Origin of the sequence: Blautia sp. AM47-4, from assembly GCF_003479865.1 — a bacterium.
Lineage (GTDB): Bacteria > Bacillota > Clostridia > Lachnospirales > Lachnospiraceae > Fusicatenibacter > Fusicatenibacter saccharivorans.
The window spans coordinates 1-57,671 of the sequence record NZ_QUHY01000013.1 but is presented as its reverse complement, the minus strand read 5'-3'; the positions used below and the strand labels follow the sequence as shown (position 1 = coordinate 57,671).

General features: G+C 44.9%; 57 protein-coding genes and 6 pseudogenes (1 of these 63 running past the window's edge). 8 read left to right on the top strand and 55 right to left on the bottom strand.

Features of this window, described 5'->3' with window-relative positions:
* From ilvA to pta, 11 genes and pseudogenes are all read right to left on the bottom strand, one after another.
* Positions 1-875: the 5' portion of a threonine ammonia-lyase gene (gene ilvA, locus DW965_RS10220; protein ID WP_055219017.1), read on the bottom strand. 337 nt of this gene lie to the left of the window's left edge; only the first 875 of its 1,212 coding nucleotides appear in the window; the start codon lies at positions 873-875; its stop codon lies off the left edge, out of view.
* Positions 876-910: 35 nt separating this feature from the next.
* On the bottom strand, positions 911-1,852 hold the full coding sequence (ftsY, locus tag DW965_RS10215; protein WP_022462735.1) for a signal recognition particle-docking protein FtsY: 942 nt from the start codon (positions 1,850-1,852) through the stop codon (positions 911-913).
* Between the two features lie 60 nt (positions 1,853-1,912).
* Positions 1,913-5,473, bottom strand: a complete 3,561-nt coding sequence (smc, locus tag DW965_RS10210) for a chromosome segregation protein SMC (protein ID WP_117510309.1) — start codon at positions 5,471-5,473, stop codon at positions 1,913-1,915.
* A gap of 7 nt (positions 5,474-5,480) precedes the next feature.
* The gene (rnc, locus tag DW965_RS10205) at positions 5,481-6,173 is read right to left on the bottom strand and encodes a ribonuclease III (RefSeq protein WP_055228392.1); all 693 of its coding nucleotides are present in this window, start codon (positions 6,171-6,173) and stop codon (positions 5,481-5,483) included.
* Positions 6,174-6,278: 105 nt separating this feature from the next.
* Positions 6,279-6,512 carry an acyl carrier protein gene (gene acpP / locus DW965_RS10200; protein ID WP_117802558.1) on the bottom strand — a complete coding sequence of 78 codons (234 nt, stop codon included), beginning with the start codon at positions 6,510-6,512 and terminating at the stop codon, positions 6,279-6,281.
* Positions 6,502-7,541 (bottom strand): annotated as a pseudogene (plsX, locus tag DW965_RS10195) (phosphate acyltransferase PlsX). The gene acpP (DW965_RS10200) and the pseudogene plsX overlap by 11 nt, the downstream one beginning before the upstream one ends.
* 185 nt (positions 7,542-7,726) lie before the next feature.
* On the bottom strand, positions 7,727-8,554 hold the full coding sequence (locus DW965_RS10190) for a hypothetical protein (protein WP_119198353.1): 828 nt from the start codon (positions 8,552-8,554) through the stop codon (positions 7,727-7,729).
* A gap of 206 nt (positions 8,555-8,760) precedes the next feature.
* Positions 8,761-8,940, bottom strand: a complete 180-nt coding sequence (rpmF, locus tag DW965_RS10185; protein ID WP_022462729.1) for a 50S ribosomal protein L32 — start codon at positions 8,938-8,940, stop codon at positions 8,761-8,763.
* A 2-nt stretch (positions 8,941-8,942) separates the two neighbouring features.
* Positions 8,943-9,470 carry a YceD family protein gene (locus DW965_RS10180; RefSeq protein ID WP_055267341.1) on the bottom strand — a complete coding sequence of 176 codons (528 nt, stop codon included), beginning with the start codon at positions 9,468-9,470 and terminating at the stop codon, positions 8,943-8,945.
* Between the two features lie 74 nt (positions 9,471-9,544).
* Positions 9,545-10,741 carry an acetate kinase gene (locus DW965_RS10175; protein WP_022462727.1) on the bottom strand — a complete coding sequence of 399 codons (1,197 nt, stop codon included), beginning with the start codon at positions 10,739-10,741 and terminating at the stop codon, positions 9,545-9,547.
* 99 nt (positions 10,742-10,840) lie between these two features.
* Complete coding sequence (gene pta, locus DW965_RS10170) at positions 10,841-11,836, bottom strand: phosphate acetyltransferase (RefSeq protein ID WP_022462726.1); 996 nt, start codon at positions 11,834-11,836, stop codon at positions 10,841-10,843.
* Between the two features lie 215 nt (positions 11,837-12,051).
* Here pta and DW965_RS10165 point away from each other — a divergent pair.
* A pseudogene (locus DW965_RS10165) lies at positions 12,052-13,301 on the top strand (tRNA(Met) cytidine acetate ligase).
* Here DW965_RS10165 and DW965_RS22565 read toward each other — a convergent pair.
* The 5 genes and pseudogenes from DW965_RS22565 to DW965_RS10140 form a co-directional block, all read right to left on the bottom strand.
* The gene (locus DW965_RS22565) at positions 13,244-13,498 is read right to left on the bottom strand and encodes a hypothetical protein (protein WP_117805084.1); all 255 of its coding nucleotides are present in this window, start codon (positions 13,496-13,498) and stop codon (positions 13,244-13,246) included. The pseudogene DW965_RS10165 and the gene DW965_RS22565 sit on opposite strands and share 58 nt — an antisense overlap.
* Positions 13,499-13,676: 178 nt before the next feature.
* Entirely contained in the window at positions 13,677-13,982 is a 306-nt protein-coding gene (locus DW965_RS10155; RefSeq protein WP_416388356.1) for a response regulator, read from the bottom strand.
* A 257-nt stretch (positions 13,983-14,239) separates the two neighbouring features.
* A pseudogene (locus DW965_RS22560) lies at positions 14,240-14,964 on the bottom strand (substrate-binding periplasmic protein).
* Complete coding sequence (locus tag DW965_RS10145; protein WP_243036594.1) at positions 14,961-15,293, bottom strand: response regulator; 333 nt, start codon at positions 15,291-15,293, stop codon at positions 14,961-14,963. Before DW965_RS10145 ends, DW965_RS22560 begins: the two are co-directional and overlap by 4 nt.
* A gap of 2 nt (positions 15,294-15,295) precedes the next feature.
* Positions 15,296-17,161: a GAF domain-containing sensor histidine kinase gene (locus DW965_RS10140; protein WP_119198351.1), complete on the bottom strand. Its 1,866-nt coding sequence runs from the start codon at positions 17,159-17,161 to the stop codon at positions 15,296-15,298.
* Positions 17,162-17,641: 480 nt separating this feature from the next.
* Between DW965_RS10140 and DW965_RS10130 the strand changes: the two are divergent.
* Positions 17,642-17,824 (top strand): annotated as a pseudogene (locus DW965_RS10130) (IS66 family transposase); the annotation flags it as partial.
* Here DW965_RS10130 and DW965_RS20495 read toward each other — a convergent pair.
* The 31 genes and pseudogenes from DW965_RS20495 to DW965_RS09985 form a co-directional block, all read right to left on the bottom strand.
* On the bottom strand, positions 17,745-17,978 hold the full coding sequence (locus tag DW965_RS20495; RefSeq protein WP_055267335.1) for a hypothetical protein: 234 nt from the start codon (positions 17,976-17,978) through the stop codon (positions 17,745-17,747). The pseudogene DW965_RS10130 and the gene DW965_RS20495 overlap by 80 nt on opposite strands.
* 226 nt (positions 17,979-18,204) lie before the next feature.
* Positions 18,205-19,569, bottom strand: a complete 1,365-nt coding sequence (locus tag DW965_RS10120; protein ID WP_055267333.1) for a PFL family protein — start codon at positions 19,567-19,569, stop codon at positions 18,205-18,207.
* A 19-nt stretch (positions 19,570-19,588) separates the two neighbouring features.
* Positions 19,589-19,861, bottom strand: coding sequence for an ACT domain-containing protein (locus tag DW965_RS10115; RefSeq protein WP_118601355.1), 273 nt, complete (start codon positions 19,859-19,861; stop codon positions 19,589-19,591).
* A gap of 99 nt (positions 19,862-19,960) precedes the next feature.
* Positions 19,961-20,758, bottom strand: a complete 798-nt coding sequence (locus DW965_RS10110; protein WP_055218850.1) for an MBL fold metallo-hydrolase — start codon at positions 20,756-20,758, stop codon at positions 19,961-19,963.
* Positions 20,745-21,344 (bottom strand): dephospho-CoA kinase, encoded by a 600-nt coding sequence (gene coaE / locus DW965_RS10105; RefSeq protein WP_117510320.1) that lies wholly within the window; start codon positions 21,342-21,344, stop codon positions 20,745-20,747. The genes DW965_RS10110 and coaE overlap by 14 nt, the downstream gene beginning before the upstream one ends.
* Before the next feature lie 34 nt (positions 21,345-21,378).
* Positions 21,379-24,053 (bottom strand): annotated as a pseudogene (polA, locus tag DW965_RS10100) (DNA polymerase I).
* The gene (locus DW965_RS10095) at positions 24,050-24,409 is read right to left on the bottom strand and encodes a zf-HC2 domain-containing protein (protein WP_022462716.1); all 360 of its coding nucleotides are present in this window, start codon (positions 24,407-24,409) and stop codon (positions 24,050-24,052) included. Before DW965_RS10095 ends, polA begins: the two are co-directional and overlap by 4 nt.
* 163 nt (positions 24,410-24,572) lie before the next feature.
* Positions 24,573-25,565 (bottom strand): 2-hydroxyacid dehydrogenase, encoded by a 993-nt coding sequence (locus tag DW965_RS10090; RefSeq protein WP_022462715.1) that lies wholly within the window; start codon positions 25,563-25,565, stop codon positions 24,573-24,575.
* 150 nt (positions 25,566-25,715) lie between these two features.
* The gene (locus tag DW965_RS10085) at positions 25,716-27,536 is read right to left on the bottom strand and encodes an ATP-dependent helicase (protein WP_118660317.1); all 1,821 of its coding nucleotides are present in this window, start codon (positions 27,534-27,536) and stop codon (positions 25,716-25,718) included.
* The gene (gene gltX, locus DW965_RS10080; protein WP_117813956.1) at positions 27,533-28,984 is read right to left on the bottom strand and encodes a glutamate--tRNA ligase; all 1,452 of its coding nucleotides are present in this window, start codon (positions 28,982-28,984) and stop codon (positions 27,533-27,535) included. Before gltX ends, DW965_RS10085 begins: the two co-directional genes overlap by 4 nt.
* A gap of 142 nt (positions 28,985-29,126) precedes the next feature.
* Positions 29,127-29,360: an acyl carrier protein gene (gene acpP, locus DW965_RS10075; protein ID WP_022462712.1), complete on the bottom strand. Its 234-nt coding sequence runs from the start codon at positions 29,358-29,360 to the stop codon at positions 29,127-29,129.
* A gap of 95 nt (positions 29,361-29,455) precedes the next feature.
* The gene (locus tag DW965_RS10070) at positions 29,456-30,688 is read right to left on the bottom strand and encodes an FtsW/RodA/SpoVE family cell cycle protein (RefSeq protein ID WP_022462711.1); all 1,233 of its coding nucleotides are present in this window, start codon (positions 30,686-30,688) and stop codon (positions 29,456-29,458) included.
* Positions 30,689-30,718: 30 nt separating this feature from the next.
* Positions 30,719-31,570, bottom strand: a complete 852-nt coding sequence (locus tag DW965_RS10065) for a glycerophosphodiester phosphodiesterase (RefSeq protein ID WP_147398784.1) — start codon at positions 31,568-31,570, stop codon at positions 30,719-30,721.
* Between the two features lie 5 nt (positions 31,571-31,575).
* Positions 31,576-32,565, bottom strand: coding sequence for a hypothetical protein (locus DW965_RS10060; RefSeq protein ID WP_119198350.1), 990 nt, complete (start codon positions 32,563-32,565; stop codon positions 31,576-31,578).
* Between the two features lie 187 nt (positions 32,566-32,752).
* Positions 32,753-32,923: a hypothetical protein gene (locus DW965_RS19130; RefSeq protein WP_156327612.1), complete on the bottom strand. Its 171-nt coding sequence runs from the start codon at positions 32,921-32,923 to the stop codon at positions 32,753-32,755.
* A gap of 165 nt (positions 32,924-33,088) precedes the next feature.
* A complete protein-coding gene (locus DW965_RS10055; protein ID WP_055218834.1) occupies positions 33,089-33,742 on the bottom strand; it encodes a manganese catalase family protein in 654 nt (217 codons plus the stop codon).
* Positions 33,743-33,745: 3 nt separating this feature from the next.
* Positions 33,746-33,892 carry a spore coat protein CotJB gene (locus DW965_RS21275; RefSeq protein WP_330421102.1) on the bottom strand — a complete coding sequence of 49 codons (147 nt, stop codon included), beginning with the start codon at positions 33,890-33,892 and terminating at the stop codon, positions 33,746-33,748.
* Positions 33,868-34,026 (bottom strand): spore coat protein CotJB, encoded by a 159-nt coding sequence (locus tag DW965_RS21270; RefSeq protein ID WP_330421101.1) that lies wholly within the window; start codon positions 34,024-34,026, stop codon positions 33,868-33,870. The genes DW965_RS21275 and DW965_RS21270 overlap by 25 nt, the downstream gene beginning before the upstream one ends.
* Positions 34,023-34,292, bottom strand: coding sequence for a spore coat associated protein CotJA (locus DW965_RS10045; protein ID WP_238033462.1), 270 nt, complete (start codon positions 34,290-34,292; stop codon positions 34,023-34,025). Before DW965_RS10045 ends, DW965_RS21270 begins: the two co-directional genes overlap by 4 nt.
* Before the next feature lie 115 nt (positions 34,293-34,407).
* Complete coding sequence (locus DW965_RS10040; protein WP_022462704.1) at positions 34,408-36,165, bottom strand: ABC transporter ATP-binding protein; 1,758 nt, start codon at positions 36,163-36,165, stop codon at positions 34,408-34,410.
* The gene (locus DW965_RS10035) at positions 36,158-37,606 is read right to left on the bottom strand and encodes a response regulator (RefSeq protein WP_118700506.1); all 1,449 of its coding nucleotides are present in this window, start codon (positions 37,604-37,606) and stop codon (positions 36,158-36,160) included. Before DW965_RS10035 ends, DW965_RS10040 begins: the two co-directional genes overlap by 8 nt.
* The gene (locus DW965_RS10030) at positions 37,578-39,443 is read right to left on the bottom strand and encodes a sensor histidine kinase (protein ID WP_022462702.1); all 1,866 of its coding nucleotides are present in this window, start codon (positions 39,441-39,443) and stop codon (positions 37,578-37,580) included. Before DW965_RS10030 ends, DW965_RS10035 begins: the two co-directional genes overlap by 29 nt.
* 237 nt (positions 39,444-39,680) lie before the next feature.
* The gene (locus DW965_RS10025; RefSeq protein ID WP_025489609.1) at positions 39,681-40,871 is read right to left on the bottom strand and encodes a site-specific integrase; all 1,191 of its coding nucleotides are present in this window, start codon (positions 40,869-40,871) and stop codon (positions 39,681-39,683) included.
* Between the two features lie 77 nt (positions 40,872-40,948).
* Positions 40,949-41,152: an excisionase gene (locus tag DW965_RS10020; protein ID WP_002347229.1), complete on the bottom strand. Its 204-nt coding sequence runs from the start codon at positions 41,150-41,152 to the stop codon at positions 40,949-40,951.
* Between the two features lie 314 nt (positions 41,153-41,466).
* Complete coding sequence (locus DW965_RS10010) at positions 41,467-41,700, bottom strand: helix-turn-helix domain-containing protein (protein WP_003431885.1); 234 nt, start codon at positions 41,698-41,700, stop codon at positions 41,467-41,469.
* On the bottom strand, positions 41,685-42,125 hold the full coding sequence (locus DW965_RS10005; RefSeq protein WP_003431889.1) for an RNA polymerase sigma factor: 441 nt from the start codon (positions 42,123-42,125) through the stop codon (positions 41,685-41,687). Before DW965_RS10005 ends, DW965_RS10010 begins: the two co-directional genes overlap by 16 nt.
* 275 nt (positions 42,126-42,400) lie before the next feature.
* Positions 42,401-43,036, bottom strand: a complete 636-nt coding sequence (locus DW965_RS10000) for an ABC transporter ATP-binding protein (RefSeq protein ID WP_005342381.1) — start codon at positions 43,034-43,036, stop codon at positions 42,401-42,403.
* A gap of 13 nt (positions 43,037-43,049) precedes the next feature.
* Positions 43,050-44,495 (bottom strand): ABC transporter permease, encoded by a 1,446-nt coding sequence (locus DW965_RS09995; protein ID WP_005342380.1) that lies wholly within the window; start codon positions 44,493-44,495, stop codon positions 43,050-43,052.
* A gap of 3 nt (positions 44,496-44,498) precedes the next feature.
* A complete protein-coding gene (locus DW965_RS19950; RefSeq protein ID WP_243036572.1) occupies positions 44,499-44,840 on the bottom strand; it encodes an FtsX-like permease family protein in 342 nt (113 codons plus the stop codon).
* The gene (locus DW965_RS09990) at positions 44,750-45,721 is read right to left on the bottom strand and encodes an ABC transporter permease (protein WP_243036571.1); all 972 of its coding nucleotides are present in this window, start codon (positions 45,719-45,721) and stop codon (positions 44,750-44,752) included. Before DW965_RS09990 ends, DW965_RS19950 begins: the two co-directional genes overlap by 91 nt.
* Positions 45,722-45,732: 11 nt before the next feature.
* Positions 45,733-46,227: a hypothetical protein gene (locus DW965_RS09985; protein WP_005342377.1), complete on the bottom strand. Its 495-nt coding sequence runs from the start codon at positions 46,225-46,227 to the stop codon at positions 45,733-45,735.
* Positions 46,228-46,389: 162 nt separating this feature from the next.
* Here DW965_RS09985 and DW965_RS22555 point away from each other — a divergent pair, with 162 nt between their 5' ends.
* Genes DW965_RS22555 through DW965_RS09975 form a run of 3 tightly spaced genes read left to right on the top strand, consistent with a single transcriptional unit; the run spans position 46,390 to position 48,361 of the window.
* A complete protein-coding gene (locus DW965_RS22555; protein ID WP_330421098.1) occupies positions 46,390-46,668 on the top strand; it encodes a response regulator in 279 nt (92 codons plus the stop codon).
* A complete protein-coding gene (locus tag DW965_RS22550; protein ID WP_330421097.1) occupies positions 46,656-47,075 on the top strand; it encodes a response regulator transcription factor in 420 nt (139 codons plus the stop codon). The genes DW965_RS22555 and DW965_RS22550 overlap by 13 nt, the downstream gene beginning before the upstream one ends.
* Positions 47,069-48,361, top strand: coding sequence for a sensor histidine kinase (locus DW965_RS09975; RefSeq protein WP_074087096.1), 1,293 nt, complete (start codon positions 47,069-47,071; stop codon positions 48,359-48,361). Before DW965_RS22550 ends, DW965_RS09975 begins: the two co-directional genes overlap by 7 nt.
* Positions 48,362-48,406: 45 nt before the next feature.
* On the opposite strand, the gene DW965_RS09970 is transcribed toward DW965_RS09975, so the two are convergent.
* The 5 genes and pseudogenes from DW965_RS09970 to DW965_RS09950 all read right to left on the bottom strand — a co-directional run bounded on the left by DW965_RS09970 (position 48,407) and on the right by DW965_RS09950 (position 51,231).
* Complete coding sequence (locus DW965_RS09970) at positions 48,407-48,631, bottom strand: hypothetical protein (protein WP_003431901.1); 225 nt, start codon at positions 48,629-48,631, stop codon at positions 48,407-48,409.
* Positions 48,632-48,674: 43 nt separating this feature from the next.
* Positions 48,675-48,959 (bottom strand): hypothetical protein, encoded by a 285-nt coding sequence (locus tag DW965_RS09965; RefSeq protein WP_003431903.1) that lies wholly within the window; start codon positions 48,957-48,959, stop codon positions 48,675-48,677.
* A 6-nt stretch (positions 48,960-48,965) separates the two neighbouring features.
* Positions 48,966-49,730, bottom strand: coding sequence for an ABC transporter permease (locus DW965_RS09960; RefSeq protein WP_119198349.1), 765 nt, complete (start codon positions 49,728-49,730; stop codon positions 48,966-48,968).
* Between the two features lie 15 nt (positions 49,731-49,745).
* Complete coding sequence (locus tag DW965_RS09955; protein ID WP_119198348.1) at positions 49,746-50,471, bottom strand: ABC transporter permease; 726 nt, start codon at positions 50,469-50,471, stop codon at positions 49,746-49,748.
* A pseudogene (locus DW965_RS09950) lies at positions 50,468-51,231 on the bottom strand (ABC transporter ATP-binding protein). The gene DW965_RS09955 and the pseudogene DW965_RS09950 overlap by 4 nt, the downstream one beginning before the upstream one ends.
* A gap of 161 nt (positions 51,232-51,392) precedes the next feature.
* Between DW965_RS09950 and DW965_RS09945 the strand changes: the two are divergent.
* From DW965_RS09945 to DW965_RS19945, 3 genes are read left to right on the top strand one after another with little or no spacing between them, the layout of a single operon-like run.
* Positions 51,393-52,103: a response regulator transcription factor gene (locus DW965_RS09945; RefSeq protein WP_118041603.1), complete on the top strand. Its 711-nt coding sequence runs from the start codon at positions 51,393-51,395 to the stop codon at positions 52,101-52,103.
* Positions 52,103-53,035, top strand: coding sequence for a histidine kinase dimerization/phospho-acceptor domain-containing protein (locus DW965_RS09940; RefSeq protein WP_243036570.1), 933 nt, complete (start codon positions 52,103-52,105; stop codon positions 53,033-53,035). The genes DW965_RS09945 and DW965_RS09940 overlap by 1 nt, the downstream gene beginning before the upstream one ends.
* Before the next feature lie 11 nt (positions 53,036-53,046).
* Positions 53,047-53,478, top strand: a complete 432-nt coding sequence (locus DW965_RS19945; protein ID WP_243036568.1) for a sensor histidine kinase — start codon at positions 53,047-53,049, stop codon at positions 53,476-53,478.
* A 64-nt stretch (positions 53,479-53,542) separates the two neighbouring features.
* On the opposite strand, the gene DW965_RS09935 is transcribed toward DW965_RS19945, so the two are convergent.
* Genes DW965_RS09935 through DW965_RS09925 form a run of 3 tightly spaced genes read right to left on the bottom strand, consistent with a single transcriptional unit; the run spans position 53,543 to position 57,666 of the window.
* A complete protein-coding gene (locus tag DW965_RS09935) occupies positions 53,543-54,454 on the bottom strand; it encodes a conjugal transfer protein (RefSeq protein ID WP_119198347.1) in 912 nt (303 codons plus the stop codon).
* A 15-nt stretch (positions 54,455-54,469) separates the two neighbouring features.
* Positions 54,470-55,477 carry a C40 family peptidase gene (locus DW965_RS09930; RefSeq protein ID WP_119198346.1) on the bottom strand — a complete coding sequence of 336 codons (1,008 nt, stop codon included), beginning with the start codon at positions 55,475-55,477 and terminating at the stop codon, positions 54,470-54,472.
* Positions 55,474-57,666 carry a CD3337/EF1877 family mobilome membrane protein gene (locus tag DW965_RS09925; RefSeq protein WP_119198360.1) on the bottom strand — a complete coding sequence of 731 codons (2,193 nt, stop codon included), beginning with the start codon at positions 57,664-57,666 and terminating at the stop codon, positions 55,474-55,476. The genes DW965_RS09930 and DW965_RS09925 overlap by 4 nt, the downstream gene beginning before the upstream one ends.
* Positions 57,667-57,671 lie beyond the last annotated feature (5 nt).

Below are 57,671 nucleotides of genomic sequence, written 5' to 3'. Positions count from 1 at the left end.
CCCTTGACATCCAGATGCTTTAATGCAGCCACAGTCAGAAGACCGGAGTTCTCAACGATCATCTTGTGGTTTTCTACCATATCAAGGAATGCTACGATCAGCTCATCATCATCCACAGTAATGATCTCGTCCAGGTTCTGTCTTACATACGGGAAAATCTTGGATCCCGGTGTCTGTACTGCAGTACCGTCTGCAATTGTGCTGACAGGAGATACGGTCGTTACCTCGCCTTTTTCAAAAGAAGCCTTCATACAGGCTGCTCCGGACGGCTCAACACCGATGACTTTGATGTTTGGTTTCAGCAGCTTTGCCAGTGTGGAAACACCGGTAGCCAGTCCGCCTCCTCCGATCGGAACAAGGATATAATCTACGAGCGGAAGCTCCTGAATCACTTCCATAGCGATGGTTCCCTGGCCGGTTGCAACGGTCAGATCATCGAACGGGTGAATAAAGGTATAGCCATGCTCTGCTGCAAGCTCGTATGCTTTTGCACATGCCTCATCGTACACATCTCCGTACAGAACAACCTCAGCGCCGTAGCTCTGGGTACGCTCTACTTTGATGAGCGGTGTGGTCGTCGGCATCACAATGACAGCCTTTGCACCGTAGCATTTTGCCGCATACGCAACGCCCTGTGCATGGTTTCCTGCAGATGCGGTGATCAGTCCTTTTGCGCGCTCCTCTTCACTTAAGGTGCTGATTTTGTAATAGGCACCGCGCAGCTTATAGGCGCCGGTCAGCTGCATATTTTCCGGTTTTAAGTAGACTTTATTTCCCGTCTGCTCGCTGAAATATTTGCTGTAAACCAGTTTGGTCTCCTGTGTTACTTTTTTTACAATTTCAGACGCTTCCTCAAATTTCGGGAGTGTCAGCATTTCTTCTGCCATAGTCTTTTCTCCTTGTTGTCTTTTTAAGCATTCTCTTCGGATGTATGGAACAGTGCATTTACAAACTGGTCTGCATCAAATTTCTGCAGATCGTGGATGCTCTCGCCCACGCCGATGTATTTGACCGGAATATCAAGCTCGGACTGGATGGCAACGGCGATACCGCCCTTTGCAGTTCCGTCCAGCTTCGTCAGAATGATACCGGTGACATTTGCCACTTCCGCAAACTGTCTTGCCTGCTGCAGCGCATTCTGGCCCGTGGTACCATCCAGCACCACCAGCGTTTCCAGGTATGCCTCTGGGTACTCTTTTTCCAGAATCCGGTAAATCTTGTGGAGCTCTTCCATCAGGTTCTTCTTGTTGTGAAGTCTTCCTGCCGTATCACAGATCAGCACATCCGCATTTCTGGCTTTTGCCGCTGCGACTGCATCGTACACGATGGACGCCGGATCTGCTCCGTTCTGTCCGCCGATGATATCCACGCCGGCGCGGTGCGCCCACTCCGTGAGCTGCTCGCCTGCCGCTGCACGGAACGTATCTGCTGCCGCAAGAACAACCTTTTTGCCCTGATCCTTCAGAAGGCCGGCCAGCTTTCCGACGGAGGTCGTTTTTCCGACTCCATTGACACCGATCACCAGCACTACCGATTTCCGGTTTTCAAATTCATAGGCTGTATCGCCTACATCCATCTGTTTTTTGATGCTCTCGATCAGAAGCTGTTTGCACTCTGCCGGATCGGTAATGTGCTCTTCTGCCACCCGCTCTTTTAAGTGGTCAATAATTTTGGTCGTTGTATTGATGCCGATATCTCCCATGACGAGAATCTCCTCGATCTCCTCATAAAAATCGTCATCAATATTGGAATAGCCGCTGAAAATAGAATCAATTCCAGCTACAATGCTGTCTCGGGTCTTCGTCAGACCGTTGACAAGACGTTTGAAAAAGCCTACTTTCTCCTCCGCCATACCGTTCGCCTCCCTTTATCTTTTCTATCTTACTTCTTTCGTATTGTATCTTATTCGTTTCTATTTGTCCAGTTCTCCCTCGATCAAATCGACAGAAACAAGGGTAGAAACACCCTTCTCCTGCATCGTGATGCCGTACAGACGGTCTGCCGCCGTCATCGTACCGCGCCTGTGGGTGATGACGATGAACTGGGTATTTTTTGTCAGCTTATGCAGATACTGTGCAAAACGCGTTACGTTGGAATCGTCGAGCGCCGCCTCGATCTCGTCAAGTAAACAGAACGGGGACGGCTTTAAGTTCTGGATTGCAAAAAGCAGCGCAATCGCGGTCAGTGCCTTCTCGCCTCCGGAGAGCTGCATCATATTCTGCAGTTTCTTTCCCGGCGGCTGGGAAATGATGCGGATACCTGCCTCGAGTACATCCGTGTCCTCCTCGAGTTCCAGCGTTCCCTTTCCGCCGCCGAACAGCTGGCGGAACACGCGGTCAAACTCTTTCCGGATCTCCTCGAATTTTTCCGTGAACTGCTTGCGCATACCGGCATCCAGCTCATCGATGATGCCCTGCAGTGTCTCTGCCGCCTTGACAAGATCGGTGTGCTGTGCATCGAGAAAGGCGTGGCGCTCCGAAATCTCTTTGTACTCCTCAATCGCATTCACATTGACAGAGCCAAGCTTCCGGATCGCATCTTTTACTTCCAGCACACGCCGCTTTAATTCACTACGCTCCGGAATCTCCTCCATCTGGAACTCTCTTGCGTGGCCCGGTGTCACTTCGTACTCTTCCCAGAGATACGAGGTCTGTGCCTCTTTTGTCTCCTCCAGCTTTTCTTTCTGGCTGTTCAGACGGAAGCACTCTTTGTCCATCAGGGAAATCTGGTCGGAGAGCTGATCCCGCTTCTCGAAAAATTCTTTGTGATCTGCGCTTAATGCTTCTTTTTTCTCCTGCAGTTCCACAATCCGGCGGTCTTCCTCTTCTTTTGCCTGCACTGCTGCTGCAATCGTCTTCTGGATCTCCACGATGTCCTGCTGTTTCCTTTTGACATCGTCTTTTTCCTCCGCCGCTTTTTCCAGCATGGTGCGGCTTTCCGCTTCCAGTTTTCCCGTCTCTTCCTCAAGACGGCGGATGTTCTGGGCAAGGAATCCATCCTTCTGGGACAGATTTGCGTAATTTAACCGGATTTCTTCAAGATCCTTCGTATATTCTGCTTCCCGGCGGCGAAGCCCTGTAAGCGCCTCCTGTGCCTTCTGGATATTCTCCTGCAGCGTGCTTTCCCGCTCCACCGATTCCTGCATTTCCTGACCGATGACTTTCCGGTTCCGCTCAATCTCGGCGATCTGATTTTCAATCTCGAGACTCTCCTTCTGAAGCGCTTCAAAATCCAGACGGATTTCCGTCTTTTTCTCGCGCGCTTTTTCCAGATTCAGGCGCACCGTATTCTGCTCGATGTACTGCCGCTGCAGTTTTTCATTCAGCTCGGTGCGGAGATCACGGATTTCATTCCGCTTATTTTTCTTCTCTTCAAGTTCCTGCTGGATTTCCCGCAGTTCCTTCGCAAGACCCTGTACGCTCTTTTCGAGTTCCTCAATCTCACGCCGTCTTCCGAGCAGGTTGCTGTTGTTCCGGAACGAACCTCCTGTCATGGAACCGCCCGGGCTCAAGAGCTCGCCCTCGAGGGTTACCATGCGGAGCGTCTGACGGTATTTCCGCTGAATCACAATGGCATGGTCGATCGTGTCGACCACCAGCGTTCTTCCAAGCAGCTGTGCCACAAGGCCCTCATACACCGGGTCGTACGAAACAAGTGCATTTGCCACACCAAGCACACCGGTTTCTCTTGCCGCATCCTCATTCACCTGCGTTTTTTTCCCGCGCATACTGGTGAGCGGAAGGAACGTCGCACGGCCGAAATGGCCCCGTTTCAGGTATTCAATCAGGTATTTCGCCGTCGCCTCATTGTCGGTGACAATATTCTGAATGCTGCCGCCAAGTGCGGTCTCGATCGCCGTCTCGTACTTTTTCTCCGCCTGCAGAAGATCCGCCACAACGCCGTGGATGCCGGGATTCCGGTCTTTCTGCTCCATGACCTTCCGAATACTGTTTCCATAGCCGTCGTACCGCTCGGTGATGTTCTTTAAGGATTCGAGCCTTGACGCTTCTCTGTGGTAATTGGTCTGGCCGGCTTCCATCTCTTTCGTCTGGTTCGAGAGATCCGCCGTCAGCGCGGTAATCTTCTGATCTGCCTCCTGGTACTGCTGTTTCAGGCTGCTTACCGTCTCTTCGAGCGCTTCAAACGCGTTCTGCAGTTCTTCCATCTGCCCGTTCTGTTCGGACTCGCTCGTCTTTAAATGCAGCACCCTCTGGCTTAATTCTGCCTTTCGGATGCCGATCTGCTCGAGCATCGCATCGTAGCGCTGCATTTTTCCCTTCGTGGAACCCCGCTGGTTCAGAAGGCCGATGACTTCGCTCTTATCCTGTTCACTCTGCAGCTCGACTGCCTGGATCTGCCCCTGGCATTCCGAGAGAGCGGCCTCTTTCTCACTCTTTTCCGTCTCTGACGCAAGAAGTGCTTCATGAAGCCCGTCCTTTTCTGCCTGATATGTATTTTTTTCTGCCGTCTTTGTGCGGCTCTCCGCGCGGATCGCCTCCAGACGTTCTCTTAATGTGTCGCTGTTCCTCTCCGATGCATGAATCTGCTCATTCAACACCTCGATCTGGTTTTCGAGCTGCTGACGTTTCAGTGCATTCTCCCCCGCCTGATCGCGCGCAGAAAGAATCGTCTGGTCCAGTTTTTCCTGCTCCTGTTCCAGCTTTTCATACTCCTGCTTCGTATGCTCAAAAGCCTCTTTCGTGCTCTTTAACTGCTCTTCTGTAATCCGGTACCGGTCTTCTACTTTCGCGAGATCGTTCCGGATGCGCTCCATCTCGAGCAGAAACATATTGATATCGAGGAGCTTTAATTCCTCTTTCTTCTTTAAATAAATCTTTGCCGTCTCAGACTGGCGTTCCAGCGGCTCTAACTGCCTTGTCAGTTCCGAGAGAATGTCGTTGACGCGCACCAGATTCTGCTGCTCTTCCGCCAGCTTCTTTTCGGTCACGGCCTTCCTTCTCTTGAATTTGACAATTCCTGCCGCTTCGTCAAACAGCTCCCGGCGCTCTTCCGGCTTACCACTTAAAATCTTATCAATCTGACCCTGTCCGATGATGGAATAGCCTTCTTTTCCGATACCGGTATCGTAGAACAGCTCGTTGATGTCCTTTAACCGGCACGATGCGCCGTTCATCAGATACTCGCTCTCACCGGAGCGGTAGAGCCGTCTCGTCACCGTGACTTCCTCGAAATCGACATTCAGCTTGTGGTCGGAATTGTCGAGTGTAATTGCAACCGACGCGTAGCCGAGCGGCTTTCTCGTCTCGGTTCCGGAGAAAATAACATCCTGCATATTTCCGCCGCGGAGCTGCTTGGCGCTCTGTTCGCCGAGCACCCAGCGCACCGCATCGCCAACATTGCTCTTTCCACTGCCGTTCGGCCCTACAACGCCGGTAATACCGTCGTGGAACTGCAGAATGGTTTTGTTGGCAAACGACTTAAATCCCTGCATTTCAATGGATTTGAGATACATAATTCACCTACGCTTTTTTTCTGGCAAGAATTGCATCGTATGCCGCTGCCTGTTCTGCCGCTTTTTTCGTTCTGCCCTTTCCGGTACCGAGCGCTTTCTTTCCGACGCTGACCTGTGCCCAGAAGCTCTTGTCGTGATCCGGTCCCTCTTCTTTTAAGATGGTGTAAACAATCTCTTCATCCGTCTCACCCTGGATCAGCTCCTGCAGAATCGTTTTGCTGTCGTAGAAAAGCTGTTTGTGTTCGATATCGTTTAAGATATAGTTCAGAACGAACGCTTTTGCCGGTTCAAAGCCGCCGTCCAGGAAAATCGCACCGATCGTTGCCTCCATAGCATCCGAAACGATGGAATCGCGGTGACGGCCGCCGGTTGCCTCCTCGCCCTTTCCAAGGAGCAGAAAGCTGCCAAGGTCAATCTCACGGGCACAGAATGCCAGTGCCGGTTCACAGACGAGGCTGGCGCGTTTTTTCGTCATCTCGCCCTCCGGGAGACGCGGGAATGTCTTGTATAAAAATTCGCTGGATACAACTTCCAGCACGGCATCTCCTAAGAACTCCAGACGCTCGTTGCACTCCAGGCGCTCCATATGGTGCTCATTTGCGTAGGAAGAATGGCGCATCGCCATCTCCAGCAGTCCGAAATCCTGAAATTTATACTGGATCTTCTTTTCCAAATCCACGAGTTTATCAATATTATTCATAACCTGTTTTAAGCCTGTCCTTCCTCATAGTTACCGTTTGCAGGTGTTCTGCGGACGGTAACAAAGGGGCTGTCCTGTAGCAAACAGCCCCTTCGCCATTTTCTATTATTCTGCCAGTTTCTTTTTGATCGCTTCCACCGCATCCTCAACCGATACGATGTGCTCTGCTTCTTCTGCTTCGATCTGGATATCAAATTCTTCTTCAATTCCCATCACAATCTGAAATACATCCAGGGAATCCGCTCCCAGATCATCTGTAAAGGTTGTCTCCATGGTTACTTCATTCGGATCTACGTTTAATACATCCGCAATGATCTCCTGTAATTTCTCAAATTCCATCTTTCGCTGCCTCCCTGCTGCTCTTATAGTCTGCCAGATGCTCCTGCACTTTCTGCGGAATCTTCTCCTCGCTAAATGAAATGCACTGGAGAATGGAATTTTTAAATTCGTTGGCTTTTGAGCTTCCGTGCGTTTTTACAACGAGTCCTTTTAAGCCAAGCAGCGGTGCTCCGCCGTACTCACTGGCATCAAAAGACTTCAGTGTCTCTTTCAGCGCCGGTTTCACAAGAAGGGCTCCGATTTTACTGCGCAGAGATGTCATCATGCCCTGTTTTACCTTGGAAATCAGGGTCGCGCCGACGCCTCATACAGCTTTAAGATAACGTTTCCGACAAACGCCTCACAGACAACAACGTCTGCGGCTCCGTTTGGAATTTCTCTTGCTTCGATACTGCCGACAAAGTTGATATACGGGTTTTCTTTCAGAAGCGGATACGTCTCTTTGACGAGCGCGTTTCCTTTTTCTTCTTCCACACCGATATTCACGATTCCCACACGCGGATTTTTAATGCCGACAACGTGTTCCATATAGATGGAACCCATCATGGCAAACTGCACCAGATGGGACGGTCTTGCATCAACATTCGCACCGCAGTCGATCAGAAGGGATACACCGTCTTTCGTCGGGATCAGCGGAGCCAGCGGCGGGCGCTCTACGCCCTTGATGCGTCCTACGATCGTCTGTCCGCCGACCAGGACTGCTCCGGTGCTTCCGGAGGAGACAAACGCGTCTGCCTCTCCGCAGCGCACTTTTTTCATGCCGACAACGATCGAAGAATCTTTTTTGTGGCGGATCGCATTGACCGGCGGCTCTCCCGTCTCAATGATCTCGGTTGCCGGAACGATCTCAACCCGCTCCTTCGGGTACGTATATTTCTGCAGTTCTTTTTCGATGACATCCACCTGGCCGACCAGCTGGACTTTGACACGTTCATCTGCGTTTACGGCCTCAACGGCGCCTTTTACCGGCTCCACAGGCGCATAATCGCCGCCCATCGCGTCCACTGCAACTCTGACTAAGTCACTCATGTTTTTTCCTCTTTTCTCTTTTCTAAAGCGCGTTTGAAAACTCTTTTTCTTTCAAAAAACCGTTTTCAACCACGCTCTAAAAGCACTCATGCAAGTGCTGTATTAACTATACTAAACTCCTTTGCAAAAATCAAGCACAAATGCCCATCCGCGCTTTCTCCTGTATTCCAAAAAAGCGGGTGGATTTATCTTTCCAAAATCCACCCGCTCTGTTTTATCTTATTTTTCTTAAGAACCTTGACTCCGCTCGAATTCATCTCATGACCGTCTATGGTTGTATTCCGTGCCATGACACCGGTATCCGGATCCAAATAATATTCCTCACCATCCTGCGTGAACCAGCCGGTCTGCATCTGACCGTTGTCCGCCAGATAATACCATTCTTCTCCGCTCCAGTACCATCCTGTCACCATGTATGAATTTTCATCAAACACGTACCAGTAGCCGTCGATATTCTGCCAGGTATTGGTTGCATAGCTTCCATCATTATTCTGATACTGCCATCCGTTTTCATTCTGAACCCATTTCCCTGCCGGAATTACCGTAACTTCTGTTACTGTACTCGTCGCCATGGAAACGGTATTTCCAACCGTGTTTGTTGCCACAACGTAATAGTAATCTTTGCCCTCCGCCGAAGTATCGACCTGGTATGTCACTTCTGTTGCGCCTTCAATCGGCGTTCCTCCGCCGTTGGAATTTACGTTGTTCTTATACCACTGATATGTTACTGTGCCTTCTCCCGTTATTCCTGCCTCACAAGTCAGCTTTCCAGATGTATTTCCAACGGGAATCTGCAGGCTCTCCACCGGATTTACCGAAAAAACCGGCTTTTCCAGATTGGCATCTACATGAACAGCATCGCTGTCCTCTTTTGAAATATCTACACTGGCCGAAGACGAAACCGTCGTCTCAGTTCCCATCATTTTATCCATCAGACTGTCTGTGGAACATCCTGAGAGGAATACTACACTGCACATGCATGCTGCCAGAAATATGATTCGTCTATTCTTCATATGCTTTGCACTCCTTTTTTATAATTGTTACGAAAATGTTGCAATATTGTTTCAATTCTCACCGAGACCATTATAGCACATCACGACACACCACGTCAAATCTTTTATATGACGCTTCCAGACAACCCGCAGAGACAACAAAAAGCCCCCGGTGACGGGAGCCTTTTGCTGCATTGCACATCGGAACTGATTCCGATTTATGAATATTAGTCCATTGCAACGACTTCTTTTTTGTTGTAAGAACCACAAGCTTTGCAAACTCTGTGCGGCATCATAAGAGCACCACATTTGCTGCATTTTACAAGGTTCGGAGCAGACATTTTCCAGTTTGCTCTTCTCTTATCGCGTCTTGCTTTGGAAGATTTATTCTTAGGACAAATGGACATAGTTACACCTCCTTAAATTTGCTGAATATATCTTTGATTGCAGCCATTCGGGGGTCTAGCCCTGTGGTATCACAATCACAGGTCTGAATATTCAGATTCGCACCACAACGGCTGCAGATTCCTTTACAGTCATCTTTACACAGCACTCGAATCGGCCATTGGACTATGAGCTCATTACGAACCAGTTCTTCCACATCGAGCTCGTCTCCCTCCACAAACGAAGAGTCCTCTTCTTTTTCCTCGCGTTCTTCCTCCGACAGATTCAGATCAATCTGCAGATCGAACTCGAGCTGGAATGGAGTCGCTACCGGTGTCAGGCATCTTGCACATGGAATCTCCATTGTAAGGTCTGCGCTGCCGGTGATCGTGATCACACGATTGCCTTCATGCGTAAGGCCAAGGATAACAGGATGTTTTTCGATTACCCGATAGTCCTGCCCGCCGATCGAAAAAGTTTCGGATGTAAGCGGAATTTCATACTTTTCGGACTTTCCGTCCTGCGCAAATAACTTGGTCAGACTGATTTTCATATTGTTCTCCTAATCACACTTTACCAATTATACCCGGGAAGGTAAGAATTGTCAACTGCTTTTTGAATTATTTTTTATTTTCCTTTTACTAACTCTACAGTCTCCTCGCAGATTGCGATTTCCTCGTTGGTCGGGATCACGCATGCTGTAATCTTGGAGCCTTCTTTGGTGATGATCTTCTCAACGCCGCGGCAGTTATTTGCCTCAGAATCGAATTCCAGACCCATGAACTCAAATGCTTTGCAGATGGTCTCACGAAGTGGAATAGCGTTCTCTCCAAGGCCTGCGGTGAAGGTGATCACATCTACGCCGCCCATAGCTGCGATGTAGGAACCGATGTATTTGATAATGCGGTAAGCGTATGCTTCCAGACAGTTGATGGCATCCTGATTACCTGCCTCTGCTGCTGCAGATACATCACGGTAATCGCTGGAGATGCCGGTCATGCCGAGCATACCGGATTTCTTGTTCAGAATGTTCAGAACCTCGGATACGGTCAGGTTCTCTTTGTTGCACAGATACTCAACAAAAGCCGGATCGATATCTCCGGAACGGGTTCCCATGATCACACCTTCGAGCGGGGTAAGGCCCATGGAGGTATCTACACATTTGCCGTTCTTTACAGCGGAAAGGGAAGCACCATTTCCCATATGGCATACGATGATCTTCAGATCGTTGTAGTCTTTGCCAAGGAACTCTGCGGTTCTCTTGGATACGAATTTATGAGAAGTTCCGTGGAAGCCGTATTTACGGATTGCGTATTTCTCATAGTACTCTTTCGGAATACCGTACATATATGCTTTCGGAGGCATGGTCTGATGGAATGCGGTATCAAATACTGCTACGTTTGGAACGCCCGGCATCAGTTTCATGCAGGCATTGATTCCCATCAGGTTTGCCGGATTGTGCAGAGGACCAAGGTCAGCGCACTCCTCGATAACTTTGATTACTTCGTCATCGATGATAACAGAGTTTGTGATCTTCATTCCGCCGTGCAGAACGCGGTGTCCGATGGCATCTACTTCTTCCAGGCTCTTAATGACGCCGCTCTTCTCGTTTACCAGAGCGTCCAGAACCATCTGGATTGCCTCTACGTGTGTCGGCATTGCTGCTTCTGTTACCTCTTTTTCGCCGTTCTTTGGCTCATAAACGAGGCGTCCGTCGATACCGATTCTCTCACAGAGTCCTTTTGCCAGGACGTCACGGTTATCGTAATTGATCAGCTGGAATTTCAGAGAGGAACTTCCGCAGTTTACTACTAATACGTTCATTTCTAAATTCTCCTATTTTAAAAGTCTTATTAAAACTTCTGGCCGGCCTGTTCTCCGCAGCCGGCCAGAAAACCGCTTGTAATTGGTTTTATTTCGTGCTTACTGTGCCTGGCACTGTACAGCAGTGATTGCTACAACACCAACGATATCCTCTGCGGAGCATCCACGGGACAGATCGTTGACTGGAGCTGCGATACCCTGCGTCATTGGGCCGTATGCTTCTGCTTTTGCCAGTCTCTGTACCAGTTTGTATCCGATGTTTCCGGCATCCAGATCCGGGAAGATCAGAACGTTTGCTTTTCCTGCTACTTTGCTGTCCGGAGCTTTGGATGCACCTACGCTCGGAACGATTGCTGCATCAAGCTGCAGCTCGCCGTCGAGAGCGAGATCCGGGTTTGCTTCTTTTGCAATTCTGGTAGCCTCAACAACTTTGTCTACATCAGCATGTTTTGCACTTCCTTTGGAGGAGTGGGAAAGCATAGCAACTCTTGGCTCGTTTCCGGTCAGCATGCGGTAGGACTCTGCGGAAGACTCTGCGATTGCAGCCAGCTCTTCCGGATTCGGGTTCTGGTTCAGACCGCAGTCACCGAATACGAATACACCGTCATCGCCGTACTCGCAGTCCGGAACTACCATCAGGAAGAATGCGGATACGAGTTTTGTGCCCGGTTTGGTCTTTAAGATCTGCAGGCATGGACGAAGGGTATTTGCGGTAGAATGGCAGGCACCGGAAACAAGTCCGTCTGCATCTCCCATTTTAACCATCATAACGCCATAATATGTATAGTCATTCAGGATGGTCTCTCTTGCTTTCTCCGGAGTCATGCCTTTCTTTGCACGAAGCTCTACCAGCTTATCTACATAAGCCTGTGTTTTCTCGTTTTTCTCTGGATCTACAATAGTAGCTTTGGAGACATCCAGTCCCTCGCTGCCTTTCTTTACTGCCTCTTCGCTTCCGATGATGATCAGATTTGCAAGGTCCTCTTTCAGGATCTGTGCAGCAGCCTCATATGTTCTTCTGTCTTCTGACTCTGGCAGTACAATTGTTTTTTTGTCTGCTTTTGCTCTTGCTTTAATTGTGTCAATAAATCCCATGATCTTTTGACTCCTTTCGATAAATTTACTCGATATTCTCATTGTAGTACGCTTTTTGCCCTTTCGCAAGTATAAAATTCAAAACAACTGGACAAAAAATCCAAAACGGAGGAATTCTTGCATTCCTTTTCTGTTTTTGTTACGATAGGGCTATGTGATCCGCGGTTCCTCTCTGTTTGGAATCGTGCTATTTTTTTCGAAAGAAGGTACGTTTTATGACCATTACCGCAGTCATTGCAGAATATAATCCTTTTCATAACGGCCATGCTTATCAGCTGGCAAAAGCCAGGGAACTGACCGGGGCGGACTATCTTGTCGTGATTATGAGCGGCGATTTCGTCCAGCGCGGCGCACCTGCGATTCTTGACCAACATGACCGTGCGGAGCTGGCGCTTCTTGGCGGCGCGGACCTTATCTTACAGCTTCCGTGTCACTTTGCACTCGGCAGTGCACAGCATTTCGCACGCGGGGCGGTATCGCTTCTTACTGCGCTTGGCTGCGTCGATTTTCTCTGCTTTGGCAGTGAATATGGAGACACGGCGCCGTTTCTGGAACTCGCTGATGTTCTGCTCCACGAGCCGGAGGAATACCGCGAGCTGCTCTCCGGTCTGCTTCGGAACGGACTTTCCTTCCCGACGGCGCGCGCACAGGCACTTTCCGCTTATTTTTCTGACAGCGCTTCCTTCTCTTCGCTTTCAAAAGAAGAACTTGATACCTTTTTAAAAGAACCAAACAATATTTTAGGCATTGAATATGTCCAGGCACTTCTGCTGTCACAAAGCCGCATTCGGCCGGTAACGATCCGCCGGGAGGGCAGCGGCTACCACGAAGGAGCGCTTTTCACACAGGCACTCCCTTCTGCTACAGCAATGCGGAATCTTCTTTTTTCCAATCCGCATAAGGATCCGGAACTGTCCGCGCTCGCCTCCTGCATGCCGGAAGCAGTCTATCCCGCTTTCCAGGACGCCGTCACCGCACACGGCCTGCTTTCCAGCGATGATTTCAGCCTGCTCCTCGCCGCGCGGCTCCTCACAGAAACGAGGAATCCCTTTCCTCTTATCTTGATCTTTCGCCGGATCTTGCCAACCGCATCCTCCGCCAGCGCCACGCATGCTCCTCATTCTCGGAGTTCGCCCTGCAGCTCAAAACAAAAGAGATGACCTACACCCGCATCAGCCGTGCCCTGATGCATCTGCTTCTGAACCAGAAAACATTGTACCCGGCCGGCTATAACCGTGTTCTCGGTTTCCGAAAAAGTGCCGGTGCATTGTTAAAAGAGATTAGAAGACGTTCTTCTCTGCCGCTCATTGCCAAGGCAGCCGACGCCCCGCGGCTTCTTACCGGCGATGCACTTGCCGCCTTTGAGAGCGATATACAGGCCTCTCTTTTTTACGAGACTGTCCGTTCTCACAAAACAGGGACACAGTTCGTCCATGAATACACAAAAAAGCTGGTTCTGTTATAGAACCAGCTTTTTTCCAGCAGCAGCATCATCTGCTGCTGTGGAACTGTATAGTCCTCCACAAACAGGAAAACATTTTTTGTATCTGCACTTTCTCTTGTAAAGTCAAACTGCATGAAACGCATCTCACCATTCAGTATAAAATTGATCATAACATGATGCATGATGTGTTCTGCTGTTCCCTGTGTGATTGCTTCCATCGTCATCTGCTGTTTTATCCGATTAAGATCATCTATATTGCCAGATGCATAACGCATGAGTATCTTCAAAATCAATGTACAGGATTTCTATATAATGATTTTTAAGAGCTTTTTCATATATTGCAGCCTGAACCGCTTTCTCCAACAACTGAATTCCTCCTTGTTTTCTCATGTACTATTAATGCTTCATAGCACTCCCGCTATAAATTACTTTCATCAGTAATTCCACATCAACAGGCTTAGCAACATGTTCATTCATCCCTGCTTCTTTTTCCCTTATTCTGTCCTCCGTGAACGCATTTGCTGTCATTGCAATGATCGGTATTTTCTTTGCATCCTCTCTGTCCAGAGACCTAATCATCTTTGTAGCTTCATAACCATTCATGACCGGCATCATAATGTCCATAAGAATGACATCAAATTCACCAGGTTCACTATTTCTGAACAGTTCAACAGCTTCCTGACCATCCCATGTTTTTGTCACGTCGGCACCTTTTTTCTTTCAGGAAATCCTCTCTTAGCTGCCCGCCGTTTTCTGTTTCCATTTTAATATTTGTACTCATTTGTCTGGCACTTTCAATGGCACGGAGGAGACTTTTGGATTCCGAAGATTCATTATAATGGGTGTAGTGGAACACTGCACTTTCACATAGTTTACAATCTCCACCATTCTTTTCTCTGCTTCTGCTTTTTCTGCGTGGAAGAAATAAAACAGAGAGACTACAGCTACACAGATTCCTATCAGACCGCCGAGCAGCTGGATCCGTTTTTCTCCACCTCCAGATACTTCTGGGGATCATCCAGGTATTTTTCAATGATTTTCAGGGATGTGCCATCCAGACGCATCTCTTCCTGTGTCTGGCCCATCTGCTCACAGATTCCCCTGTCATCCTCTTTTGCAAAAGCAACGCCTATTCCGGTGATCATCAGAGGCTCTTCCAGGATACGGCAGCTTGCATCATAATCCTTCCTATACTGAACGATAGATTCCTCGTGTGCAGCAACCGCATCTACATATCCTTTTCCCAGAAACGTATAGATCAGCTCCCGGTGTCCCAGGATGATCAGATTTCCCAGCTTTGGGATCCTCTCATCCGTCCGGTTCAGAAAGATGCTTTTCGGTTTGGTTGTGGACTGGACAGCGGTAATCGTCAAGACGTCCTTCCATAGAAAAAACAGCCCATGATACAATCAATCTCGCCGCTCTCCACCAGTTCTTTTTTCTCCTCCCAGTTGATCTGGACAACCTTCACCTGTTATCCCATTCTTTTGAATGCTTCCGTAGCCAGTTCTACATCAATTCCTGTCGGTACACCATCCTCATTCAGATAATTGTATGGTGGATAGCTGTCGCAGCCGAGAGTAATAACAGGCTTTTCGGTTTCTTCTTTCGTGTTATCTGTGTTTTTGCACCCTGCCACGGTGACTGCTAAAATTCCAATTACTATAGTTCTTCTTAATTTCAATGAATGATTATGTTTTTGCGTTTACTACCCCTTTTTGTCAGCAGTTTTGTGATCGCTCTTTTTAATTGCGGAATATCAATCGGCTTTCCAATATGTTCATTCATCCCGGCCTCCAGACATGCTTTCCGATCTTCCTCAAAAGCATTTGCCGTCATGGCAATGATTGGAATCTTTTTGGCATCTTCACGTTCCAGCATACGAATTGCTTTTGTTGCTTCCAGCCCATCCATGACCGGCATCATCACATCCATGATGATGACATCATACTCATCCAACCTGGAATTCTGAAATATTTCAAATGCCTCTTTTCCGTTTTTCGCTTCTGTAATGTTCAGATGCTCCTCCTCCAGGATTGCATGGCTATCTCCATATTAATGACATTATCTTCAACAAGAAGCACCCGTTTTCCTGACAGATCCATATCCTGTGAGTAGCTGTCCTTCTGTGAATCATTATTTTCAGCCAAATAATCTATTTCAAATGGAACCGTAACCGTAAACGTGCTTCCTACATTTTCTTCGCTTTCCAGTTCTATCGTTCCACCCATCCGTTCAACAATATCTTTGACAATCGAAAGTCCCAGACCGGAGCCACTGAATGTTGTAGTTGACTGTTTGCCTTCCTGCGCAAAAGCATCAAACGCATGTTTTTGAAATTCTTCACTCATACCAAGACCGGTATCTGAACATACAAACTGAAAAACAGCTATATTCCCATCATCCGATAATTCTTCGCAATGAACATTCACTGTTCCATGAAAATGATTGTATTTAATCGCGTTGGAAGAAAGATTCATTAAAACCCTGCTCAGATGTACCGGACTTCCAATCAAATATCTGTGGCGGATTGTGCTTGCTTCCACGCCGCCTTCAAATCTTACACCATTCTCATAAGCACTCATTGCAACAACCGTCAGATTATTCCTTAACAGTTCTGCCAGATCAAAGGATTTATGTTCCAACACAAGGGAACCGGATTCCAGTTTGCCGATATCCAGGACATTGTTGATCAGATTTTGCAGATAATCGGCGGACTGAAGTACCTTCTTCCTGCATTCCCTTAACTTGACCACATCATTGTTATATTTTTCAGCGATATGGATCATCCCCACGATTCCGTTTAGCGGTGTACGGATATCGTGGCTCATACGCCGGAGAAAGGCTGTTTTTGAAAGATTCGCGCGATGAGCATCTTCCATGCTTTCCTTAAGCTGTTTCTGATACATGAGTTCCCGTGATTTTTCTTCCGTAATATCTCGTACGACATAAAGCACATCCACAGCGTTTCCATGTGCATCTCTGCTCTTTACAATAAATCTGGCCAGCCGCCATTCTCCGTTTACTCCCATAAATTCAATCGAAACAGAATTCGTATTACGAAGTCTCTCTGTCAATGTATCAAAGTCAAGAAACTCCCGGTATTTTTCTCTCTCTTCCTGGGCGGCAAATGCTGTTGGAAGTCTTTCCATAACATCATCAATTTTCCCCTTTTGTCCAAGGATTTTTTGCACAAGGTCATGGCCTTTCAAAAGCTCATATGTCCGCTCTTTAACATTGGCTTGTACGATTGTTACATACAACGTAGCAATTGCGGCAATAATCTCTGACCTCTTTGTCGCCTCATCAAGAGCCTTTTTCAACAGTACCGTACTTTTCAGATTTTCCCTCACACATCCAAGATGTCCGCCAACATCAGACAGCAGTGTAATGGAAATCTCATTCTGCCTCAAATCAGGATTATCTACCCCGATGAATCCATTCATCTGATGATTGGCATAAATCGGCACCGCAATCAAGGAACATATTTCCTGTGTTTTTAACAATTCATATTCTTCCGGTTCAGAATTTTTTGTCGCTTCCAGATCATGAATCACGATTACTTCCTTGTTTTCAAATCGTTTCACCCAGTTCGGCATCGAACTGACCGGGATTGCCTGAAGGTTATCTATCTCTGGTGCCACTCCATCGGCACACCATTCAAATGTATTGCTCAGACTGTCCTTCTGATCGGTTTCCCAGTCAAAAACATATACCCGGTCTGCCCCTGTATAGTTTCCAATCGCCTGCAACAAAGAGTGAATGATTTCTGACAGCTCCTGCTCATTTTCCACCTGATCCATAAGCGATATCTGATGCAGGATCGTGTCCATACTATGTAATTTTATTTGATAGAGTTCCTGAATCTCTTTTGTTTTCATTTTCTATCCCCCCCTGCAGTAAAACTATTATGGTTACGTCTGTGAAATAACACCGTAAGAAAGGATCCTGCTACGGCAGGATTCTCCGCTTAAACTTATGCAAAAAAACTGGTTTTATTATACTCTAACACTTTACTGCACACAAGAAAAACATTACCTTTTAGCGTTAAAAGGCAAAAAAAGAACAGCAACTGTGCCAAAAGTTCCAGTGATGTGTATCAAAAACGGAAATGGACTTTCGGCAGATATATTTTCTTCTGTTTCTCTGTCTTCAGGATCAGATGGAGGAACTGACAAAACAGACACAGACCCGCAATGATAAGATGCAGCTGATGATGGAACAGATCGTGCTGTCCAATAAGAGCAGCCAAAAAGAAAAAACAGATCGGCAAAAAGAATGAAAACAGCTTCCAGATGCCATATCCAGATGTTACCGCTTTGTGCCTGAAAAGTCGAAGTTGAGGAACATCATATTTTGGAGATCTGAAGATCGCAGGGTGCTGGGTACATTACAGGCGCAAGTTCCATGAGGCACTGGAGGTCATACCGAAAGATCTGAGGAAACAGTCTGTTTTGTACCTCATCATGAACCAGATCCGTGCGATTTACCGGGAGGAAGGAAAGCTTTCCGGTCTTTCATCAGACGAACGGACTGCCCATCGACTTTTACATAATAAATTCCGCTGATCCATTTAGATTCCTGCAGCGCTCCGTTCTTATCCATGTAATACCATTTTCCACCGATCTTCTGCCAGCCAGTCTGCATTTTGCCGTTTTTGTTCAAATAATACTTTGTGTTTTCTATGGCGGCCTTCACATCCACATCCGCAGAGGTATTGCTAGAACAACGGCTGCTACCGCTGAAGTTCCCCGTAATAATTCATTTTTTCTTACACTTTTTATGGGTTGCAAGTAAAATTATCAGTATGTAATATATCATACTATACATTCCTTAAAATTACTATTTTTATTTGCGCAGATGGTAAAAAAGCCGGCAGCGATCCTTTCCATTCAGGATCACTGCCGGCTTTTCAGCTGTCTTTTTAGTTTTTAAACGAATGAATCGGTGCCGGGATTCTTCCGGTGCGGTTGACGAATGCCTCGCAGGAGAAGTTGTTGACCGGCATGATCGGTGCATAGCCGAGGAGGCCGCCGAATTCTACGGTCTCGCCCACGCCTTTTCCGATGACCGGGATCAGGCGGACTGCCGTTGTTTTCTGGTTGACCATACCGATGGCAAGCTCATCTGCGATGATTCCGGAGATGGTCGATGCTTTCGTGTCTCCCGGGATGGCGATCATATCAAGACCTACGGAGCAGACACAGGTCATTGCCTCGAGTTTTTCAATGGTCAGTGCGCCGTCGTTGACTGCGTTGATCATACCCTGATCCTCAGAAACCGGGATGAATGCGCCGGAGAGACCGCCGACATAGGAAGATGCCATAACACCGCCCTTTTTCACCTGATCGTTCAGAAGCGCCAGCGCCGCTGTCGTTCCCGGTGCACCTGCGTGCTCGAGGCCGATCTCCTCAAGGATATCCGCAACGGAATCTCCGATCGCCGGAGTCGGTGCCAGGGAAAGGTCAATGATACCAAACGGAATGTTCAGCCGCTTGGAAGCCTCCTGTGCAACGAGCTGGCCGACACGCGTTACCTTAAATGCGGTCTTCTTGATCGTCTCGCAGAGTACCTCAAAGTTCTCGCCACGTACTTTTTCCAGAGCATGTTTGACAACACCAGGACCGGAAACGCCGACATTGATGATGGCATCCGCCTCGGTTACGCCGTGGAAAGCGCCTGCCATGAACGGGTTGTCGTCCGGTGCATTGCAGAAAACAACGAGTTTTGCGCATCCAAGGCAGTTGTTCTCTTTGCTTGCCTCCGCCGTCTTCTTAATGATCTCACCCATCAGTTTGACAGCATCCATGTTGATACCGGTTTTGGTGGAGCCAAGGTTGATGGAACTGCAGACAAAATCCGTAACAGCCAGTGCCTGCGGGATAGAACGGATCAGAAGCTCATCTGCTGTCGTCATACCTTTGCTTACCAGAGCGGAATAGCCGCCGAGGAAATTGACGCCGACTTCTTTTGCCGCACGGTCCAGAGTCTGTGCAATCGTCACGAAATCCTCCGGCGTTCTGCAGGCTGCTGCGCCGACTAAGGCAATCGGGGTAACGGAAATTCTCTTGTTTACAATCGGAATACCGAACTCGCCCTCGATCTCCTCACCTACGGAAACCAGATTTCTGGCAGTCGTCGTGATTTTGTCGTAGATTTTGCGGTTCAGCTTGTCAAGATTGGAGTCGATACAGTCCATAAGACTGATTCCAAGGGTAATGGTACGAACGTCCAGATTCTCTTTTTCGATCATCTCGTTCGTTTCCTTTACTTCAAACAGATTTATCATGTCGTTTTTCTCCTTCGCTTTAGATACGGTGCATCATATTGAAAATATCTTCATGCTGGCAGCGGATGACAACGCCGATGGAACTTCCAAGCTTCTCCAGATCTTTTGCAAGCTCTGCGTTGGATTTCTCGCTCTTGGAGACGTCCGTTACCATCATCATGTTGAAATATCCCTGCACAATCGTCTGAGAAATGTCTTCGATGTTTACCTGGTTCTCTGCCAGATAATTACATACCTTTGCGATAATGCCCACGGTGTCCTTGCCTACGACAGTGATAATTGTCTTCTTCATGTTTCCATTCTCCTTTTTCTGGTTTTATGTCAAAGCCCCGGAAAAACCGGTAATGGCGGCCTTGCGAAAAACATGGTATGTAGCTCTAAAAATGTATATTTAAACCTCAATTAACGGTGATACTTCGCTTCTTTTAGCGACAGCGAGATGAAAATCACCCGAGTGATACGGATTATCACCCGTTGTGACCTCGCAGGCCACGGTTTCAAAGGCCAGTGCCTCATAATTATTTTCCTTGCTCAGATGGCCGAGCAGCACTTCCTGCAGATTGTCGTGCAGAATCTCGCAGAGGAGATGGCCTGCCGCCAGGTTTGATAAATGGCCTTTCGCCCCGGCGATCCGCTGTTTTAACGGATACGGGTACGGTCCGACCGCAAGCATGTTCTCGTCGTGATTTGCCTCTAACAAAACGGCATCCAGCCCGGTCAGATTCTGAACCGTGTAATCGCTGTAAACGCCAAGATCCGTCGCAATCGCAATCGATTTCCCGCCGGATTCCATGCGGTAGCCGACCGGCTCTGCCGCATCGTGGGAGATCGTAAACGGATGTACGGCGATATCACCCAGCGTAAACGTGTCATCCGCGTGAATCGTGTGGAAAATCCCCTCCGGGAACTTTCCAAGGCTCTTCGTCTGCTGCATCGCCTGAATTGTTCCATCCGTTGCGTAAATCGGAATACCATACCGGCGCGCCAGCACGCCAAGGCCCTGGATATGATCGGAATGCTCATGTGTCACGAGAATGCCGTCCAGCTCCTTCGCGCTGCGATCGAGAACAGCCAGCCCCGCCTCCACGCGCTTTCCGCTGATGCCCGCATCGATCAGAAGGCTTGTGGTCTCGCTTCCCGCGAAAATGCAGTTTCCGCTCGAACCACTTGCAATACTACAAAGTTTCATATTTTTTCATCCTATGGTCTAACTGTTTTTTTGTTTCCTCAAAATCGCCGCTGTTGTCGATTTCAAAATCGCAGTGGCTGCTGAATTCATCCTCGGAAAGCTGATTTGCCATGATTTCGCGAACTTTCTTCTCGGAATAGCCGCGTCCTTCGATCAATCGCTCCTTCCGGACTTCTTCATCCGCATAAATATACCACAGTTCATCACAAATTTCATCATATTTTTCTTCGATTAAGAGTGCGGCCTCCACAAAGACGTATTCCGTCCCTGCTTTTTCCGCGGCTGCAATGGCTTTTTTGATATACCGTTTTACCGCCGGATGAACGATCGCATTCAGGGCTTTTAACTTTTCTTCGTCCTGAAAAACGATCTCAGCAATCCGTTTCCGGTCAAGTTCGCCGGTCTCTGTGGTGATCTGTCTGCCGAACAGCTTCACAATCTCTCCATAGCATTCGCCGCCCGGCAGCATCACAAGGTAACCTGCCTCGTCCGCCTGGATCACCGTTGCATCATAATTCTGTCCAAGGTACGTGAGCACTTCGCTTTTTCCGGCGCCCACGCCGCCTGTAATTCCAAAAACTTTCATTCTTTTGTATCCTTTCGCTCCTGGTATGAGTGCACTATTTCGCCTCGTACCAGTTGTTTCCTGTGTGCATATCGATCTCGAGTTTGACAGCCAGATGTGCTGCCCCGGTCATCTCCTCTTCCAGGATCTGTTCTGCCTTTTCGAGCTCGTCTTCCGGCACTTCCAGCAGCAGCTCATCGTGTACCTGAAGAAGAAGTCTGGTCTTTAACTGCTCCTCTTTCAGCCGTTTCGCCACGCGGATCATCGCTATTTTAATAATATCCGCCGCCGTTCCCTGGATCGGCGCATTCATCGCAACGCGCTCGCCGAATGACCGCTGCATAAAGTTGCTCGATTTCAGCTCCGGCATCGGCCGTCTGCGTCCGAACATCGTCACGGAATAGCCTTTCTCTTTGGCATCCTCTACGCAGCGGTTCAAAAACTCATGGATACCCGGATACGTCTCGAAATACTGCTGGATATAGGCCTCTGCCTCTTTCCGGCTGATGCCGAGATCCTGGCCCAGACCGAACGAACTGATGCCGTATACGATACCGAAGTTGACCGCCTTCGCATTTCTTCTCTGCAGCGGTGTTACCTCTTCAAGCGGCACATGGAACACTTTCGATGCCGTCATGCGGTGGATATCCTCCGCCTCGCGGTACGCCTCGATCAGGTTTTCATCGCCCGACATATGGGCCAGCACGCGAAGCTCAATCTGGGAATAGTCGGCATCCAGAAAGACACAGCCAGGCTTTGGCACGAAGGCTTTCCGGATCAGACGGCCAAGCTCCATCCGCACCGGAATGTTCTGCAGATTCGGATCAGTACTGCTGATGCGGCCGGTCGCGGTAATTGTCTGGTTAAATGTCGAATGGATTCTTCCATCTTTCCCGATCACGGCCTGCAGACCGTCGGCGTACGTCGATTTCAGTTTGGCAAGCTGGCGGTACTCCAGAATATCGGCAACGAGTTTGTGATCCGGTGCGAGCTTTTCGAGCACATCGGCGGCGGTGGAATAACCCGTCTTGGTCTTTTTGCCGCCCGGAAGCTGCAGCTTTTCAAACAGAATCACGCCGAGCTGCTTCGGGGAATTGATGTTGAACTCCTCGCCGGTCTCCTCGTAGATCTGTGCCTCCAGCTCTCTGATCCGCTCCGCCAGCTCAGCTCCGTAAACGGAAAGTGCTTCTTTTTCTGCGGCGATTCCATCCGCTTCCATCTGACGGAGCGTAAACACCAGCGGAATCTCCACATTCCGGTACAGATCCCACATGCCCTGCTCCTTCAGCAGCTTTTCCATGTTTTCCTGTGCGGCAAATACAGCATACGCCTGATAACCTGCATACGACTCCTGCTGTTCCGGCGTCATCTTTCCTGCGGCCGGAATCTTGCTTCCGCCGAAGATCTCTTCCATTGCCGGCACATAGCGGTGTACGTACTCTTTTACGATATCATCGTACGAATACTGTGATTTCAATGGATTTAATAAATACGCGGCAATTCCGGCATCAAACAGATGGGCTTCATCGGCGTCCGGCATATCCTTCAGAAATTCTTTTCCGTCCATGACGCAGAAAACCGGAATCTGCTTCTGCAGCTCAGTCAATTTTTCTTTTAAATAATCTCCGGTCAGGAAACCTTCTGCTGGGAAGTAAACAACATCCGGCTCTCCGCTTCCATACGCAACTGCCATACCGACAAGTGAACGGCTCCGATCTGCCATCGGTCCGTCCTTCGGGGTTTCTTCTGTCAGAAGAGCGGCTCCTGCCTTCTCCTCCTCCGCGATGGTTTCAAAGAGTTCTTCCGCCTCGGAAAAATCCGTTACGGTGCGTAGAAAGACGGCATCCTCTGGTTCTGCATTCGTCTCCTCGAAGCGGCCCAGCAGGTTCTTAAACTCCAGACGTTTGAACATCTCATACGCTTTTGGTGTATAAAAATTCGAGAGTGCCGCTTTTTCACGGTCGAGCTCCACCGGCGCATCAGTATCAATCGTTGCAAGTTTTTTGCTTAATTCCGCCAGATCATAATGATCACGCATCGCTTCTTTTGCCTTGTTCGGTTTGATCTCCTCGAAATGTGCATGCGCATTTTCCAGTGTCTCGTACTGCAGCAGGATTTTCGTCGCGGTTTTCTCGCCGACACCCGGCAGACCCGGGATATTGTCTGCGGTATCGCCCATCAGCGCTTTCAGATCGATGATCTGTTTCGGGAGAAGACTGTATTTTTCCAGCACCTCTGCCGTGTGGTAATTTTCAATCGTCGTCACACGCTTTACGGTCTTTGGAATCCGGATCAGAATGTGGTCCGTTGCAAGCTGCAGCAGGTCGCGGTCTCCGGATACGATCGTAACTTCCATCCCTTCCGCCTCGCATTTGCGGCCGAGCGTTCCTAAGATATCATCCGCCTCATAGCCCTCTTTTGTGACAATCTCAATGTCCATTGCTGCGAGCACTTCCTGGATCACCGGGACCTGTTCGCGCAATTCCTGCGGCATCGGCTTTCTCGTTCCCTTGTACTGGTCATACATTTTGTGGCGGAATGTCGGTGCATGGAGGTCAAACGCCACGGCAAGATACTGCGGCTGCTCCTCATCGAGAATTTTAAACAGAATATTCAGGAATCCATATACGGCGTTCGTGTGCAGTCCTTCTGCATTGGACAGATCCGGTACGCCGTAAAAGCCCGGTTCAGAATACTGTGTCCGTCCAGTAATACGATTTTATCACTCATAATAATCCTTTCAGCCAGGGTAATTCTATCACTTCAAAATAGTGCAGAGCCAGGAGCACCAGAAACAGAACGAGAATCAGCATCAGCACCCGGAAAAACGTATCTTTGTACCGGCGGTGTCTCGCTTCTTCCTCTTTTTTCTCCAGATCGCGTTCCAGAAGTCCTGTCAGATTGTAGGAATCGGGCGCGTCATCCTCGAAATATGCCATCGCACGGTTCACAATAAAATATGTCTCCAGTTCCTCGTGGCATGTATGGCATTTCCGGATATGGGAAATAAACGGTTCCATCTCTTTCTCCGGCATATTTCCCTGCACGTATGGCTGTATTAATTTTTCTGCTTCTTTACAGTCCATAAAATCCTGCTCTCCTTTTGTATCCGGCCAGTGTTTTCCTCTGGCCGTTTTTTCTGCTATCTACCATCATACACTATTTTCTCATAATTTAAAAGAGACAACCCGCCGAAAATGGGTTGTCTCTTGTTCTCTTATAAAATAACTGTTTTCTAGTGGATTTCCATTATGCACGGACAATGTTCGGGGTCTCTTTTCCTGCCTCGAAATCCAGTGCATTCTGCAGTGTGGTCTCTGCAATCGCACGCAGTGCTTCCTCGGTGAAGAATCCCTGATGTGAAGTGATCATAACGTTCGGGAAGGACAGGAGACGTGCTGTGGTGGAGTGCTCCAGAATCTCATCGGAACGGTCCTCGAATACGTTCGGGGTTTCCTCCTCGTATACGTCAAGGCCAACGCCGAAGAATTTTCTTGCACGGATTCCCTCGATCAGGTCGTCTGTCTTTACCAGACCTCCGCGGGACGTATTGACCAGGATCACGCCGTCTTTCATCTTTTTGATGCTCTCGCGGTTGATCATGTGGTATGTGCTGTCCATCAGCGGGCAGTGCAGGGAGATCAGATCACTCTGTGCCAGCAGTTCATCAAGAGTTACGTACGTAACAAAATCTTTTAAGGATTCATTCTGGTATACATCGTAAGCAATGACTTTCATGCCGAAACCGCGGCAGATTCTTGCCATAGCCGCACCGATTTTTCCGGTTCCGACGATTCCGGCGGTCTTCTGATAGAAGTTAAATCCCATCAGTCCGCCCAGGCTGAAGTCGTTTTCTCTTACTTTCGTATATGCTTTGTGCATGTGGCGGTTGACCGTCATGGCCAGTGTCATCGCATGCTCAGCTACAGCCTCCGGGGAATAACCCGGTACACGGCGTACATCAATGCCGTATTTTGCAGCTGTCTTTAAATCTACGTTGTTGAAGCCTGCGCAGCGCATCAGGATCAGCTTGACGCCTGCCTCATGCAGTGCTTCTACGGTTTTTGTTCCGACATCGGAGTTTACGAAGGCGCACACGGCATCGTAGCCCTTTGCCAGGGAAGCGGTTCTTGCAGCAAGTCCGGTTTTTAAATATTCCACTTCAATTTCCGGAAACTGCTCTTTGGTTCGGTCGAAAGATTCTCTGTCGTAGCTCTGGGTATCGTAAAATAAAATTTTCATAATGTTTTTCCTCCTCGCTTTGCGGTCATCTTATTGTTCCCGCTTACAGGTATTACTATACTTTATTGTTAAAACTTTGTCAATGTATTATTTGTTAAAATTTTATCAATTAGTAAATTTATTTTCAACATCTTTCACAACAGTACAAATTTACTGGATCACCTCGTCCAGGAACCGGGACGGCTCGACTTTCTTTTCAAACCGTTCCTCCACATAACAGAGCGTCAGCTCTTTCCGGGCGCGCGTCATTCCGACGTAGAACATCCGCCGCTCCTCCTCGATCGCCTCCGCAAGGACTGCTTTCTGATACGGCATTACGCCCTCGTTGACGTCAAGAAGATAGACCTTGTCGTACTCGAGTCCCTTGACGCTGTGCAGGGTGGAAACCATAACTCCTTCCGCACTCTCTGCGCGCTGCTTCTGTTTTTCCTTCATCTTCTGCTGGTATTCCTCAATATGTGCAAACCAGCCCTCGATGCTTTTCTGGCTCTTTGCCGCCTCCTGCAGCTCGTCCAAAACGGAAATCAGATCATCCTCTTTCAGATGGCGGTATGCAGCATATTCCTTCACATACTGTTCATAGCCGATCGCATAGCGGATGTAATTGACCGCGCCGAACGGCGATAAATGCGTCAGTGTCGTGATATCCTGCTCCAGTTTGCGGATCCGCTGGCACATCCAGTCTTTTTCTTCGTAATATTCCAGAAGTGCATCGAACGAAACAGTCGCCTCCTCAAAGGCATCCCGCGACAAATAACGGTTCGGGCGGTTGGCAATCTTTAAAAACTCGCCGCGCTTCCGGCTTCCCATCGCAAGATTCAGATACGTCAGCAGATCTTTCGCAATCCAGTGGTCATAGAGATCCGGCAGGGCATCCCGCATCTGGAACGGGATCTGTGCTTCCATCAGTTCCTCTACTGCTGTCCGGCAGCCAAGATTCGTGCGGAACAAAAGCGCCATCTCTTCATATGGACAGCCGTTTTTCTCCGCCTCCCGCAGCTCCTCGGCAACGGCACGCATCTCCTCGCGCGGGTTCTTATATCCCCGGATTGCAACCGGAGCGCCTTTCTCGTTGTCGGTGGAAATCGCCTTTTCATACCGCTTTTTGTTGTGGTGGATCAGGCATTGGGACCGCTTCACAATAAATTCCGTACTACGGTAATTTTTATCGAGCACTACCTGCGCCGCGCCCGGGTAATCTTTCGGAAAATTCAGCATGATCTCCGGCTTGGCCCCGCGGAACTGATAAATCGACTGATCGTCATCCCCGACAATAAAGAGGTTATTTTCCGGCAGCGCCAGCATCCGCACAATCTCATACTGCACGGGGCTGATGTCCTGAAACTCGTCAATCAGGATATACTGAAATTTCTGCTGCCAGGCGCGAAGGACCTCCGGCCGCTCCAGAAAGAGACGTTTGCACTGCACCATCAGATCGTCGAAATCGAGTTTTTTGTTCTCCTTCCGCCATTTCTCATACGCCTCATAGATTTCGCGGAACTTTTCCTGCGGCATACAGGCGGAATAGTAATGTTCCAGCGGGATCTGATTGTTCTTCACAGTGCTGATTTCGCGCGCCAGATTTTCCTCGAGATCCTCTTCCTCCAGGTCTCTGGCATAGTGGTTGACCAGCTCGCGCATCAGCCGCTTTTTCTCTTCCTCGCTTAAAATATTGTTGCCGGACATGCGGTACGTATGGCGCAGAATCGCGTAGAATACCCCGTGGAACGTTCCAAAGGTGACCTGGGTACTCGTCTTTCCCATCGCCTTCAAATACCGCTCCTTCATCTCTTTTGCCGCCGCACGCGTAAATGTTACGACAAGAATACGAGAGGCGGAAATGCCGCTCGTTACAAGCTGGCAGGTCCGCCCCGTAATCACTGCGGTTTTCCCCGACCCCGGTCCGGCAAGGACCATCATGGGGCCGGTGGTATGCATCACCGCTTTTTTCTGTGAATTATTATATATCATTTGGATAATTTCTCAATCGCTTTGTCGATGCGGGCAAGAGACTCCTCTTTTCCCAGAACCTCAAGGATTTCCGTTGCGCCGGCCGGTGTCATCTGTTTTCCGGAAAGAGCGGTACGGATCGGCCACATAATATAACCGGTCTTGTATCCTTTTTCTTTTCCGAATGCGCTGAGCATCTCAAAGAGAGCATCATTGCTGAAATCTTCCTGCGCTGCCAGCAGCGGTTTTACTTCCTGAAGAAGTGCAAGGGAGGTCTCCTCGTTTGTCTTCATCTTTTTGTGAGTGTACATCGAAGCGTCGTACTCCGGAACTTCCTCGAAGAAGTCGATGAGGTCTGCAATATCCGGGAATACTTCGATTCTTGTTTTTACCATGGCTGCAATTTTCTTAAAATCGAGCGGACGGTGGACTGTCTTCTGGATATACGGAAGCGCCATCTCATAGAACTTCTCGTCGTCCATTGCCTTCATGTACTCGCCGTTCATCCAGCGGAGTTTTGTCATATCGAAAACGGCCGGAGATTTGCTGATGTGGTGGTAATCGAAGATTTTTACCAGCTCCTCGAGAGAATAGATCTCGCGGTTTCCTTCCGGGCTCCATCCAAGAAGGGCTACGAAGTTGACAATGGCATCTTTTAAGAAACCCTGATCGATCAGGTCTTCATAAGAAGAATGGCCGCAGCGTTTGGACAGCTTCTGATGCTCCTCGTTGGTGATCAGCGGACAGTGTACGTAAACCGGAACTTCCCAGCCGAATGCCTCGTAAATACGGTTGTATTTCGGGGATGAGGACAGATACTCATTACCGCGTACAACGTGGGTTACACCCATCAGATGGTCGTCGATGACGTTTGCGAAGTTGTAGGTCGGATATCCGTCGGATTTGATCAGAATCAGGTCTTCCAGCTCCTCGTTGTTTACGGTGATGTCTCCGTAGATCTCATCGTGGAAGGTTGTGGTTCCTTCGGTCGGCATATTGAAACGGATGACGTACGGTTTGCCGGCTGCCAGATTGGCCTCTACTTCCTCTTTGGAAAGACCAAGGCAGTGTTTGTCGTAGATCGAGATTTCTTTTCCGCCTACGTTACGCTTGCACTGGCTCAGGCGCTCTGCGTCACAGAAGCAGTAATAAGCGTCACCCTGCTCTACCAGCTGTTTTGCGTATTTCAGGTACAGACCTGCTGCATTACGCTCGCTCTGTACGTACGGGCCGCAGCCGCCGTCTTTGTCCGGTCCCTCGTCGTGTACCAGGCCGGTCTCTTTTAAGGTACGGTAGATGATATCAAGTGCGCCTTCCTGGAAACGCTCCTGGTCGGTATCCTCGATACGGAGCATAAAGGTTCCGTCATCGTGTTTTGCGATCAGATACGCATACAGGGCAGTACGCAGATTTCCTACATGCATCCGGCCTGTCGGGCTCGGTGCAAATCTTGTTTTTACATTGCTCATTTTTCTTTTCTCCTGATTTCTGGTTTTTCTGGAACAATCCTTTTGTCTGTTCCCTTCCACCATTTATTTAGAATGGAAAACAGCCCGGCGTTTCTTCCGAGCTGCACCATCCTTCCACTTTTGCCAGCGGCAATGCTCTTTTTCAGACCTCTACGCCGTGCTGTTTCAAATATTCCATAAAGTCGCCGACGGTAGAAAGGTCTGTCAGTTCGTCGGTGTCGATTTCAATTCCGTACTCGTCTTCTAATGCCATAACCATCTCGTAGAGATCCAGGGAATCTGCACCCAGGTCATCTTTAAAAGAAGTATCTTCGTTGATGCTGTCTGCATCACAGTTGAGCTGTTCTACTAAAATTTCTTTTATCTTTTCTAACATTGTTCTGCTCCTTCCTGCCTCTACCCGGCAGCCAGTATTTCTTTCGAAAAAAGTGTATCTGTTATTCCGGCATTTGTCAATAGATTTTTCTACTTTTACTGTTCTTCCGCCTGCGCCTCTCCTTCTCCGCTCTTTCCATCCTGGAACACAATAAAGCGGGAGACGCACAGGGCAATGCCGATTTCCGTCAGGATAAAGAGCACCGATGTTCCTCCGTAACTGATAAATGGAAGGGTAATTCCCGTTGCCGGCATCAGTTTCAGAACAACGCACAGGTTCAGAATAACCTGAATGGAAATATGTGCAAAAACGCCGCTCACCATCAGCATTCCATACGCGTCCGGCGCATTCTGTGCAACCACAAACAGACGGTACAGCAAGTAGCCAAACAGCAGCAATACAAGAAGCGCGCCAAATATTCCAAGCTCCTCGCAGATGATCGAGAAGATCATATCGTTCTGTGCTTCCGGAATTGTTGTAATCTTCTGCGTACTGTTGCCAAGTCCTTTTCCGAGAAATCCACCGGAGCCAATCGCATAAAGTCCCTGCAGAATCTGATAGCTGCCTCCGGAAAGCCATTCATAGATACGGTTCGACCGGAAGTCACCGCCTATTCTTTCAAAGATCTGCAGATTATTTTTTAAAATGATAATCGCAAAAACGCCAATTACCGCCGCGCCCGGAATCACACGCGCATAAAATTTCACCTCCGGGTCCGCCAGAAACAAAATGACGCAGGCGATGAGTCCCAGAATAATGGCGGTACTCAGGTTGTCCGTCAGAATCCACGCAGCCAGCGCCTGCAGCACGCCAAGTCCGAGGACAATTGCTTTTGCGCGGATGGTACGCATATTTTTTCCCATCTTCAGGATAATGTATGGCAAATACAGAATCAGCCCCAGCTTTCCAATCTCCGCAGGCTGAAGACTGCCACCGCCGATCCGGAGCCATCTTCTCGCCCCGTAGGCTTCATAACCAAGCGGCGTAAACCTTACCGCCGCCATCAGAAGGAGACTTCCCCAGTATACCAGTGCTGCAATCCGCTGGAACCATACACTATGATAATCTACAAACTTCGACAATATCACAATCCCCACCAGAACAATAGCAGAAAGCCCCGCCTGATGCGTGAAATAATACATATCATTTCCCTTGAATGTACTGGCCGCCTCGTAGGCGCTCGCGCTGTACAGCATAATCAGTCCGAAGCTGACCAGCAAAATAGTGCAGGCCAGCAGGTTATAATCATAAAAATCCGAAGGAAGTTTTTTCTTCCTCTTTTTCTTCTTTTCTTTCTTCTGGGATGGCATGTTTACTTTCTCTGCCATGAAGTTTCCACCTCCATTGTTTTCCTCCATTTATTTCAGTGCATAGCCAAGCAGGCTGACAAAGCCCGGATTTCGGTCGGTCGTTCCGAGGATAACCTTACGCACCAGCTCCGGATCGTCCGTGATAATGTTGTCCACGCCGCAGTTGACCATCCGCTGCATATCTCCCTGATAATTCAGCGTCCAGGCACAGACTTCTTTACCAAGACTGTGCGCATGCTCTACAAAGCTTTCTGTGATGTACGTATATTTTACAGAAAAGAAGTCCGCCGCGTCCATATCCTCCAGGCCTCCGTACGACATTTTCATCGTATACCCGGTCTTGATATCCGGATTGATTTTCTTTGCCTGCCTGAGGAAATTGTAGTTCATGGAAGTCAGCACACACTGATCCACAAAGTCATTGTCCTCGATGATTTTCACCACTTTTTTGACAATATTCTGGTTGTGGCCGTTGTATTTTACTTCGATATTCAGGTTGATTTTTCCTTTCGCGTACGCGATGACTTCTTCCAGCTTCGGAATCTGCTCGCCGCGGAATTTTTTGTTGAATCGTACACCGGCATCGAGCTGGCTGATTTCATCGTAGGTCAGGGTCCAGATGCTGGCATTCAGACCGGTTGTCCGCTTCAGATTTGTGTCGTGCATAAGGACAATCTCACCATCACTCGTCTCCTGTACATCGATCTCCGCGTAATCCGACATGCTGTCCACTGCATATTTGATCGCGCTCATCGTATTTTCCGGTGCTTTTCTGGCTCCGCCCCGGTGCGCTGACACCGAAATATACTGGGAGGAAGCCGTTGCCTCTGCACGTGTTGCGCGCATGGCATATACAAGATAAACCGTTTCTCCCGCCAGCATGGCGATCGTGAGAATCACCGCCGTTACCGGACCGCAGAAGGTGCGTACCAGCTTCGAGCTCGGCTTTTTCGTTGTCCGGCTCTTCTGGTAGCCTTTCGGGAGGAACGAATAAAAATCAGATACAGATACGTAATGCTTCCGACAAGGCCGAACGCTCCGCCGATCAGGCTCATCGTCGATTTGACCCAGTCACCGTAGACGATGACGGTACTGACAACGGTAGACGGCGTTTTCACCAGCTTTGCATAGGCAACGACAGCCGTTCCGAAAATCAGATACAAAACCCACGTAATCAGAAAAATCATCACCTGGAAAAAGACGTTGATGCCAAGCTCACGCAGCACGCGTTTTTCCAGTGTCTGGCGCACCCGCAGATGGGTATTTTTCTCTTTTTCCGTCATCATGCACCGGAACGGGATGGTGTAGGAAAACACAAACGAGAACGCGACAAGCAGAATCGTCAGCACCACCGGGATCCAGTATGCCGGGAAGGCATTGAAAATCTTCGTCAGGGAAACCTGAAGCAGTTTCATACTGCGGATGGCGCTATAGCTGCTGTGCAGCCAAAGGTACGGGAAGCTCGCTGCCATGTAGAAAAACCAGGTCCACGGGCGGGCACGCACAAACTGTGCAGCTCCTCTTCCGCCGGCAAGCATCATGACAGGAACGGAAATCCGTTTTCGTTTCCAGGAGGCCTCCAGAGCCGCCATGACAGCATAGATTTCAAGCAGCATACAGAAAAAGAAAACAAGCAGAATTCCAAAAATCAGCAGAAGGGTCAGCGGATGCAGCATGATCTTGTTGAAGTTTTCCGATGTCATATAACTCGTTCCCAGCTGTTTTAAGGAAAAGTTGATCGCCGCATTGGCGAGTCTTGAAACCAGCTGGCTGGAAAACAGGCGGTAGACCGTCTCAAATATCACGATGCTAAGCAGGTTTTTCTGCAAAAGTTTCCATGCCATATTCAGATAAATTCGTATCATTCCTGCATTTTTTACTGCCTTTTTTCTCATCTGCTGTTGTTCTCTCCTGTCAGCCGCAATTCCCCCCGATGAATCTGTATGCAAAAATTACCTTTATTTTTTCTCTTTTGTATTTTACATTTGACACTTCGAGTCTTTTTTGAAGCTCTTTTCTTTCTGTTCATTTTAAACTATCTTCCAGTATAACACAAAACCGGGTCTTTGAGTATTCTTTTTTCTATTTCTGGTTGCACCACTTCTGCAGTTTTTTTACCATGGCGGATGGGCTGCTTACTGATTTTTCCATCCTGCTGTCCGCATCCGGTGCCTGCCGCAAAGCAACACCGAAAAAATACAGCACGAACGCAACGACGATGAGTTCGGGCTTTACATAATTCATTGCTTCCATGGAACATCCTTTCTGACTGTTCTGTTTTTGAAAGTCTTTTTTCTATATTATGATGGGATAATGATTTACGACTGGATAAGATTTTCTTACTGTAAACCCAAAAAATCCCACCTGTTTTTCAGATGGGATTTTCCAGTGGTGTGCTGTTCTTTGATTTTTAATTTACTATCTTGTGCAGCAATTCCCCTGACCTGCCCCTGGCTGCGGTGCCGCACAGAAAGTCTTTGCATCAAACGACGGATTAAACGCATAAAAGTTCTTCGAATTCAATTCATCCTGTACAGAACGCAGTGCTTCACCAAAACGCTGGAAATGCACAACTTCACGCGCCCGCAGGAAACGAATCGGATCTGCAACTTCAGGATCTTTTACCAAACGAAGGATGTTATCATACGTTGACCGGGCTTTCTGCTCCGCAGCGAGGTCTTCGAACAAATCTGTCAAAGGATCACCTTTCGACTGGAACTCACAAGAATTAAACGGAACTCCGCCAGCCGCCTGCGGCCAGATTCCGGCTGTGTGGTCTACATAGTAATTGGCAAAACCAGAGTTCTGAATTTCTTCCAGAGAAAGATTGCAGGTGAGCTGATGAACGATCGTTGAAACCATCTCAAGGTGTGCGAGTTCTTCTGTCCCAACATCATTCAACACCCCTGCTACAATTCGGTTCGGTGCTGTGAAACGCTGAGAGAGATACCGCATGGATGCGCCCATCTCTCCATCCGGTCCACCGTACTGACTCATGATAATTTGGGCGATTTTGGGGTTTGGTGTCGTGATGTTTACAGGATACTCGAGGCGTTTTTCATAATTCCACATCCGTCAGCACCCTCCTTTCCGGTTGACTTCCCACGGCCATGGCTGCATAACCCATTCGAAAGAACGGCTCATGCGGTCGTTGGCGGTATCGATCGTGAGCGGACCGTACTGTTCGGCGTACTGTTTCAGTGCTTCTTTTCGAAGCGCCACTTTTCCCGGAAAAAGGCAAGTGCATCTTCATCCTCCGGGTGGGTGTCGAGGTAAAGGTTCATTTCAACAACAGCAAAGCTGACCTGATCAATCCAGGCGAGCAGCTTTTCACGGGATGGCATCTGCGGCATCATAGGCACTCTCCTCCTCCCTTTCCACAGAATGGTTTACAGAGTTCCGGGAATAAGGTTCCATTTTTTAATGCAGCGGAAAGATCATAGATCTGTTCAAACCGCTGCATCGGAACGTACGCCATTGCAGGTATCATATGATCTACATGCTGCATTTTCCGCGGGAAATTCCTTGGTTCCATCTTCAGTTCCATATTGTTTGAAGCGGCGCGGCGGTTCTGCATATTGTTCGCACCGCAGCAGCCGCGATTCATACGGGATGAATCCATACCATGTTCCTCTTTCATTTTCTGTTCTTTATAGAGTATGAAGAAAATAAGAAAGTGTCAAAAAAGGCAGCGGTTTCTCTTCCGCTGCCTTTCTGTCATACTAATGAAATTTTCATCAAAACTGCATCTCATACAAATGCGCATAAATCCCACCTTTCGCGAGCAGTTCCTTATGTGTGCCTTCCTCCGCAATTCCATTCTCCGTCAGCACCAGAATCCGCTTTGCATTCCGGATTGTGGACAGCCGGTGCGCAATCACGAAGGTTGTCCTGTCTTTCGCCAGAAGTTCCAAAGATTTCTGGACGACTTTTTCGCTTTCGTTGTCGAGCGCTGAGGTTGCCTCGTCGAAAATCAGGATCGGCGGGTTTTTGAGGAATACGCGGGCGATGGAAAGCCGTTGTTTCTGGCCACCGGAAAGTTTTACGCCGCGCTGGCCGATATCGGTGTCGTAGCCGTCCGCCAGCTCCATGATAAATTCATGTGCATTGGCCGCTTTCGCTGCGCGGATGACCTCCTCGTCGGTCGCATCCGGTCTGCCATAGCGGATGTTGTCGATGATCGTTCCCGCAAACAGGTACACATCCTGCTGCACAATACCGATTTCATCGCGCAGATCCTTCAATTTCACATCGCGGATATCCTTTCCATCCAGTAAAATCCTTCCTTCTGTCACATCGTAAAAACGCGGAAGCAGAGAACAGAGTGTCGTCTTTCCGGCGCCGGAGCTGCCGACCAGTGCCACATAGTCGCCGGCCGGGACATGCAGATTCACATTGCTTAACACGTTTTCCTTTGACTCCTCATAGTGGAACGAAACGTTTTCAAAGGTTACTTCTCCTTGCACATTCTTCAGTGGCAGTGCATCCGGCTTGTCCTGGATGTCCGGTGCGATGCTCATAATTTCCAGGAAACGTTCATAACCGGAATAACCATTCTGGAACTGCTCCGTAAAGTTCACCAGCTTTTTCACCGGATCTGTGCAGTTGTTGATGTACAGAAGAAAGGTAACCAGATCGGCCGCCCCAAGCTTCCCACCTGTCATCAGCAATGCGCCGACAATCAGCGAAATAACGGTAATCAGCGTCGAAAAGGCTCCCATTCCCGAATTGTAAATTCCCATATAGCGGTAGCTGACCTTCTTCGAATCGACAAAACGGTCATTTCCCGCATTGAACTTACGCATCTCCTCTGTCTCATTTCCAAACGATTTGACAACACGGATCCCCGAAAGGCTGTCCTCGATCTGACTGTTGATATCCGCAATTCTGCGGCGGTTTTCCTTGAATGCACTCTTCATGCGGCTGTTCATTACCAAGGCAAACAGCAGCATCACCACAATAACCACAAGCGGCACACATGCCAGCATCGGATTTACCACAAACAGGATGATCATCGCACCGATCAGTTTGATAAACGAAATGACAATATTCTCCGGCCCATGGTGTAAAAGCTCACTGATATCGAACAGATCGCTTGTGATGCGTGACAACAGATGGCCGACCTTCTGGTTATCGAAAAAAGCAAACGAAAGCTTCTGATAATGGCCGAAGATCTCGTTCCGCATATCATGCTCAATCCGCGCCCCCATCACATGGCCGTAATAGGCAATATAAAAGTTACAGTACATTTCAACCAGAACCATAGCAATCATCAGAATACCTAGGCGGATAATCTCACCCGTTGCCTGCTCCAGCGGCTTTTCCACAACCGTACTCGTAATATACCGTACAATCAGCGGAATCACCAGTGTAATGGCTGCTCCAAGCATTGCAAAAAACATGTCGGTAAAAAACAATCCCTTATATGGAATGTAATACCGCGCCAGCTGGCGGATTCTTCCCTTCTCTTTTCCTGTTTCTTTTTCTTTACTCATCCTGTCCTCCCTTTCCGTTGGAAACCATTTTGTAATCTTTTCGGAACTCAGACGGTGATACGCCGCATGCCGTTTTAAATGATTTCATGAAATGCTTATCATTTTCAAATCCAACCTGTTTGGCAATTTCCGTAATTTTATCTTCTGTTTGAATCAACAGACGCTTTGCCTCCGCAATGCGGATCTCCTTCAGATAGTTCACAAAATTCACACCGGTATGTTCTTTAAACGCTGCTGAAAACAGCGAATAATTCATGCAAATATGGTTAGATACCATCGCCATATTCAGATCTTTTGCATAATTTTCCCGAATATATGAAATTGCCTCTTCCATTTTTTCTTTTCCGGCTGTCTGACTTTTCAGGCTTTCCCTGTAAACGTGTATCCATTCTTCAAACGCATCCAGAAACAGATCTGCATCACGGTACTGCAGAGGACGCGGACATTTTTCCTGTTTTTCCGGCATGCGGTAAAAAAGATCCAGTTCTTTGCAGATTGCTTCCGTCACTGTCAGAAGCTGATAGGGGGAGACCCTCTGATGCGCCGCCTCAAAATACCAGTTCCGCATTTTTCGCAGCACAGTATCTGCCCGGTCCGTTGGCACCTGCAGAATAAATTTTTCCTGAAACTGTGCCAGCTCCGGCTTTTCCTCAAAACATTTTTTCTGATATTCTTCCACAGGATTTTTCTGTATAAATGCCATTTCCCGGGCCAGCAGTGCTTCCTGGTATGCCTCTGGAATTTCCATCACAGAACGATGTTCTTTTCCCACTCCGAGACAAAATCTCTCATCTTTTTCTTTCATGATCCGCTCTGCCTCCGGTTCCGGCAGAAGATACAGAACTCCTCCTTCTACGCCTTCCAGCAGAATTCCGCTGCATTTCGAAAACCGTTCCCCATTTGCCTTGCTGGTCAGCAGGATCCGGAAGCTGTCGTTTCCGATGTGGCGCCGGAGCCTGCTTTCCATATCCATCCATTCTTTTTCTTCGGCCATTTCTGCATTCATCATCAGATAACGGAGCTGATTTAAAAAGCACCGTTCTTCCTCTTCTTCCGTTTCCCGGGTCTCCGAAAGCTCTCGTTCCAGATTTTCCAGAAGCTGTTCTATCGTCTCCCGCTTGATCGGTTTTAAAATATAGTCCCGAACTCCATGTTTCATCATTTCAACCGCATAGGAAAATTCATCATAGCCACTTAAAACAATAACAACAGGTTTCTGTGACAGCTCCTCCATTTTGTTGACCAGTGTCAGACCGTCCATTTTGGGCATACGGATATCAGTGAACATGACGTCCACCCTCTGTTTTCTCAAAATCTCCAATGCCTCTTCTCCGTTTCGACACTCCAGAATCTCCTCCACCGGCACGCTGCTTCGCCGGATCATCGCCACGATTCCCTGTCGAATCAATTTTTCATCTTCTACAACCAGCAGTGTATTCATTTTCTTTTTCTTCCTCTTTCTCGTCACCCTCTTGATCCATCGGAGAATATTTCCCCCTCGTGATGGGAAGATGAATGCTCACCTTCGTATAGCAATGCTCTTTTGTATAAACTGACAGTCCATACTCTGTTCCAAATTGAATGTGGATTCTGTCCTGTACATTCCGAAGCCCGATTCCATGTTTCGGCTGTGTATCTGAATTCAGGCGCATTCTTAGTTTACGTCTCAGAATTGCAAGCTGCTTTTCTGACATGCCTATTCCGGAATCTGTGATTTCAATCTCAAAGCTCTTTTCATGCTCTATTCCTTTGATTTCAATGACGGCGTCTGCATCCAGCTCCTCAATTCCATGTGTGATTGCATTTTCCACAATCGGCTGAAGAGACATCTTGGGGATATCCTGCCGATACAAATTTTCCGGTATCTGAACAGATAATGTAATTGTGAAATCATACCGCAGATTCATCAGTTCCACATAGTTCTGAATATAATTCATCTCATCCTGAACGGTTACCAGAAATTTATTCCAGCGCATATTGTAGTGCAGCATTTCACCAAGTGCTGTTACCGCATCGGAAATCGTATACTCTTCATTAATCTCAGCCATCATCTTAATGGATTCCAGAACATTATAAATAAAATGAGCGTTAATCTGGTTCTGCATTGCCCGGATTGCCGTATCTTTCAGCGCTGCCTCCCTTTTGATGCTTTCCTCGTTCTGTTTCTGAATTCTCTCCAGCATTCCGTTGATACCATAGCTCATTTCCCGCATCTCTTCTGCGCTGTAACAAACCTTTATCTTTGTTGTTCCATTGTCAATCTGACGCATCTCACACAGGACGTCATAAAACTCCTTCAGCAGGCCACGCACAATCAGATTGACCACCACAATCAGAAGCAGCCCGAAGCCGGCAAATTCAAGCAGCATTCTCTGCTGCTGTTTGATCATGTTTCCGGTTGCATCATCCAAATTGGTCAGTGTTACAAACATTCCATTGAGTTTATCGACTTTCCGAAGCACAATTGCAACGTTTTTCCGGTCAATCACCGCGCTCTGCTGACTCTCTTTTCTGTCACGGATTCCTGCCCGGAACAGAATCAGCCCCCGATAGGACTGCCATTTGCAGGCTGCCGCTGTTTTTCCGCAGTCATATAAATTCCAATTTTCATCAACAAAGCAGGCCCAGCTGCTGTCACCGGATCGATAAATTTCGGGAAATATGTCTGCCATACGCATGGATACCTCGATCACGCCAAGCCTTCCTCCGCTTTGATCCCGCAGTTCCCGTACATAAGTCATCAAATGGGAACCTTCTTTTTTTGTACCGGAGATAATATTTTTTTCCTGTATGTCAAAAAACCACTGTCCTCCGCCCTGATAGCTTCGGTACCAGGCGCAGTTTTTCATCTTTTCCTTCTGGTACAGGATCGGCTGCTGCTCCAGAAAACCATCTGCCATGGCAAAAATATGGATCTGGTACAGATCTGGCATTGCCTCCTGCATTTTATCGATTATGCTGATGCTGTTGTTTCGAAATTGCTGATAATAGCTCTCCGAGATCTCCTCTCCCCTCCTGAGATGAAGAAGATATTTTTCCAACGGTTCATACTCCTGCAGCGTATCTACAACCATTGAGCAGGCATTCGCTTTTGCATTCACCTCCGCACAGGTAAGATCTATTGCCGTTACTGCTTCATTTACCCCATGATCTATGGCATTCTTTTTGATACTCCTAAACCCAAAGCACATCATGCCAAAAAGCGGAATAAAAATAAAGATCAACGTTGTTACGGTAAATTTTTGGTTCAGTTTCAGTCCGCGAAACCAGTTTCGCATTTTTCATCCCCCAGTTTTCTTTTCGGTTCTGTAACCTTACTAATTTTACCAGTTTTTCAATCAAAAACTTACTAAATTTCTGATTATCTTTTCATAAGTTGGTAAATGCCGATATATCCCGTATTTTAGGGCTTTATCGGTATTTTCTTTTCGGAAGATACCTTGCATAAGCTGGCATTTACCAGCATGAAAATGCAACCAAAAGTAGTAAATGAGTAGTAAATATAAGCTCCGATATTAACAAGCCAGCCTTTCCAGTTCTGCTTTTGCAGATTGAAATGTGCCGTGTGCATAATAGCCAAGTGTCATGGTTATGTTAGCGTGTCCCATGAGATATTGCAGAGTGTTTGGGTTCATTCCTCTGTTTGCCATATTCGTACAATAAGTATGTCTGAATGAATGTGGCGTGATGTTCGGTAACTTGTCCGTGTGATACTTGTTATACTTCTTAATCAGTCCTCGCACCATGCCCTCATAGTTTCCTGCAACTTTAGGCAAGCCCTCACGATTTAGGAATAGGAAATTGCTGTAACCACCTACAATCAGCGGTTGTGCCTTTCCTCTGTTCTTTAGTATTCTTTGGATTGCTTGATAAGCCCGTTCTGTCAATGGAAGTTCCCGTTTTCCGTTTTTGGTCTTTGGTGTTTCAATATAGTAGCCCATTTCGCTATCTTTCAATAACTGGTGGTCTATATTGAGTATTCTGTTCTGCATATCAATATGCGTCGTCAGTCCGCAAAATTCAGAAATACGAAGTCCCGTTTCCAGCAGAAGCACAACCTCATCATAATACTTACTGTAAATCTTGTCCTTTTCCATAAAGGCAAGCAGGTGTTCTTCCTGCTCTGGTGTAAGGATAACTTTCTGTTCGGTATCATCTTCCAGAACATCACTTAACTTAAATTCAAATGGGTTCTTTCTGATACAGTCGTCTTGTATTGCCATGTAAAATGACGCTTTCAAGGAACGTTTATAGTTATCAATCGTTTTATAGGCATATCCTTTTTCGCTCATTCTGATAGCCCATTCTTTAGCGTCCGACTGCTTAACCGTATCAATCGCCCTCATACCTAATGGGTCATTTTTCAAAGCGTTCATAAGATACTGTCGTCCTTTTTCAGTAGCCCTTTTGATGTTCTTTCTTTGACTGTTCTTCTTGTCGTAGAGCTGGCAGACTGTCATTTTACCGCCGACTGTGTCGATACCGTCGTTAAGGTCTTTTTTTATCTGTGCTTCTTTTTCCCTCAACGATATATCATCACGCTTTCCAGCAGGTGTCTTGTCTGTCGGTACAAGTTTCCAAGAATAGATAAATTGTGGCTTTCCGTATATATCGGTATATTTATAAACGTATCTTCCGTCTTTTCGCTGGCTCTCTCCATTACGCAAATTGCGATTTTTACTGTCTTTTCGTTTCACATTAGACATAGTGTAAAGCTCCTTTCCGTCATGGAATGAGCCGTGATACGCTACTAATATTATACCATATCTACGGCTCAATGACATTAGATTTCGTCCAATGTATCTATGATTTTTTCAAATTGTTTTCGCTTAATCTGAATACGATTACCGTTCACGATAACCCAGCCAGCGTCAAGATTTTCTTCGGCTAATTTACGCAATTTCTTTTCGCCAATACGGAAGTATTTAGACGCTTCTTCAATCGTCAGCGTATATTTTTCCCAGATAGGCACATCAGTATTGTTCATAATCTATGCACCCCCTTTACTGTGTGTCATTTTTTTACAAGCAGACAAACGGCTTTGGAAAGCTCCGTTAGTATCTCAACTATTCCCATTCTTGTGGGCAGAACCGCACCATGCGGACGTATCATTATTCTGTGAGGATAGGTCGTGGCAAAACGACTATTCCAACAGTCGCTCTCGGATCACTGCGTGGGTCGCTCGCTTTCTTTTGGAAAGGTCATGGCGTACAGTCCCCGTGGCTTGCTATCTCACAAACGTATCTGTCTGCTTTATTCAGTTGTCAAAGACCAGACGGGCATAATCAATCCCAATATGAATTAGAAGCGTTTAATATCAAAGTTTAAGATTTTACGAATAATCGCTTCTTTGATAAAACCTTTCATTTCCAAATCTACCGCAAGACGTAAGTTGTTGTTATCGTCGTAAAACGGACGCATACAGCACTGATTGATATATGGGTCATAAAATTCCAAGATTTTTGAAATTGCTGTTTCGTCGCCGTCGCAGGCTTTGGAAATAACCGTGAAAGTCGGTGTCAGCTCTTTTGGCATTTTTCTTTTTCCTCCTCAATCAGTTGCTTTAACTTGTCTAGTGCTTGTATTCTGCACTTCGTTACATTCGCTCTGGAACAGTCAAGCATTTTCCCAATGTAAGTGTCCGTGTCCCCAATGAAAAAATACTGTAAAACGATATTACGCTTTCGTTCTTCAATAGCTTTCAATGCACGAGCCAGTTGTTCATCTTCGATTGATACTTTTTCTCCACAGACTTCAAATACTGCAACATAATCCGTAGAATATGTATCTTCTGTACCTATGGAATTTAAGAGGTCGTCCATAATTTCGGCGAATGGCATTTCTTTTTTCTCTGAACGACGTATCGCTCGATAGAAGTCAATCGCTCTATGACGTATAACTGTTTTAATAGCACAATCGAATTGATGACAGGTTTTTTCTTGTAGTTCTGACGGTTTCATTTTCCTCACCTCCTTTCGCTAGTCGAAAAGAGGTGTCTGCCCCTTTTCATATATACCGCGTTGAAAGTGGGGTACAGCGTAACCAAAAATCAAAAAAAACTTAAAAAATTTTTTTCTGGCATGAAAAAAGCCCGCACAAAACATATAGTCTGTACGAGCCTTTGAAACTGTATTGTATTTAGTTCTTATAAAAATGCCGTTAGGGTCAAATTGATTGTGTCGAGGTATATCTAAAATATTCCATAATGACAGCTCCTTTACGGCACTATTCTTGTTTATTCAGACAGAAAAGAAATTGCACCGTTTTTAATTTCTAAGATTTCGTCGGCTTCTTCTGCCAAATGCTTACTATGTGTAACGACAACAACACATTTTCCTAATTCATGTGCAGTCTTTTTCAGCAAAGCAATGATTTCATCAGCGGTAGTTTCATCAAGATTTCCCGTCGGTTCATCTGCCAAAAGTACATGAGCGTCGCTGGCTAAAGCTCTTGCAATCGCCACACGCTGTTGTTGTCCACCAGATAGTTGCAATACATTTCTCTGCCAGTATTCTTTTCCAATGCCGACTTCTTCCAATAATTTTTCAGCATTTCCACTACCACCTAATTTGACATTTTCAACCGTTGTCAAATAATCAATCAGATTATAATTTTGAAATACCAATGAGATATTATGCTTTCTGTGGTAATTCAGCCCTTTTTTTGTAATGTCCTCGCCATTGCAAAGTACAGTCCCTTTTACCGCTGTGTCTAAGCCTGCTAACAACGATAAGAGTGTTGTTTTTCCTGCACCACTCGGACCGACAATGGTATAGAAGATACCCTCCTCGAAAGTAGCAGATACATTATTCAAAATGGTTTTATCTTTTTTTGTTTTGTAAGCATAGCTTACATTCTTTACTTCTAACATTTTCGTCGTCCTCCTAACTCATTTCCGATAAAATATCTTTCGGGTTTCTCTTTAGTATTACAATTCCAGATACCAGAACAGAAGCCGTTATCAACACAAGAACACTTACACCGTCCAGTAGATACATTTCTGGTGTAACCTCTACGCTGATACTCTGCACGTCCTGCTTTGGTGCAACGTATTCTGTGGATACTTTTCCCTCATTATTCTTTTCTTCCTCCTGCATTTGCTGAACCTGCTGTGATACCAGATAATTTGCAGTTGCTTTGGAAACGGCAGGAGCGACAGCAAAGGATAACATAAGGGAAAGAACAGCAATCATAATCGCTTCGCTCCAAATTTGTCCGATAATTCTAAATTTCGGAACACCGAGAGATAAGAAAATACCGACTTCCTGCACCCGATTTTTCAACCAGAAAAGAAATACTAAAACAAGGATAACAAAACTTGCAACAGAGATTACCAATATCATCATTTCGCTTACTTTTGCTAAATCATTGAAGTTTGAGGACATGGTTTCGGAATTTCCGTTATTGTCAATCAAATCATATTGCTCCCAATTGATGTCTACTTTTTGCAGATTTTCTTTTACTTCGTCGTAAGCTTCCACATCTTCCACTTTGAAATAGGCTCTTTCATATAATGGACTTGTTTCACCCTCTGCCTTTTCTGGAAATCTCAAATCTGTAAATATTACATTTTCCGAACGGTAAGTATCTCCCTGCATAAGTGGGGACATCTTTTGATCCACTTGATAAATTCCAACAATCTCAGCTTCTGATACCTTTGAATTTTCAGTATCGTGGTAATCATTAAAAGAAATCTTATCGCCGATTTTCAGATTATTTTGCTTTGCCAGTTCCTCTGAAATGACACACATATCTTTATCCTCTGGGGTTATCATTCGTCCCTCTTTGATATGCAGGTTTCCAGATAAAACATTTCTGTCTAGTTTCATATCTTTGTTTCCAATTAAACTTACACCGCCAACATCTGCATTCTGGTCTACATCTTTATCTTCAATCCTTTTGAAATTTACAGGGTTTACGGGAGTTGTTACTGTTGTAATATTGTAATCAGCAATTCCTTTTGCTTTTGCCAATTTCTCAATGTCTTTTATATCTAAGCTTTCAAATTCATTTGTTGTCCAGCCTGTCCAAGTCTCCACACCATTGATAATCTCTTTTTCCTGATGGTAGCCACCAAAACTACCTTCCTTATCATTACCAATCTTTTCTGAGTATTCACGAACTCGCTTTGTTCGGTACTCTGCATTTCTTTCTAAAAGAAAGCCTGCACCTATGGCTTGTCTGGTTTTGTCCTGCACCTCAATACTGGCATTTTTGCTCGCCACACCTGCAAGAAGCAAGGTACTGATTGCAAAAACAATCAACAATAAGAGAATACTTTTTACGGGCTTTCTGAACACAGAACGCCTTGCCAATCCAAAAAAATTCATGTACTATCCCTCCATTTTTGCTAATATATCTTTTGGGTTTGCTCGTAATATCGGAAGAATGGAACAGCACAATGCCACCAAAATAACTGCACCGCCTAAAAGGAACAACATTCCAATATCTTGTATCTGCAAAACCACTTTCAGATTTTCTGTTACTGTTTCTGAACCGGTAATGACGTTTTGCAAAACGCCCGAGAACAATTTACCAATGGCTGTTGCTCCTAAAACCGAAAGTGTAAATACACTGCCTGCTTCTAATAAAGTTTGCAGGAAAATTTCACTTTTTGTCTTGCCGAGCTCATAAAGATTGCCACCTCTTTTTGCCTTGTCCGCATCCACATACATAACAGCAGGGAAACAACAACAGTACCAGTTACCAATGTAAGTACCAGCATAAGATTTGCCACCTTACTGATTTGCTCTAATGGAGCAGACATCTGTTGATAAAGGGTATCAGACGTGCTAAGTGCTACATCATTTCCGAATATTTTTTGCAGGCTGGTTTCCAGCACATCTAATTTTTCTGGTCTTTTTGAGTAAATGCAGATTTTTTCAAATTCAGCTTCTTTGAACAATTCTTTATAAGTGCTGTTGTCAATAAAGACTTGATTTTCTATTCGATTGACTGCCGTAGTTTCTGTTGGCTGGTCTTTTTCCACATTTCCTGCGGACATGAAAATTCCAATAATCTGAACAGATACTTTTGTTCCGTTTTCTGTACTTAGTTCAATCGTATCTCCAACCTTTAGCCCATTCTGATTTGCAAGGTTCGCATTGATAACAGCACCCTTTTTCTCACGCTTGATATAATCGCCAGAAGCTAAGCGGTACTGCATTTCTGAAAAAGGGCTGTCCTTTTCCAAATCATCATAGGAAAGCAGTGCTATTTTCAAATTTTCCTCATTCGTAGAAGTATTGAGCGTAACGGGAGCAAAATTATTCGGAAATACCTCTTGTCTACCAATGCGGTTGATAGACGAAACATCTTCTAGCGTTTCAATCTTGTTTACTTCATTCTCTGTTATCTTGCTGTCCTTACTTGTAATTTCAGCCACAATCTTAGAGTTTGTCTTTTCCTGCATGGCTTGTTTGGACTCATTTGTAGTCCTTAAAATCATGCTTGTACCTAAAATCATACTGTTTACAAGTATCAAAACAATCAACAGAAGAATGGTTTTCCCTTTTTTTCGCTGTAAATAGCGAAAACCAAGTTGATAAAACTTCATACTTCACACCTCTATTCCCAATGGGCTATGACAACCTTTGTTGCATTGAAATGATTTGTGTCTGCAAACTCTCCATAGAGATATACTTCAGATTGCTTTTTCACATCGGATATAGAACCCGTTGTTACATTTGTAACACCAGACTGTGCATTTACTGTGGCAATGACAAATTCACAATCTGGGTTATAGGTTACAGAAACAGCATTCTCTTTTTTTTCCATTCCCGGTGCTTCTATTTTTATCCCAGCTCCCCCCTCAATATCTTTTGCTTGATTTACCAAGCAACCATTGTCTGTAAATTCCAAAACACTTCCTATCAAATTAGCAGAATCTAATATGTCGTTTCCTTTATTTTCTGAAGAACCATTTGCATTTTCTTCATTCGTATTAGAATTGACAATAGGATTAGACGTATCTGGTTTCTCATCTGGACTTGCACCACACCCCGTCAATGCACAGATACATAATCCAACTGCTATGAATTTACTGATGTTTGTCTTTTTCATTTTTGTATTCCACCTTTCTTGTTCGATATGCCCCTATTGTAAAAGCAAACCATTCTAAAAATCCTGTAAAAAAGTAAGAAAATCATCATCATTTTTTAGAGGATTTTTACAGACTTTTCTGTTATACTGTCTATAATTTATATAGAAAAGGATTGATACATTATGAAAATACTTCTTCTGGAAGATGATTTAGAATTATGTAAAAATATAAAAAATTCGCTGGAAAAAGAAAACTATATGGTTGATTGTTGCAATGACGGGGAAACCGCTATGCTGTATGCCTTAAATACAGACTATGCTTATGACATTGCCATTGTAGACCGTATGCTACCGATTATTGACGGCTTAACAATCATAAAATCTATGCGTAGAAAAGGAATATCTATTCCTATCCTTATCATTACAGCCATGAGTACCTTGATAATCGGGTGGAGGGTTTAGACGGCGGTGCTGATGATTACTTAGTAAAGCCATTTCATATCAAAGAATTGCTTGCAAGGGTTCGGGCATTGACAAGGCGACCTGCCAATATCCAGTTATCGTCTAAATTACAATATGGAGATTTAACTTTTGATAAAGACAGCCGAACCTTATCTACACCCGTCAATTCTATTTTATTAACTTCAAAGGAAACCGAATTGACTTTTGTATTTATGCAGAACCCAGAAACACTATTTTCCCGTGAACAGCTAATCCTTAAAATCTGGGGCAGTTCTTCCGAGGTAGAAACTGGCAATGTAGACAGTTACATTTCTTTTCTGCGAAAACGCCTAAAAGAGTTAAAAAGTTCCTGTAAAATAACAACGGTCTACGGGGCAGGGTACAAACTGGAGAAAGAAACATGTTAAATAATTTATACCGAAAACTTCATATTCTGTTTGCAAGTTCTGTTATGCTGATTATTACCCTTGTGATTTTCTTTGTTGTTGCGAATACGGTTTATACGGAGAAAATCAACGAAAGTACCTTGTTTCAAAGATTAACAACCTTGCTGATTTATCAAGCGGAAAGTGATTCTTCGGATATGGATAAAGCACTCAAAGCCTACGAAGAAAGTTATCATATTTTTTCCTTGATTAGCGATACAAAAGGGAATACCGTTTATCAAAGTGATTTTCCATTTCCAACTTCTGCGGACAAGTTGTTGCATGATGTAGAAAAACAGATTTCTACACAGCCATTATCACAAACAGAAAGCACCACAACTTCACAAGGCGGTTTTCTGGAAATAAAAGGAAAACATCACGATACTTATTTTGTTATTCCTGCTACAATTATGACAGCAAATGATACCGTATATCATGGGACTTTTCTTTATCAGACAGCTGGCTTGACGGATATTTTACAAAAGACATTACCGATATATCTTCTTATCTGGCTTTTGGCTTGTATCGTTGTTATCATACTAACCCGTTATCTGCTGAAAAAGTCTTTTGCCCCAACAGAACGAATATTGCAAAGCCAAAAAGATTTTGTTGCAACAGCGTCCCATGAATTAAAATCTCCACTTGCTGTTATGATTTCCAACACGGATATGCTTCTTGATAATGTTCCCTTAAACGAACAGGCAAGGCAAGCCGTACAGACCATAGATTTTGAATGTATGCGGTTATCCCGTTTAGTCAAAGATATGTTACTTTTAGCTTCTTCTGACGCAAAAACATGGACATTGCATAAAAGCACAATCAATGTAGATACCTTGCTCATTACGTTATATGAAACCTACGAACCAGTCTGCATGAAGCAGAATTTAGAACTAAAACTACATTTATCCGAAGAAAGTTATCCTGCCATGCTTACTGACAAAGACAGACTGTTTCAAATCTTGTGTGTCTTTATGGATAATGCCATTCAACATTCCAAGAATAATTCTTTGATAGAGATAGAAGTAATCGCCACCGAAAAGAATATTGCTTTTTCTGTGGCAGACCACGGACAAGGCATTTCTGATGAAGATAAGCAGTATATTTTTGACCGCTTTTATAGTGGCGACAAGTCCCATACGAACAAATCAAATTTTGGACTGGGACTAAGTATCGCCAAAGAATTAACCCAAATGCTGAACGGCACAATAACTATCAATGATACTGCTGGTGGCGGTGCTACTTTTACTGTTAAATTTCCTCTGAAATAGATTAAGGCTTGCAGATCATACAATATGTATGGAGCAAGCCTTTTTTCAAATCTTTGTCTTTTTGGTAATCTTGTAAATATATTCTTCTGGGGTAGGGCGTTTATTACCAAAATATTTTTTGAAATTTGCCTGCACCTCTGGGTCTGGGCTGTTCATGGCTTCATCAATCGTTGCTTCAATATCAGCCCGTATATCAGCCAATGAAACACCGCCAGCCTTTGCACCTGCTTTCAAAGCTTTTTTAATATCTCGTTTTTTTAGACCTATCATATTTCAAATAACCTTTAATCTATATATTTTTCATAAACATTTTTTACATAAAAGTGGCTATTAAGCCAAAAGCTAAAATACCAAACATAAGAAAACCGAAAAAAGCACTAACACATAAAGCGACGATTGAAAATACATCTCGTCGTTTGGGATTTTTTACTAACGAAACCGAAAGAACAAAACCAGATAATATCGAGATTACATTTAATACAATCAATCCCGTTTGAAGTCCTCCTGTAATTTCTTCTGTAAAAAGAGAAATCAATAACGTGATAAATGGTAACAGCGAAATGATAAATGTAATAACACTTAATTTATTTTTTTTCATTTTATATTACCTCATTTCTTTTCGTCCAAAGCATTTAATAGAAACATATAGTGCAAGGGCTGATATGATTACAGCACACGGTATAAAAGGAAATAGCGATATTGTACTTCCTGTTCCCGTCGTTGTTACAGTATGTAATGCGTCTGATACGACATAACCACTATAACAATAAGGGTACACTAACCATAAAGGCGTATTAGCAATTAAAACCCCCGGAATTATTAAGAGTAAATTTAATCCCATAGACAATAGTGGTTTTTCAAATAGTACAGTAATCGCCCACATACAAGCAATAGCTGGAATCATTGTTGCAAACAATTTTAATGTCCATGTTAGTAAATAAAAAACAGGGATAGTTTCTGTTACATTCATTATTTTAGTAGCGATAACGCCCGCAATAATGAATGAACTGAAAAAGATAAGCAACTCAATTGCTAAAAAGCTCAATAATACCAAGAACTTTGTCAATGCAAGTTTTCCTTTACTGATGGGCAAAGCAAGCATTTTTAATATACCATTATTCTTTGTTTCTCTGTTGGAAATCATAACGCAAACAATTACCATTGAAAATGGAAGTAAATAATATCCAAAAAGTAATGCACTTTGAATGAACATTGCCGACCAAGCGTCTGTATATTCTGGCGTCATATACATACTAATACTAGATACGCCAGAAATCACAACTAAGATAGGCGGAATTAAAAGCAAAGGTAAAATCATAGACCTTTTTACTTTCATAAATTCTATTTTTAACAATTCAATAATTGACATACGATTGCCCCCCTTTTATTCATAATGCTTTATTTTGCAAAGATACCAGCCAATCATAAAGAATATGATTGTTTCAAAAACTCCCAATATTAAAATACCTGTATCAATACTTGCTGTTGAAGCTACCGCAGGTTTCATCATCAGTACAAATGGATTGACAAGAAATAGTGATATATCTGAAAGGGACATTGCCATACCGCTAAAAAAACCTGCTACTCCAATACCTAATGTAAACCATATATTTTCACATCGTGATGACACCAAAAGCATAAATGCCAATACAGGTAAAGATGATACAAAGCAATATCCTGTATATTTGACAAGTGTTAGTAACTCAAAAGTTCCGTTGGGTAAAAAGATATTTCCAATAATACACAATGCTCCATTTTGCAAGACGATACAAAAAGTAAGCAAAACAAATAATATGTAAAATTTATTTTTGAAAATAGATGATGTCTTAAAAGGAAGCATATACATCTTTTTAATTGCATTTCCTTGAAACTCCATATTATATGTTAAAGTTGTTGCTACGATAATGCCAAACATATTAAGAACCATAATCATTCCATAAAGCTGTGTCAACAAAACGTCCATAGGTGGAAGTGATAAATTTAACAAAACTTCTTTACGAACTATAAAATTTGCAAAAGCATATAATGCACCAAGAAGTCCAACAATCGGTAACACTTCTAATATCCCAGTACGTTTACATTTTTTTAATTCTACGGTTAAATTTCTCATAATTTTAACCTCTGCTTTCTGTTGGCGTTATCCTCATCAATCATAGCTAAAAACATTTCTTCTAAATTATCATTTTCAAAACCAGCTTGATGTGCCGTCAATTTCAAATCATCAAGACTTCCTTCAAATAGTAATTTCCCGTGATTTAAAATACCAATGTTGTCAGCCAGTAACTCAATTTCTGATAACATATGTGATGAAATCAGAACCGTGCAGTCATATCTTTTTGGAAGTGATTTAATAAGGTTGCGAATTTCGTGAATGCCAGCAGGATCTAATCCATTTGTTGGTTCATCTAAAATTAAAACTGGTGGTTCGCCAAGCAAAGCAGAAGCAAGTCCTAAACGTTGTTTCATTCCTAAAGAATATTTTTTTGCCAAGCGATTGCCAAATTCAGATAATCCTACTAATTCTAATGCTTCATCAACACTTGACGCAGGAAGTCCTAAAATTCTACGAATAATATCAAGATTTTCTCTGCCTGTTAAATTCGGATAGAATGACGGAGACTCAATAAATGAACCGACATTTTTCAAAATCTGAACACGGTCATTTGGAAAAGTCATGTTATCAATTTGAAATTCTCCATCAGTAGGTGCAGTCAAGCCCAAAAGCATTTTCATAGTTGTAGATTTTCCAGCACCATTTGGACCAAGAAATCCGTAAATACTGCCTTTCTTAATGTTTAAAGATACATGGTCTACTGCGGTAACTCGTTGTATGTTTTTGTCAAATTTTTAGTTTCAATCATGTTTTTCATAATTCTGAACTCCTTTCTTGTTACTTATAATATAAAACACCTACATTACAGCAACATTCTCTCTACCTTACATTTACCTTACAAATGAGAAAATGACTGTTCAACCTTTTTCAAAATGTTATAATAGGATAAAGAAAAATATAAAGAGGGCGTGACAAAAAATGAATGATACATACTTAAAAACCAAAAAAATATTGATAGTTGATGATGAAGAATGTTTAAGAAGTATGCTTATTACCATATTAGAAGATGAAAATTTTTATAATATTGTTACTGCTGATTGTGTAAAATCAGCTTTGGAAATCTGCCAACAGGAAAGACCAGATATAGCAATATTAGATGTTATGCTTCCAGACGGAAACGGTTTTGAACTTATGGACACACTAAGAAGTTTCACGAATATTCCAGTAATATTTTTGACTGCAAAAGATGATATACAAGATAAATATTCTGGTTTTGGGTTAGGTGCTGACGATTACATAACGAAACCATTTATGCCAAAAGAACTTATATTTCGTCTAAATGCTGTATTACGCAGATGTTATAAGGAAGATAGCCCTCTTATAGAATTACATGATTGTAAAATTGATTTAGCTAATGCACAGGTTATAAAGAATGATGAAGTTTTACCTCTTACTGCAAAAGAGCATGATATTTTAGAAACACTTGTACGAAACGCTAATCATATTGTGACAATAGACGCTCTTTGTGAAGCTGTATGGGGCGACAACCCATTTGGATATGGAAATTCTCTACTTGCTCATATTCGACGGATAAGAGAAAAAATTGAACTCAATCCCTCAAAGCCGAAATCACTAATAACGGTTAAAGGATTGGGATATAAAATAAATGTGGAAAGCAGGTTATCATAATGCGTAATTTTGGAAAATTTATCAGTAAACATTTTTTTATATACTTATCAGTAGTAGTTTTTATCGTGGTTTTTGATTTACTGATTTTCTTTCTAACTTTTAACGGTACTGTTAATAGTATAAGCAAAGATAATCCTGTACAAACAATAGAAAAAGTATCTAATAACCTTACTATTCAAAATGGAGAATACATATTAAGTAATAAGTGTCAAAAAGATTTAATTACAAACAATATCTGGGGAATTGTAATAAATAATAATGGTAATGTCGTATGGCAATACAATCTACCAAAAGAAATACCATTAAACTATTCATTACAAGATGTTGCTACCTTTTCTAAGGGGTATATTAAAGATTATCCCGTATTTACATGGAAACAAGGAAATGATTTATTAGTATTAGGTTATCCAAAGAACAGCTATTCAAAATTTATGACGAACTATCTTCCCTTATCAGCAATACAGAAAACACCCTTTCTTCTTTTGATTATGTTAGTATCAAATATTGCCATTCTATTTATTGTGTACTACTTATCAAAACGAAATGTGATGTTAAAAATTTCCCCTATACTCAATGGAATAGATAAACTATCACACGGCGAAACGGTTACACTTAATATAAATGGAGAATTGGAAGAAATTGGAAATCGTATCAACGAAACGTCATTGCAATTAAAAAAACAAAATCAAGCAAGAGCAAACTGGATAAGTGGCGTTTCACACGATATACGAACACCCCTTTCCATGATTATGGGATATGCAGATAGAATATCTTCTTCATTAAATGTTGAGGAAAATGCTAGAAAACAAGCTAATATTATCAAAATTCAAAGTATAAAAATCAAAAATTTGGTTCAAGATTTAAACCTTGTAAGCCAATTAAATTATAATGTGCAACCACATCAAGAAAAACCAGTTCATTTATGTAAATGATACGAGAAATTGTGGCTGAATATCTAAACAGCAATATAAATAATAAGTTTGAATTTGAATTGAATTTAAACCATAATACAGAACAAATCACTATTATAGGCGACGAAAGATTGCTATGTCGAGCAATACAAAATATTATTTCTAACAGTATTAATCATAATGAAAACGGCTGTATAATTTCAGTTGGATTAGAAATAAAAAGAAATAATTTAGAATTAGTAATCAGCGATAATGGAAAAGGCATTTCCGAAAAAGAACTACAAAAAATACACTCGACACCTCATTATTTGCAAAGTACAGATAATAGGTTAGATTTACGACATGGTCTAGGACTTCTTCTTGTGAAAGAAATCATTTCTATTCATAAAGGAACAGTTTCCATTTCAAGTGCATTAAATAAAGGCTTTTCTACAACTATTTCCTTACCTATAAATAATCAATGACAAAACCGTAGCTTGTATATCACATAAGAGTGTTATATTACAGGCTACGGTCTTTTTATATCATTTACCCAACAATCTTCCAGTTGATATCTTTATGTAATACAAGCTCATACTGCGACACCTGCGTCGCTTTTGTCTGATTATCAAGGAATTTCACAGCTACCTTGACTTTCACATTGTCCCCGTCCTTTGTAAAGAGAGGGTTTACCAATTCAGAATAAAAGTAGTCCCTGCCGATAGGTTCAAGTGCATTTCCCGTTACATAGTAAGCAAGCTCTTTTTCCGTCGCTGTCGGATAGAGCTTAAAGAATGTTTCCAGAAATGCGGTAGCGTCATTGACGGTATCAGCGTCCACGCTTGCGTCTGCTTCTGGTGTCTTTGGTTCATAGTCTGATTTTTCGATTGCTGGTGCAAGGGTAGGGTTCTGAACGATTACCATATCCCCGTCAGCGTCTACATGGACTTTTACGGTATAGGTTGCCTTGACATTTCTTGTCTGTTCTCCCTCTTTTATCTGCTGATCTACTTCGTAGGTAGCAGAAAAAGTGTCCGTCCCCGACTGCTCAATATTCCACACAAGCACATCTGTAACTGTGGAGCTGGTCGGTATATCCGTTCTAATGGTATCCACATTCAAGTCCTGCAATTCCTTTGTCAGATAACCGCTGATTGCCTGCGTCCTTGCTTCAATCGCTTCTTTACTGTTATTCCATGTGTAGTAGGACTTCGCAAAGTTCTTCACGAAATTTTCTATCCCGTTGGTGTCATGCAATCGAAGTTCAATGATTTCTTTTTCGTGGGTGGTGTGTTGGTCGATAGCTGTAAAATTCTTATACACCCCAAAACTCACGCTTGTGATAAGCACCACCCACAACGCAATCACGGTTTTCTTATGTGTGCCTACCTTGACAGTATGTACCTTTTTTTCTTTAGGTTCTTTGATAGTTTCTGTCTGTTTCTTATTCTTCTTAATCATATTTTCAAGTCCTTTCTATTGTTTTACTCGTCCTGCACCGATTAAGTGCTGTTGCCAGTAACTACTACTTAGGTCTGCATATCCTATCGGGTCGCCTGCATGATATATCTGGTTATTCCCTACATAAATTGCAACGTGCGTTACATAAGTACCAGCGTTATAGGTAGAATGGAAAAACACCAAGTCCCCAGCCTTTGCCTGCGAGAGTGGAAGATGTTGGGTAGCGTCATACTGTGCTTGTGCTGTTCTCGGTAAGGAGATACCAGCTTTTCCATAGCACCATTGCACAAGTCCGCTACAATCAAAGGAAGTGTTCGGGTTACTGCCACCATACACATACTTCCAGCCTTGATATTTCAACGCTTCATTCATAATCGCTTGTGCCGTCGCATTATCAAAATGTGCCACAGTCAGATATTGATTGACTAATTCCACATAGAACATATTTCCATAGCCATACCGCCAGCCCCCGTTCTTCGCAACAGCTATCGGGTTGGTGTAGGTTACTTTCTTTCCGCCCGATTTCTCACGGGCGAAGCTCTCTGCAAGATTGTAGGTATGTTTCTTTCCTTTTCCTGCCACATATCCCACATAACCACCGCCATAGTTATAGGACTGTATCGCTACATTCAAATCGTCGATACCTTGATTTTTGCAGGAAGAAAGCAGGGACGCAAAATATTTACACCCCTGCTTGATTGAGCTTTCTGTATCTAAAGAGTTGGGCGGTAGTCCCAGACTTTCTGAACTCTGCATAACATCTTCTGCCGTACCGCCACTTTCTACTTGAATGATAGCCAGTAGCACATTGACATACTCGGAAATGCCGTATTCTCTGGCATATTTTTCCACCATAGGCTGATGTTTCAAGACTTCTGCGGATAAGTTCATACCCGTAATGCCAGAAGAAAAGTTACTGTTCTCGTCGTCGCTGTCCGCACTAATCAAGACACCAAAGAAAAGCACCAGAGAAAAGAGGATAGGAAACAGACTGCCAATGATAGCGATATGTTTCAGTTTCATTTTTTCTTCTGTCCTTTCTTCATTACAAGACTACGGTTCTTTTCGGTATGTTCTGTTGTACGCTTTGATTGTTCAAAGGTCTGTGTCTTTGTAGTACGCTCTGCTTTGTAGTTCTGGCGTGTTTCCTGCGATACCACTTTTTCTACATTCTGCCTATGTACTGGCTGTACAGACTGGGTCGCTTTTCTATCAGAAGCACCAGAAGATAGCGGACGCTCTTTGATAACACTTGTCTTGACTGGCTCACTTGTTTTTGAAGTGGTCGCTGTGGCAGGGCGTTTGACTTCCTGCGTCTTTTCCATACTCGGCTTTGGAATGGTTGAAGCCGTGGCTGGTCGCTCATGGGGACGGGTAGCTCCCGTTGTCGCTGATCCGTCAGCCTTTCGCTGTGCCTGCCTTGCTTCTTGTGCCTTTTGAAGCTCCATACGCTTATCGGCAATATTTTGTCTATGCTGTGTCTGCTTTTCCAATCGTCCCGTTTGTCTGGACTGCTGTTCCTGCACCATACCACGCTTGAAGTCAGACACGCTGGGCTTTGCTTTTTCCTTTGCGGAATATACCGCATAAGCGGTCTGTGTTGGCATATCCTTGATATTCTCTTTGACAGCGTTTGCCTTGTCTTTTACTTTATTTTTCGTATCTAAGACAGCACCAACCTTTGAGCCTGCACGCTGTCCCATGCTGGAAGTGGTATTGCCCCGATTTTCTTTTGAAGCTGTATTTTTTCTTTCCGCTCGTTTATTAGCAACGGCACTTCCAGCCACCGCACCAGTGACACCGCCCGAAATACCGCCAGCACTTACCGCCCTTGCAATACGGTGTTCCATACGCCTAGCCCCATGTCGCATAAACAGATACGGTCTGCGGAAAATTCTTCGTCCCATGCTTTGACTGTCATTAGCGTTCAAAGAGAACATACTCATTAAATCGCCCAGCTTCATGTAGATACCAGCGAAACATACTATCTGCAAGAACGCCACCATGAAGAACGGATAGTCCGTGGAAATGTTATAAAACATACTGGAAATGCTGAACGCCACCGTTACAATGAGCGTTATTCCTGCCCGTGTCATAATGGTATTAAACACCCTCACGATTGCCTGTTTTGCCATGCTTTCATAGCTCGGTATCATGGAAAGTAGAAAGCTGATAGGTAAAAACATAGCGAATATAATAAAAAGTATCTGGCTGAACAACATCATGCCCGTAAGCAAGAATACAAATATCGTTATCCCTAAATTGAAGAACAGCAGGAAGAACACCATGCCTAAACGGTTTACGACCTGCGGTATCGTCAGATTGTTGTTGTCGTTGTCCTCAATTTCTGTTTTCACGACTTCCTCTCTGGTCTTGCCGTCCTCGTCCTCTGGGCTTGCCGATACGAGAGCTTCTACACGGTCTGCCCCGATTTCCTCTGCGTTGCTGTTTCCAAATTGCAGAAGTAGCCACGGCTGTTCCACTTGAATAGAAAATAAGCTGTCCCGTATCAAGTCTACGCTGTCCTTGCCCTCGCTGTCAGAGTTGGGGAGCATGATTTTTGTTCCCAAATCAAGTGAAGCGGTACTGATGTCTGATGAAAATTCATTTATCTTCTTGATGTAATCGGGAGCATAGGCGATAAACGAAGCGGACAGTACGAACACCACTACAAAGTTGATAACGGCGTGAAGTGCCTTGCTGGTTTCCCGTTTGATAAGTCCCGTATAGGCAACATAAAGTCCCACCACTAAGATAATGAGAAGCAGGAAACCAACATAAAAGCCCATAGAAGAAAAGCCGTTCTGTGTTACGCCTGCAAGGGTCTGTATGCTCTTTCCGATACTGTCTGCCATATCGTTAATGAAGTCCAGCTTATAGGCTTCCTGCACCACATAGCCCGTAGCATTGCTTAAATAAAGGCTTATCGTCCAGACAAAGTTGGTAATGCAGTAAAGCCCGTACTGCACCGATTTTCCAATCCCGTCCAGCCAGTTCCACGGCAACCACGACCAGCTATTATCCACATAAAAATCAAGCTGGTAGTTGGAAAGGGGATATTTTGAGTAAAGATTTTCTGCGTTTATGGTATCGTCCACAAGCCCCGTCGCATGAGCTACCGTCCCCAAAAGTGAAAGCAGGATAAGGGAGAGTGCCACGACAAACAGAACCATTTTGAGAAAGAATTGGAAATCTTCTTTTTTTGAACGCACCTTTT

Bases quoted from the DNA above. Each gene is read 5' to 3' on its own strand.
- ftsY (WP_022462735.1), bottom strand. From the start codon at position 1,852: ATGGCGGAGGAGAAAGTAGGCTTTTTCAAACGTCTTGTCAACGGTCTG.
- smc (WP_117510309.1), bottom strand. From the start codon at position 5,473: ATGTATCTCAAATCCATTGAAATGCAGGGATTTAAGTCGTTTGCCAAC.
- rnc (WP_055228392.1), bottom strand. From the start codon at position 6,173: ATGAATAATATTGATAAACTCGTGGATTTGGAAAAGAAGATCCAGTAT.
- acpP (WP_117802558.1), bottom strand. From the start codon at position 6,512: ATGGAATTTGAGAAATTACAGGAGATCATTGCGGATGTATTAAACGTA.
- DW965_RS10190 (WP_119198353.1), bottom strand. From the start codon at position 8,554: ATGAAGAATAGACGAATCATATTTCTGGCAGCATGCATGTGCAGTGTA.
- rpmF (WP_022462729.1), bottom strand. From the start codon at position 8,940: ATGTCCATTTGTCCTAAGAATAAATCTTCCAAAGCAAGACGCGATAAG.
- DW965_RS10180 (WP_055267341.1), bottom strand. From the start codon at position 9,470: ATGAAAATCAGTCTGACCAAGTTATTTGCGCAGGACGGAAAGTCCGAA.
- DW965_RS10175 (WP_022462727.1), bottom strand. From the start codon at position 10,741: ATGAACGTATTAGTAGTAAACTGCGGAAGTTCCTCTCTGAAATTCCAG.
- pta (WP_022462726.1), bottom strand. From the start codon at position 11,836: ATGGGATTTATTGACACAATTAAAGCAAGAGCAAAAGCAGACAAAAAA.
- DW965_RS22565 (WP_117805084.1), bottom strand. From the start codon at position 13,498: ATGGAAGCAATCACACAGGGAACAGCAGAACACATCATGCATCATGTT.
- DW965_RS10140 (WP_119198351.1), bottom strand. From the start codon at position 17,161: ATGAAAACAAAAGAGATTCAGGAACTCTATCAAATAAAATTACATAGT.
- DW965_RS10120 (WP_055267333.1), bottom strand. From the start codon at position 19,569: ATGATAAATCTGTTTGAAGTAAAGGAAACGAACGAGATGATCGAAAAA.
- DW965_RS10115 (WP_118601355.1), bottom strand. From the start codon at position 19,861: ATGAAGAAGACAATTATCACTGTCGTAGGCAAGGACACCGTGGGCATT.
- DW965_RS10110 (WP_055218850.1), bottom strand. From the start codon at position 20,758: ATGAAACTTTGTAGTATTGCAAGTGGTTCGAGCGGAAACTGCATTTTC.
- coaE (WP_117510320.1), bottom strand. From the start codon at position 21,344: ATGAAAGTTTTTGGAATTACAGGCGGCGTGGGCGCCGGAAAAAGCGAA.
- DW965_RS10095 (WP_022462716.1), bottom strand. From the start codon at position 24,409: ATGGACTGTAAAGAAGCAGAAAAATTAATACAGCCATACGTGCAGGGA.
- DW965_RS10090 (WP_022462715.1), bottom strand. From the start codon at position 25,565: ATGAAAATTTTATTTTACGATACCCAGAGCTACGACAGAGAATCTTTC.
- DW965_RS10085 (WP_118660317.1), bottom strand. From the start codon at position 27,536: ATGATATATAATAATTCACAGAAAAAAGCGGTGATGCATACCACCGGC.
- gltX (WP_117813956.1), bottom strand. From the start codon at position 28,984: ATGAGCAATGTAAAAACAAGATTTGCACCGAGCCCGACAGGCCGGATG.
- acpP (WP_022462712.1), bottom strand. From the start codon at position 29,360: ATGTTAGAAAAGATAAAAGAAATTTTAGTAGAACAGCTCAACTGTGAT.
- DW965_RS10070 (WP_022462711.1), bottom strand. From the start codon at position 30,688: ATGGCAGAGAAAGTAAACATGCCATCCCAGAAGAAAGAAAAGAAGAAA.
- DW965_RS10060 (WP_119198350.1), bottom strand. From the start codon at position 32,565: ATGAGAAAAAAGGCAGTAAAAAATGCAGGAATGATACGAATTTATCTG.
- DW965_RS19130 (WP_156327612.1), bottom strand. From the start codon at position 32,923: ATGGAAGCAATGAATTATGTAAAGCCCGAACTCATCGTCGTTGCGTTC.
- DW965_RS10055 (WP_055218834.1), bottom strand. From the start codon at position 33,742: ATGTGGAATTATGAAAAACGCCTCGAGTATCCTGTAAACATCACGACA.
- DW965_RS21270 (WP_330421101.1), bottom strand. From the start codon at position 34,026: ATGATGCCGCAGATGCCATCCCGTGAAAAGCTGCTCGCCTGGATTGAT.
- DW965_RS10045 (WP_238033462.1), bottom strand. From the start codon at position 34,292: ATGGATTCATCCCGTATGAATCGCGGCTGCTGCGGTGCGAACAATATG.
- DW965_RS10040 (WP_022462704.1), bottom strand. From the start codon at position 36,165: ATGAGTAAAGAAAAAGAAACAGGAAAAGAGAAGGGAAGAATCCGCCAG.
- DW965_RS10035 (WP_118700506.1), bottom strand. From the start codon at position 37,606: ATGAATACACTGCTGGTTGTAGAAGATGAAAAATTGATTCGACAGGGA.
- DW965_RS10030 (WP_022462702.1), bottom strand. From the start codon at position 39,443: ATGCGAAACTGGTTTCGCGGACTGAAACTGAACCAAAAATTTACCGTA.
- DW965_RS10025 (WP_025489609.1), bottom strand. From the start codon at position 40,871: ATGTCTAATGTGAAACGAAAAGACAGTAAAAATCGCAATTTGCGTAAT.
- DW965_RS10020 (WP_002347229.1), bottom strand. From the start codon at position 41,152: ATGAACAATACTGATGTGCCTATCTGGGAAAAATATACGCTGACGATT.
- DW965_RS10010 (WP_003431885.1), bottom strand. From the start codon at position 41,700: ATGCCAAAAGAGCTGACACCGACTTTCACGGTTATTTCCAAAGCCTGC.
- DW965_RS10005 (WP_003431889.1), bottom strand. From the start codon at position 42,125: ATGAAACCGTCAGAACTACAAGAAAAAACCTGTCATCAATTCGATTGT.
- DW965_RS10000 (WP_005342381.1), bottom strand. From the start codon at position 43,036: ATGTTAGAAGTAAAGAATGTAAGCTATGCTTACAAAACAAAAAAAGAT.
- DW965_RS09995 (WP_005342380.1), bottom strand. From the start codon at position 44,495: ATGAATTTTTTTGGATTGGCAAGGCGTTCTGTGTTCAGAAAGCCCGTA.
- DW965_RS19950 (WP_243036572.1), bottom strand. From the start codon at position 44,840: ATGTATGTGGATGCGGACAAGGCAAAAAGAGGTGGCAATCTTTATGAG.
- DW965_RS09990 (WP_243036571.1), bottom strand. From the start codon at position 45,721: ATGAAGTTTTATCAACTTGGTTTTCGCTATTTACAGCGAAAAAAAGGG.
- DW965_RS09985 (WP_005342377.1), bottom strand. From the start codon at position 46,227: ATGAAAAAGACAAACATCAGTAAATTCATAGCAGTTGGATTATGTATC.
- DW965_RS22555 (WP_330421098.1), top strand. From the start codon at position 46,390: ATGAAAATACTTCTTCTGGAAGATGATTTAGAATTATGTAAAAATATA.
- DW965_RS09975 (WP_074087096.1), top strand. From the start codon at position 47,069: ATGTTAAATAATTTATACCGAAAACTTCATATTCTGTTTGCAAGTTCT.
- DW965_RS09970 (WP_003431901.1), bottom strand. From the start codon at position 48,631: ATGATAGGTCTAAAAAAACGAGATATTAAAAAAGCTTTGAAAGCAGGT.
- DW965_RS09965 (WP_003431903.1), bottom strand. From the start codon at position 48,959: ATGAAAAAAAATAAATTAAGTGTTATTACATTTATCATTTCGCTGTTA.
- DW965_RS09960 (WP_119198349.1), bottom strand. From the start codon at position 49,730: ATGTCAATTATTGAATTGTTAAAAATAGAATTTATGAAAGTAAAAAGG.
- DW965_RS09955 (WP_119198348.1), bottom strand. From the start codon at position 50,471: ATGAGAAATTTAACCGTAGAATTAAAAAAATGTAAACGTACTGGGATA.
- DW965_RS09945 (WP_118041603.1), top strand. From the start codon at position 51,393: ATGAATGATACATACTTAAAAACCAAAAAAATATTGATAGTTGATGAT.
- DW965_RS09940 (WP_243036570.1), top strand. From the start codon at position 52,103: ATGCGTAATTTTGGAAAATTTATCAGTAAACATTTTTTTATATACTTA.
- DW965_RS09935 (WP_119198347.1), bottom strand. From the start codon at position 54,454: ATGATTAAGAAGAATAAGAAACAGACAGAAACTATCAAAGAACCTAAA.
- DW965_RS09930 (WP_119198346.1), bottom strand. From the start codon at position 55,477: ATGAAACTGAAACATATCGCTATCATTGGCAGTCTGTTTCCTATCCTC.